Source organism: Halorhabdus salina, from assembly GCF_013839425.1.
Taxonomy (GTDB): Archaea; Halobacteriota; Halobacteria; order Halobacteriales; family Haloarculaceae; genus Halorhabdus; species Halorhabdus salina.
The window spans coordinates 1-56944 of record NZ_JACDNP010000002.1 but is presented as its reverse complement, the minus strand read 5'-3'; the positions used below and the strand labels follow the sequence as shown (position 1 = coordinate 56944).

Below are 56944 nucleotides of genomic sequence, written 5' to 3'. Positions count from 1 at the left end.
GCGGCGCTCATCCACGCCGGACTGGACGGCATCGAGCGGGGCATCGACTGCCCCGATCCGGTCCGGGAGAACATCTACGAGTTCGACGAGGCGAAACGCGAAGAGTACGGCATCGACACGTTGCCAGAGAACCTCGGCGAGGCACTGGACGCCCTCGAAGACGACGAGGTCATCCTCGACGCACTCGGCCCGCACACGGGCGAGAAGTTCCTCCAGGCGAAACGTCAGGAGCACAAGGAGTACCTCGTTGACGTCTCCGAGTGGGAACTCGATCGCTACCTCGAGACGTTCTGAGACGAGCCATCGGATCGCTTTTCACTCGTTTTTAGGGGAGTCGCCGACGACCAGCGGCGCGACGACGATACCGAACCCACCACCGGCGGCGACGAGCGCCACCGCGACCTGGGACAGCCCAATCTGGAGTGTGAACAGCCCCGTCAGTGCGAGCAATCCGCCGGTTGCGATCGCGACCCGCCGGTAACTCGGTCGTCCGGCTTGGGTCAGTTCCCAGCCGAGAAACCCACCGAGGGCGAGGCCCGCGGCAAGCAGTCCGTCCGTATCCAGTTCGACCAGCAGTGGACTCCCGGCCCCGATCGCGCCCGCCAATGCGAAGGTCCGCCGGGGTGTTCGAAGCACCCGGATCGCGACGGCGAGGTAGACGAGGCCGAGCGCGATCCCGACGGTCACTTCGAGCGGCCGGTGGACGCCCAGAGCCACTCGTGAGGCGGCGATCGCGGTGATCGCGCCTGCAGCGAGGACGAGTGGTCGTCGATCGTCGTCGGCCAGCACCCACGCCAGGCCGATCCAGCCGACGGCCGCGCCCGTGGCGTGGCCACTCGGGAAGGCGTAGCCGCCAGGACCGACGACCCAGGTGTAGATCGATTCGACGGCCCTTCCCATGCCGTCACTGCCGGGCAGGGTGGCCGCGCCCCCTGGGCGAGTAATTGCGAGCCCTGTCTTCAGGGCGGCTATCAACGCGAGTGCGCCGGCAATCACTGCCAGGAGCAGTGCCCCCTGTCGGCGGTCGAGTCCACCGCGAGGGAATCGGTCGCCGAACAGGTAGGCGGCGACGCCGACGGTTCCGATCAGCAGTGGGTCACCGAGCAGCGTCACACCGGCGACGGCGAGCCACGCCGCAGAGACGGGGTCGAGCACGGATCAGTTGCGCCAGTCTCGAATCCGATCCAGCAGGCGGCCCGGCGCGCCCAGGAGTGTGATCGTCGTGCCGACCAGCACCATCAGCGCGTACAGACCCAGCGTCGACAGCCAGATCACTAGCATGGCGAGGATCGCCCAGCCGCCACCCAGGAAGTAGAAGGCCCCCAGCGTCATGACCGTCCCGTACAGCAAGACGAGGTACGGCCCCCAGCCGTGGGCGTGGCCGCGACGGACGCGCCGGCGGACGTACCGCTTGAGGTCGCCTTCGAAGCCGTCCCGATCGACGGTGCGGTCGTCGATCTCGGCTTCGAGGCGCTCGACTTCGGCGCGTAACTGTTCGACCTCCGCGGACTGGTCGGACGCGGCGGCGTCAGTTGCGGTATCGCCGTTTCCCCCGCGGTCCAGCCCGTCGGTCGCATCGCCCGCCGCGTCCTTGCTCCCGGTCATTCTCGGCTCTATCCCGGATGTCTGGGGCGATCCAAGTTGTAATTGCCGGTCTTGCCCCGCAAGGACGGCGTTGACGACGCCCCCGAGCAGCAGAATCGTTGCCCCGAAGTACAGCCAGGTGACGAACAGCAGTGCGCCGGCAACGACGCCGTACACCTCGAACTGACCCGCGTTTGCGGCATACACCCGGAAAATGATGCTCAGTACCGTCCACCCGACGGCCCCGGTGATCGCCCCCGGGACCGCTTCGCGGAGTCCGACCGACGTGGCCGGGAGGACGACGTATACCGGCAGTAAAATGACCGATAATGCGACAATGACCGCACCCGTCTGGGCGACCCCGGCGAATGCGATGCCCGATTCTGAGAGGAGGACTGTCCCGGCGACGACGGTGCTCACTCCGATTCCCAACGCGAGTAATGCGAGGGCCGCCCTCCGTAACTGGCCGAGGAACGTTTCCTCGTCGGCGGTGCCGTAGATCGTCCCGAACGCCATCGTGAGGCCGCGAAAGACGCGCAAGCCACTCCAGGCCAGGACGCCGACACCGACGACGGTCGCGCTAGCACGCCCGTTCTCGCTTGCTAGCGTTCCCCGGAGTAACTCGCGACCACTGGGCGAGAGTACACTGCTGACTGTCCCGAGGACTTCTTCGGCGATCGCATCGCCACCCAGCAGTGAGCCGATGGCGACGACCAGCAACACCAGCGGGAACACCGAGACGAACGCATAATAGGCGGTGCCAGCCGCCAGAAATGATAGTCGGGACTCCCGGACGGTGGTGACGATCCCCCGGGTGGTCCCGATCACGCCACGAACCCGATGAGACATGTCTCACGTTCCGGCCGGCCACGACAAAACCGCTTGGTTGGGTTCCACTCTCTGTCCTTTGGTTGGGGCGTCAACCAACCTGTCCCTTTCCGGAGCGAAAACTGGTTACGTCAGGCTTCCGGATCTGGTGGTATGAACCAGCGACTGGTCTGGCGCATCCGCCAGGTCACCGGCGCGGGCTTTGTCGGCGGCCTCCTGTTAGTCGGATTCGGACTGGCAGGGATTTCCGGGTTGCTACCACTTTCGATCGCCCTGATCGGCATTGGTCTCGTCGGCACGGCACTGCGCCATCACCTCTATGGCCTGCTCGACAATCGAGCCTTTGCCGCATATCTGACTTCCCTTCCCGCTGGCCCACTGGTTGCTGGACTCGTCCTGTTGGTGTTTTCCGGGGCGTCGCCGGGTGAACTTCAGACGCTTGGCGGCGTCGTTGGCCTACTGGCGCTCCTCAATCACCTGTTGCGTCCGATTTACGGCCTGGTGTCCCTCGTCGTCACTCGCCTCTCGCATGCGCTGGCCTGAGTAGGCGGTCCCGCTGCGTACGCACCGCCACCATCAACACCGCGGGCTACAGTTCCGTTGTCGCCGTTCGGATCGCCTCGACGTCGGCGTCTGTTTTGAACGTCGTGCCGCCGTAGTGGGTTCGACTGGCGTCGTATCCGGCTTCCCGGAGCGCCACGAGAAAGTCGTCCATGGCCATCGCCGACCGATCCCAGCGTTTACACAGCCGATGCTGATCGTAGTGGGTCGGTTCGTCCAGTTCTACAGAGAGCGTTTCGAGTAGCTCTTCTGCACGGTCGAGACTTCCCATCGTCTCGTCGAGGTATGCTTGGACCCCATCGAGGAACGCGGACTCCCGGGTCGGCCCGAGCCACAGCGGCCCCGCCGTCTGGAGGTGATTGCCGCAGTGGGGACAGCTTTCGGGTGGGTCAGCAACGAGCCCATCCGCCGTTGATCGATGCAGGCAGTGCTGACAGTGGTGGACGTGCCCGAGTTGGGCGATCGCGTCGTCAGCCACCTGGGCGCCGTAGTCGAATTCAAGGTACGTGCGAACGTAGTGATCGCTCGCGTGGGTGAGGATGGGTTGGGCCGCGACGTCGTAGCGTGCGGCGGTCCGCACCAACGCACCAAGGAGAATCCGGACCGCCATCTCGCCGTGGTACTCGGTGTTTCGCGGGATGGCGCTGTAGGAGCGGACGCCGCTGTTGAAGTGGGCTCCACACAGGGGCGCGAGGTCGGTCGCCGTTACCGCGAGTAGGCGACTCGCGCTGTTGATCGCGGCGTCGGCAAAGGGGATCGGCGTCCCGAACGGATCCAGGTCGACGATGTCGAATTGCGCTTCGTGCATGAGGGCGTTGGCGTTGCGGTGGACGACGTCGCCCGCAAGCTCATTGCGTGCGAGGTTCGCCCGACAGCGTTCGACGGCGTCACGATCGACGTCACACAGCGTCGTCTCGAAGCCGTTTGCGGCCGCCCGCACGCCGCGGATGCCGCTTGCAGCCGTCGCGTCGAGGTACGATTCGACGGGGTGTTCGTCGAGAGCGTCGATCCGCTCGCGATAGGCGCGGATTGCGGCGACCGTCAGGTCGCGATTCAATTCCTGGTCGGGATTGAAAAAGACAACGTCGCCGACACCTGCTTCGGCCTGCTTGGGGACATCGACGGTTACCCGTCCCTCCGTGACGCGCATATTCTCGCTGGGCCGGCCGTGAGGAAAAGCCCCTCGCTCTCGGACATCCCGGAGTGATTAGCTGGCCGCGTCTCTCGACAGACGCGCCACGCATCACTTAATGAACTGACTTTTATATTCTATTTGAACATAAGTATCGCGAGGGTGCTCGCCGCGGTGACATATGCAACATAAAAATGTTGGGGTCGACAGAACGACGGTTCGACTATTGACCCGACAGACTACATTCCGGGGGGCGGCGAAAATCCCGGTCCAGACTGCATGATGGGTCACTTTTCACCGCCGTACTGCGAGTATAAACACGCCGATCGCTCCGCTCGACCGCCCGCCAGGGCGACGATCGCTCCCATGCCAACTCGTTTTAAATATCATGATAGACCCCCTCCATTTATAACTATATGGAATATATAAGTAATTGATGTCGCACGACACGACCAGGCGGACGTTCCTGCAGGGGATCGGCGCGACTGTAGCAACCGCGGGTATTGCCGGAACGGCAAGCGCCTACGAGCCTCGTTCGGCGACGCGGTTTGCGCAGTTTAACATCGAGAACCTCGAAACGTCGCAGGTTCAGGAGTCCGAGTCTAGTTTCTACGAAGACAGCTCCGGCGACGAACAGGCAGCTGCGGCCGCGGAACTCATTCAGGAGGTCCGACCGGACGTCATCGTCATCAACGAGCTGACGAACAATATTCAGCAGGGCAAAAAGACGGATACGACCAATATCCGGGCGTTCATCGACAACTATCTCCGGGTACCACAACGGGATGATCTGGACCCGATCCCGTTCCCGTACACCCACCAACCGCCGGTCAACACTGGTGTTCTCCCGGAAGATGATTACGACTTCAACAAAGACGGAAGCGCGGGCGAGCGGCCCGGTGACGCGTACGGGTTCGGGTTCTTCCCCGGGCAGTACGGGATGGCGATCGCCAGCCAGTACCCCATTCTGGAGTCTGATATCAGGTCCTTCCAGAAGTTCCGCTGGGCGGACATGCCGAACAACCTGATGCCCCTCGACGATGGTTCGATGGACCTCAATGAGGACGGCATCTACCTGACGCCCGATGAGACAGACGAGTTCCGTCTCTCCTCGAAGACCCACATCGACGTCCCGGTCCGGGTGGACGGTGAGCCAATCCACGTCCTCTCGTCGCATCCGACGCCGCCACAGTACGACGGACCGAACAACTTCAACGGCCGCTGGAACCACGACGAGGTCCGGTTCTGGGCGGATTACGTCGCCAATGCCGAATACATCTACGACGACGACGGCAACGAGGGCGGACTCGACGACGATCGCTACGTCCTCATGGGTGATCAAAACGCCGCGGTGACGGGCGCTCGAATACTGAAACCGGCTCACGCGTTCTTCCGGGAAAACGCCGACTTCTACACGGAGGAACTCCCGAGCAGTCCCGGCGGTGAGAGCCTTGGCAAACCGCATGCGACCCGCATCCGAGGGCCACGACCCGGCCAGTCCGGTGAGGGCGATACCACTGTTGCCCAACTAGATCGCGTGCTGCCCTCTCCCGCGCTCTCCTACGAGGATGGCGGCGTCGTCTGGCCCAAACCGAGCGACAGCCGGATCGACACGGTCCGAGCCGCGTCTGACCACCGGATGGTCTGGGCCGATCTCGAATCCCCTTCCCAGTCGCCCGGCGTCGGCACACTGCTGCAAGCTCTTCGATCGGATTCGTCATCTGACGACTAACTCCGGCACACTGTCGGCGTTACCGGACACGTATTGCCGCGTTGTCCACTGTTTTGTGTCACTGGTCCCGACGGGTCGATTCGCGAGGTGGCGCTTTGCTTTTGTCTCGTTGGCTGGACAGTCGCCTTTCGTCTTGCTGTGGTGGAGTCGCGATGCGATGCTCGAACGCGAGGCCGTGGCCGCTGAGTGCACCGAACCTGTTTTGCCGGGCGCCGTCCAAACAGACATAGTGACTGGCGTCGACGAGTGGCAGGCGGCCCTCGCTGAAGCGGGCGAACTCACTGCCGACGTAGTCGACCGTATCACCACTGTCCACGATTCTCGTGGCGTTCGAGCCATCGAGGCTGTCGCCGAGGACCGCGTCAAGGAGTACGAGGACTTCACGGTCGTCGTCGGCCACAGCGACGAGTACGTTATCGAAGGTGGAGGCTGCACCTGCGAGGACGCCGCCTACAATCTCGACCCCGACGATCCGACCGCCCTCTGCTGGCACGTCTTAGCGGTCAAGATCGCCCGAGAAATCGACGCTGTCGACCACCACGATATGTACTATTCGGACGTCCGGGACTTCATGTGACTGCCGGCCAGTCTCGTCATCGCCGACCAAACGCTGCTATTTGGTAACGGTACCCATGAATTAATGGTTCAGGATTGTAAAGGTCAAGTATAGCCATGGAGCCGCAGGACGAGATTATCGTGTTGCACGTCGACGACGGGTCGGCGTTCGTCGAGACGGCGAGCCAGTTGCTTGCCCGTGCGGACGATCGTCTCGTCGTCGAAACCGCGACCAGCGCCGCCGCGGCCTTGGACGTACTGGCGGAGATCGACATTGATTGTATCGTCAGTGATTACGAGATGCCCGACTGTGACGGGATCGGACTCCTCGAAGCCGTTCGGAGGGACCACGGCGACCTGCCGTTCATCCTCTTTACCGGCAAAGGAAGCGAAGAGATCGCCAGCGAGGCCATTTCGGCCGGCGTGACCGACTACCTCCAGAAAGGGAGTGACACGAGCCAGTATGCCGTGTTGGCCAATCGGGTCACGAACGCGGTCGCGACCGCCCGCAGTCGGGACCGGGCGGCGACGATGCACCGGATGCAAAAGGTCCTCCGGGACGTCAATCAGCGCCTCGTCCGCGCCGAAAGTCGGGCCCAGATCGAAGCGGACGTGTGTGCGGTCATCAGCCAGATCGATCCCTATCGGCTAGTCTGGATCGGCGCACCCACGGAGGGAATCGTCGAGGTTCAGGCGAGCTCCGGTGACGCAACCGGCTATCTGGATGCCCTCACTGTCGAGGTCGATGACGGCACCCCCGCCGTGGAACCGACTGCTCAGGCTCTCGATGGAGTCGACCGGGCCGTGGTCAAGTCGATCCCGGACGATCCTGCTCCAGAGTCTTGGGAAGCAGCCGCTCGCGACCACGGCCTCCGTGGCGTCGTCACTGTGCCGCTTGTACACGAGGACAGACAGTTCGGTGCGTTGAGCGTCTACAGTGATCGGCCGGCGTTTTTCGACCAGCGGGAACGTTCACTCCTCGCTGAACTGGGTGAAGATATCGCTCATGCGATCCATCGAGCCGAGAACGAACGGGAATTGCGGGAGAGTCGAGCCGACCTGCGCGTCTACGAGCGGGCCGTCGAGTCCTCGAGTGATCTGCTGGCCGGGATCGACACTGACTATACGCTCATTTTCGCCAACGAGCGCTACCGGGAGTTTCACGGGATTTCCGAGGACGAGATCGGGGAGATCTCGCTTCCGGATGTCTTGGGCGAGGTCTGGTCTGAACAGATCGAAAACCGCGAGGATCGCGTCCTCGGCGGGGCGACGCTCAACTACGAGGTATCGCGGACAAGTCCGAGCGGCGAGGAACGGACCTTCTCTGTCCGTGATTATCCGTTGAAAGACCGCGACGGAACGATCCTCGGCGTCGTCGGGGCGATGCGGGATATCACCGCACGGAAGATCGCCGAGCGTGAACTCAAACGGTACAAGGAACGCTACGATCTCGCCGTCGAAGCGGCCGAGATCGGCATCTGGGACTGGAACGTCCAGACTGACGAAGTCCAGTTCAACGAGCAGTGGGCGGCGATACTTGGCCACTCGCCAACGGAGATCGACGACCATCTCGATGCCTGGGAACAGCGCGTCCATCCCGATGACTTGCCGGACGTCACGGCGGCCCTTGGCGCACATCTGGCCGGCGAAACCGACCGCTACGAGTGCGAACATCGCATGCGAACGGCCGATGGGTCCTGGAAATGGATTCAGGACATCGGTCGGGTGACTCGCCGTGACGAAGGCGGAGATCCGATCCGCGCCGTTGGGGTCCACATCGACATCGACGATCGCGTTTCGTGACGCTGCCTCAGACTAATACTTCGACTTCGTAGCCACTGTCGCGAAGTGTCCCGAGCAACGTCTCGACGTGGTCTGGGCCTCGCGTCTCGATGTCAAGATCGACGACCGTGTCGTCCATCGCGATGTCACGCGAGGCGCGGTCGTGCTCGATGGCATAGATGTTGCCCCGCTGGGCGGAGATGATCCCGACAAGATCCTCTAGCGCGCCGGGGCGATCCTCGAGGACGGTCCGGATTCGGAGGTACCTGCCCGTCTCGATCAAGCCACGCATGATCATGGTCGTCAGGACGTTCAGGTCGACGTTTCCACCGGATAGCACCGGGACGATCGTCTCGCCGGCCTCGTACTCGAAGGCGTCCTCCAACAGCGCAGCGACGGGCACCGCCCCGCCCCCCTCGACGAGCGTTTTCGTTCGTTCCAGCAGCGTCGTCACTGCGACGGCGATGGCCGAATCCGGCACCGTGACGACCTCGTCGACTCGCTCCTGGATCACCTCGAAGGGCCGCTCGCCGACTTTCCGCGTCGCGATGCCGTCCGCGATCGTGTCGACGCCCTCGCGCTCTATGATCTCGCCCGCTGCCAACGATTGGGGAAGGCTGGCTGCCCCTTCGGCCTGGACACCGACGATGCGGATATCCTCGTTGAACCCCTTGAGTGCAGTTGCGACGCCACTGATCAGCCCGCCGCCGCCGACCGCGACCACGACCGTGTCCACGTCAGGGCAGTCCGTGGCGATCTCTAGGCCGAGGGTGCCCTGACCGGCCATCACCAGCTTGTCGTCGAAGGCGGGGACGTAGGTCCGGTCCTCTGCCTCGGCGATTTCGTGGGCGCGTTCGGCGGCGGCATCGTAATCCTCGCCGTAGAGGACGACGTTGCCCCCGTAGCTCCGGGTAGCCTTGACCTTCGCGACGGGCGCGCGCTCTGGCATGACGATCGACGAATCGACGCCCATGCGACTGGCCGCCAGTGCGACCCCCTGAGCGTGGTTGCCGGCGCTGGCCGCCACGACGCCGGCGTCCTGCTGTTCGTCGGTGAGCGTCGCGATCCGGTTGGTCGCGCCGCGGATCTTGAACGAGCCGGTCCGCTGGACGGTCTCGTATTTCGGGTGGACGTCCGCGCCGGTCATCTCGGAGATCGAATACGATCGTGAAAGCGGCGTGTGTCTGGCCGTCCGAGTGACGCGATCACGGGCCGCCAGGACGTCCTCGCGGGTGAGCATATCGGATGTTGCGGTCGGACGGTGGTAACTTCCCGGGACGACGGCGAACGCTGCCACTGACGGAACCACCGCTACGCCTTTGAGAGTAGCGGCCCACGTCTGGAGCGTCATGGCGACGGAACTCACAAACGAGGGCGACACGTTCGCGATTGGCGGCGAAGAGACGGTCCACCGGCTCGGGTTCGGCGCGATGCGGCTGACCGGCGAGGACATCATCGGCCCGCCCGAGGATGAAGACGCAGCCAGCGACGTGATCCGCCGCGCGGTCGAACTGGGTATCGACTTCATCGACACCGCCGACTCCTACGGTCCGGGCGTCAGCGAACGGCTGCTCGGCGAGGCCCTGAGCGAGGACGACGACGTATTCGTGGCCTCCAAGGCTGGGTTGCTCCGCCATCGCGACGGCGAGTGGACGCCCCACGGCGACCCCGAGTATCTGCACAATCAGGCGCTCGCGAGTCTCGATCGACTGCGAACCGACAGCATCGACCTCTATCAGTTCCACCGCCCCGACCCGGACACTGACTTCGAGGAGTCGGTGCAGGCATTCGCCGAGATGAAAGACGCCGGCCAGATCGAACACGTCGGGCTCTCGAACGTCACCGTCGAGGAACTCGAAACGGCGATGGACATCGTCGACATCGCGACGGTCCAGAACCAGTACAATATCGGCAACCGCGAGGACGAGGCGGTCCTGGAAGCCTGCGAGGAGAAGGGCGTCGGCTTCATCCCCTGGGGGCCGATGTACACCGTCGACGACGAGGGGGTCGCCGGGGTGCTCGACGACGTGGGAGCGCGACACGACGCGACGCGACGACAGATCGCCTTGGCGTGGCTGCTGGATCACTCTGACGTGATGCTGCCGATTCCCGGCACATCAAGCGTCGAGCACCTGGAGGAGAACGTCGCCGCGACGCAGATCGACCTATTCGACGAGGATCGGGCCGCCCTGGACGGGATCGATCCGCAATAATTGGACAGGATCAGCCGCTGACTTAGTTGACCAACCCGGTATATTCGAGGCTGCCGGATCCGTTGATCTCGATCTGGCTCTCGAGGAACCCCGGATACAGTGTGACGTTCTCGTCGATCGACTGCCCGTCCATCGTCGCCTGGACCCGGTAGGTCGTCTCCGGCCCGTGAAGCGTGGCGATTGTCCGGTCGGCGTCGGCATCGACCGTGACCGTATCGTTGAAAAGGACGGTCGTGTCATTGGTGACGGAAACCCGTAGCGTGTGACCCTCGTCGTCGACGTTACTGAGGACGACTGGGACGTCGTCCCCGCCCGGGACTGTCGTGGGTGCGCTCGTCGTCGTTGCCGTCGGCGTTGCGGTTTCGGTGGGAGTCATCGTCGCTGTCGGGGCTTGTGTCGTGGTTGCAGTGGGGGTTGGCGTCTGCGTTGCGGTCGGCGCACTCGTCGTACAGCCCGCCATCGCGACGACAGTGACGAAGAAGACCAGCGGGACCAGGCGACGTGACATGATTGTCACTGGTCAGTGACAGGACATATGTTTTGTCAACTCCGGCCCGCTCTCGACTACACGGCGACAGCGCGGCGGGAATCCAACGGCCCCTCCCGCTCGTCGATCCGGACGAAGTCCCGATCCTCGGGACCGATGTAGCGCGCCCGCGGCCGAATCAGCCGGTTGTCGTCCTGATATTCGAGGACGTGAGCGACCCAGCCGCCGACACGAGACATCGCGAAGATGGGGGTGTCGCGGTCGATCGGGTCTCTCTGGACGGCACTGATCCACAGCTGCTTCGAATCCAGGCGTGTGGCGCTGCTGAACGGTCGAGAGAAAGCTACTCGTCGAGTTCGTCGAAGAGAGCCCGATCCTCGTCGATGATACGACGGACTCGAGCACGGAGATCTTTCGAGTCGTCGTCTGACGAGTCTTTCAGACTCATTTCATCAATGTATGCCTCGGTGGAAGATAACTCTTTGCCATCACGGCTGTAGCTTCTCATCGTCGATTTCCCCGTTCGAGAGCCACTCTGCGAGTTCTTCGATATCGAGGCGCTGGATACACCGGAGAACAGTAGCCACATGTTCTGTCTCTTGGACAGCTGGCTCCGCACCATATTGATCCAGGTAGAGACGTGTCGTTGTCCAAGCCGTACGCTTGTTTCCGTCCTCGAAGATGTGCACTGAGATAAGGCGTTTGAGTAGTGCCGCTGCTCGGAGATGGATGCCGTCGTACGCTGCTACGTCAGAGAGAACGTTCGAGAGCGTTTGTTCCGGAAAGTAAGCACTGATACCCGTGTATTTCAGCCCATACGATTCCTCTATTTCCTCGTGGATTTCGATGATCTCAGACGGTGTCGGGAGGGCCGCTTCATCGGTCATGTGTCTTTCCGGATAGATATCTCCCGCTATTCTCCACGTTCGTCGATTCGGACGAAGTCCCGATCCTCGGGCCCGATGTAGCGCGCCCGCGGCCGAATCAGCCGGTTATCGTCCTGATATTCGAGGACGTGAGCGACCCAGCCGCCGACACGAGACATCGCGAAGATGGGGGTGTAGAGGTCGATCGGGATGCCCATCTGGTAGTACATCGACGCCGAGTAGAAGTCGACGTTGGGCGCGATTCCGGTCTCCTTGGCCATGAACTCCTCGATGGCCCTGCTGTAGGAGTACCACTTGAACTCGTCTGCGGCCTTCCCCAGGGCCTTGGACTTCGCGCCGAGGATCTTCGCCCGGGGGTCCTTGACGCTGTAGACGCGGTGGCCAAAGCCAGGGATGCGATCGCCGGCCTCGATGGCCTCCCGGGCCCATTCGACGGCCGTGAGTTCGTGCTCGTCGATCTCGAGCAGGGTACGCATCACGTTCTGGTTGGCACCGCCGTGCAGATCGCCTTTCAGCGCGCCGATGGCAGCGGTGACCGAACTGTGCAGATCCGAGAGCGTCGAGGCGGTCACCATCGCGGCAAAGGTCGAGGCGTTGATGCCGTGGTCGGCGTGGACGACCAGAGCCATGTCGAAGATGTCTGCGAGTGTCCCTTCGGGCTCTTGGCCATTGAGCATGTACAGAAAGTTCGCTGCGTGGCCCAAGTCCTCCCGCGGCGGGACGTATTCTTCCCCCTCACGGAAGCGCTTGTAGGCGGCGACGATCGTCGGCATTTTGGCCGTGATCCGTCGTCCCTTCCGCTGGGTGATCTCGCCGTTGCCCCCCTCCCCGGTCGAGTCGTCCGGGTCGTATGCCGACAGCATCGAGACGGCCGTCCGGAGGGCGGCCATTGGGTTCTCCTCGGCGGCTGCCAGTTCCCGGACCGTCGAGAGGATGGCGTCGTCGACCTCGCGTTCGCTTGCCATCCGCTCGGCGAACGTCTCCAGTTCTGCCTCGGTCGGCAGCTGCCCCTCCCAGAGTAAGTACAGTACTTCTTCGAAGCTAGCGTTTCTGGCGAGGTCCTCGATCGCGTATCCCCGGTAGACGAGTCGGCCCGCATCGCCGTCGATGTCACTCAACGCCGATTCGGCGACCAGCACGCCTTCCAGTCCCTTCCGGAGCTCGTCAGGCATACTCTATACTGCTTTCCGTCAAGGAAAAGCATTATCGTTTTCTGGCCACGATTGCCGATGTCTACTGCTTTTTGGCCTGCTCACTGGTCGAATGCCGCCGTTTTGAGATTGTCGCTGGACGTTCGTGTCTCTGTATGTGTGGTATGTGAACATGAAGCGTGTTTGGTCTTCACCGGACAATACTTTTGGCACGCGGCGCTGAATCGCCAGACGATGCCGCCTGACGAGGCTGTCAGTTACGAACCGGTCAGCGTCAAAGCAGTGCTAGCGGAGATGAAAGACACTGCCGAGCTGTTGATCGATCTGTCGTATTCGGCGGTGCTGTTGGGGAGTGACGATATCGCCGAGGAAGTGCTGGCCTTAGAGGAGCGGATGGACGTGCTTCACTTGCAGGCGCGGATGAGTCTCCTCATGGCCGCGCGGAATCCGTCCGACGCCGAGGCACTCGCGCCGGTCCTGGGGGTCGTCGGCGCTGCTGAGAAGATCAGCGACGCGGCCGGCGACATCGCCAAGGTCGTTCTGGAGGACGTCGGCCTGCCGCCGGCGATGCAGGCCACCCTCCCGGAGGCCGTCGAGACGCTAGTGCGGGCAACGGTCGCGGACGGGTCGGCCTACGCCGGGCGGACGCTGGGCGATCTCAACCTCGAAACCGCCACCGGGGTCCGCGTCATCGCAATCCGTCGGCGCGGCGAGTGGCTGTTAAACCCCGACGCGACGACGGAACTTGAAGCCGGGGATGTCCTCCTCGCACGCGGGCCGGACGCCGGGATCGCCGAGGTCTACGACGCAGCGACTGGGGAGGAATACGAACCACCGACCGCGCCAGAGCCGGCCATCGAGGATCTCGAACGAGCGGTCGACTCGATCGTCCTGATGAAAAACATGAGTGAACTCGCCGTCGATCTGGCCTACGGGGCCGTCCTCTTTGACAGCGAGGCCGTCGCCGAGGAAGTCCTCGAACTCGAAGCGGAAGTCGACGCCTTGCAGTCCCGCTTTGAGGCCTGGACGCTCCGGGCGGCCGGCCGCGTCGAGGACCCGATCAGCCTCCGTGGGCTGGTCCGTCTCGCCAGTGCGACGGAGGTAATCTCCGACGCCGCCCTGGAGATCAGCGAGGGCGTCCTCCGTGGACTCGGCACCCATCCGGTCGTCGCGGCCGCCGTCGAGGAGAGCGACGAGGTAATCGTCCGGGAGGCTGTCGCGTCGGGCAGTCCGATCGACGAGACGACGCTTGGCGACCGCGAGGTCAAGACCGAGACGGGCATGCGCGTCATCGCGATCCGTCGGCCGACCGATCAGCCGACCGGGAAGCACAGCACCGAGTGGGTACTCTCGCCCGGGCCGGCGACGGCCGTACACGCAGGTGACGTGCTGATCGCAAAGGGAACCCGCAGCGGTGCCGAACGGCTGTCGACTCTTTGTGAGGGGTGATGGACGGACCGTCGAACGTGGAACCAGTCACCCGCCGTCGGGCATGTCGTCCTCGTTCGCGAGTTTGTACGCTTCGGCCCCGACCAGCACTGTCGTCACGACCGCGCCGACGCTCAGTGCCAGGACAACCAATAGCGTCAGGTACAGCGCTCGCGTCACGAGCGATCCCGATCGAAGGACGAACAACGCGTACAGGCCCACGGCGAAGACGATACCCGCCCCGAAGCCGAGCTTTGCGTGTTCCTGCACCCGGAGTGCACGGACCAGTCGTGCGCGGCCGTTCGATGCCTCGGACACGGGCCGACTTGGTGGGGGACCGTCAAGAACTCCCCGGACCAGCGGCCCGTCTGCTCGCTGGGGCCCCGTGACGCCGCCACGGTCCCGCCGTGTACCTTGCCGGCATTCTTGACCCACATCGAACCGCTAAAGACGGTGGCCCCGTCCAGTACGCACAATGACGAGTCTGGGGACGGCGACGGCTGCGCCTGGCGAGATCGCCACCGGACGATTACACGTCGGAGAGACCCGTGACGGGAGTGCGGTCGGCCTGCCGGTCGCCGTTGTCAACGGCCGCGAGGACGGCAAGACGCTGTACGTCCAGGCGGTCAGCGACGGTGACGAACTCAACGGCGTGGGCGTCCTCACACAGCTGGTGCCGACACTCGATCCTGAGGCGATCAGCGGCACGATCCTGATCGTCGGGATCGTCAACTACCACGGGTTTCAGGTGGCCGAACACCGCAACCCGATCGATGACACGAAGCTGAATCGGGCCTACCCTGGCGAAGAGACCGGCACCACCAGCGAGCGACTCGCCGCGGCGACCTTCGAGGTTGCCACCCGTGCCGATCTCGTGCTCGACCTGCATCAGGGTTCGACCAGCCGGATGATCGACGAGACCCGCGTCCGGTGTGGCTCGCGCCACCGCCTTCACGAGAAGTGTCTCGAACTCGCGAAAGCCTTCGACTGCGGGCACGTTCTCGATCAGAAAGGCCCGGACGGGCAGTTGGCACGGGCTGCCCCTGACGAGGGTATCCCCACGATCGATCCCGAACTCGGCGGAGCCGTCGGCTGGGACGAGGAGTCGATTCAAGCCGGCGTCGAGGGCGTCCGGAACGTGCTCCACCATTATGACTTCCTCGACGGGACGGCCCCGATGGAGACCCAAACGCGAGCGGGCGGGTTCGACCAGTACGGTGCGCCGGCCGGCGGGCTGGTACATTTCGACCCTGCTCTGGGCGAGCGCGTCGAGGCTGGCGCCCCCCTCTTTTCGGTTACGGACGTCTTTGGGACCGTCAAAGAACGCGTCAGGGCCGATTCGGACGGCATCTTCTGGCGGATGCGTCGCCTTCCACAGGTCGCGACCGGTGAGTACGTCTGCTCGGTCGGGACCGACCTCGACTCGTATTGAACGTCGGGTATCACTTGTCCCCACATCGTCGGCCCCGGCCCGCGTTCGACAGTGCTTTTCGCGTCGAATGTGGAGAGACTGCTAGACGATGATTGTCATTCACGCCGAGTTCCCGATTGAGCCAGCCCATCACGAGGCTGCCACCGAGGCCGCAGAAACCCTCGTCGAAGCAACCACCGAGGAGCCGGGCGCAATCGAATACAGCGCGGCGATCGACCTCCAGGACGAGCATGTCTTGCGGTTCGTCGAGCGCTACGAGGACGAGGCGGCCTTCGAGGCCCACGCGTCGAGTGACCACTTTAGCGCCTTCGAGGAACGCCTGCCTGACCTGCTGGCTGGTGAACCCACGGTCCGTCGCTTCGACGTCGAGTCTGCGGCGGAACTCGAACTCTGAAGGGCTAGCACACGAGACGTCGCGGCTATCTCGACTGATACTACGGTGCTTTGGCTCGTTGTCTCTACGCCCGTCGGGGCGTTCGGGCCGCTGATGGGCGACTGTCTACGCTCGCTCTCCGATAGCGGAGCGCTAGATCCTGGCTTCGATACCGACACGATCTTCCGGGGAACGAAGGGTATTACGGCCTTCTCCCATAGGTCTCCCATGCGATCGTCCTCGAAGCACCGTCTCTCTACGCTTTTGATTGCCAGTCTCGCGGCGATCCTCTCGGCTGTCCCGGTCAGCGCACACGTCGAGTACGTAACCGGTGACGAGGGGGCCGGAAACGCCGCTGAACTGTTCGCCGCCGTCTTCACTGACCCGGGTAGTCTCGTGTTGCTTGCCGGCGGTGCGATCGGTGCGCTCGCGCTGGTCGGCGGGTATCTCCGGTTTTCCAGCGCCATTCCCGATATCGCCGTCGCCAGCCGAGCCCTGCAGTCCTATCGGCCCTATCTGCCCTGGATGCTCCGGCTGTCGGTCGGCCTTCCGCTGGTAGGCGCTGGCTTCGCCGGGTATCTGTTCACGCCGAGTCTCCTCGTCGAAGCGCGACTTCTGCAGGTCGGGATCGGCTTCCTGTTGCTGTTCGGACTGGCGACACGCGTGGTCGCGGCGATCGGGCTGGTCGTCTATCTCGGCCTGCTCGCTACTGACGCCACGCTCTTACTCGCCAGCGAGTACGTTGCGGGCTTTCTGGCCATCATGATCGTCGGGGCCGGCCAGCCCAGCGCCGACATGCTCATCCGGCGGCTGGTCGTCACTGACGGCACGCTTGCCAGCCACGCCCGTGGACTGCCGTCGCCGGCGGAACTGTTCGGGCGCGTCGGGATCGACGACTGGCCGCTCGCCCCGCTGCTCCGGCTGTTCGTCGGGGTGAATTTCCTGTACCTGGGCGTGACCCAGAAGTGGTTCAACCCCGCGAGCGCCCTCGCAGTCGTCGAGAAGTACGAGCTGACGCAGGTTGTGCCCGTGACGCCGGAACTGTGGGTGTTCGGCGCGGGCCTGGTCGAGGCAGCCGTCGGCGCGGCGTTCATCCTGGGGCTGTTTACCCGCGGAAGCGCTGCCGTCGGCTTCCTCATGCTGACGACGACGCTGTTCGGCCTGCCGGACGATCCTGTCCTTGCACACATCACCCTGTTTGGACTCCTCTCGGCGCTGCTCGTCGTCGGGAGCGGCCGGTACTCGCTCGACTCTTCGCTCGTTCCTGCCATCCGGCAGCGACTCGATCCTGACTGGGAACCATCAGCCGATCCGGTATCGGCGGCCGACTAAGCGCCGAGCGACAGATCCGTGACCCGGGGCCGCCAAGCGCTGGTATGCAACGCGTCTGTACCGACTGCGGACGGACGTATCCGATCGATGGGCCCTGGCGGTGTTCGTGTGGCTCGCCGTTGGCGCTCGAGGCGTTGCCGACGTTGCCGGCGACGCCGCCGGAATTTGGTCGGGACGCTGGACTGTGGGCGTGTCCGGCGTTCGTTCCCGTCGATCGCCAGGTCACGCTGGGCGAGGGGTTGACGCCGCTGATCGACGGCGACAGTAGCGTCCAGTACAAACTCGAACACCTGTTTCCGACGGGCAGTTTCAAGGACCGGGGGGCAGCCGTCGTGGTCTCCCACGCGATCCAGCGCGGGGCCGACCGTGTCCTCGAAGACTCCTCGGGCAACGCCGGCCTGGCGATCGCGACCTACGCGGCCCGGGCCGGTCTCGACGCCGAAATCTTCGTGCCAGCAGACGCCAAGCCATCGAAGGTCCGGGCGATCGAGGGGACGGGGGCCACCGTGCGACAGATCGAGGGCTCCCGGGCGGACGTGACTGGGGCCTGTATCGCAGCCGTCGACCGTGGCGAGGGCTATTACGCCAGTCATGCCTGGGAGCCGCTGTTTCTCGCTGGCACCGCGACGTTCGCCCTCGAAGTCGCCGCCCAGCGCGACTGGAAAGTACCCGACGCCGTGGTGACGCCACTGGGCCATGGCACGCTCTTTCTCGGTGCCTATCAGGGGTTCGAACGGCTCCGGGCAGCAGGGTGGATCGACGACGTTCCGCGGCTGTACGGCATCCAGGCCACAGGGGTGGCGCCGATCGCCGCGGCTCGCGGAAACGACCGCGAGGTGGCTCGCAACGACGTGGCCGACGGCATCCAGATTGCCGAACCAGTGCGGCGGCGTGAGATCATCGATGCGATCGAGGCAACCGGCGGCGACGCGATCGCGGTCACGGCCGGCGAAACCGAGCGAGCGCACGAGCGACTGCGAGCGGAGGGATTAGTTGTCGAACCGACGAGTGCGACGGCAGTGGCCGGACTGGAACGACTTCGTGAGCGGTGTGTGGTCGACGACGGTGAGGAGATCGTGGTCCCACTGACAGGGCGAAATGGTACCGAAAGTAGTTGAACGAGGTCGACTTGTATCGCCGGGCTTGCCCGAGTAGGCCCCGACGGAAAGCCTTTACCGCCGCCACAGCGTAGCCGCGAGCAAATGGTACTCGACGATCTGGGATCGTCCTTGCGGGGGGCACTCGACAACCTCCGAGGGAAATCCCGCATCAGCGAGGACGACGTCGCGGATGTCGTCCGGGAGGTCCAGCGGTCGCTCCTCCAGGCCGACGCCGACGTCGACCTGGTGATGGAACTCTCCGACAACATCGAGACTCGGGCCTTAGAGGAGGAGCCCCCAGCCGGCACCTCTGCCCGGGACTGGGTGTTGCGTATCGTCTACGAGGAACTGGTCGATCTGGTCGGTGAGTCGACCGAGATTCCCCTCGAACCCCAGACGATCGTGCTGGCCGGCCTCCAGGGATCGGGGAAGACCACTACGGCGGCCAAAATCGCCTGGTGGTTCTCGAAGAAAGGGCTGCGCCCGGCGGTCATCCAGACCGACACCTGGCGACCCGGTGCCTACGAGCAGGCCGAGCAAATGGCCGAGCGCGCCGAGGTGGACTTCTACGGCGATCCGGACAGCGACGATGCGGTCCAGATCGCCCGCGACGGCCTGGAAGCCACGCAAGATGCCGACGTTCGGATCGTCGACACCGCCGGTCGTCACGCCTTAGAGGACGAACTCATCGACGAACTCGAGGAGATCGAGTCGGTCGTTGACCCGGACCGGAATCTGCTGGTGCTCGACGCTGCGATCGGGCAGGAAGCCAAAGAGCAAGCAAAGCGCTTCGAAGGAGCTGTCGGGATCGACGGCGTCGTCATCACGAAACTCGACGGCACGGCGAAAGGTGGCGGGGCCCTGGTGGCCGTCAACGAGACCGACTCCACCATTGCCTTCCTTGGGACCGGCGAGACCGTCAAGGACGTCGAGCGCTTCGAGCCCTCCGGGTTCGTCTCCCGACTGCTCGGGATGGGTGACCTCCAGCAGTTGACCGAGCGCGTCGAGCGTGCGATGGAGGAGACGGGCGACGAGGAGGACTGGGAGCCCGAGGACATGATGGAGGGTGAATTCACCCTGAAGGACATGCGCAAGCAGATGGAGGCGATGAACAAGATGGGGCCCCTCGACCAGGTGATGGACATGATCCCCGGCCTGGGCGGGGGCATGATGGATCAACTCCCGGACGACGCCATGGACGTCACCGAGGAGCGGATGCGTGATTTCGAGGTCATCATGGACTCGATGACCGAAGACGAGTTGGAGAACCCACGCCAGGTCGGGCGGAGTCGAACCGAGCGCATCGCCCGCGGGTCGGGCAAACCCAAAGATCGCATCCGGGAACTCTTAGAGCAGCACAAGATGATGGAACGGACGTTGAAGCAGTTCCAGGGCATGGGCGAGGGAGACATGGAACGGATGATGCAACAGATGGACCAGGGCGACATGGGTGGCGGTCCCGGTGGGATGGGCGGCATGGGCGGCAACCCGTTCGGATAATCCTCACATCGCGTATTTCTGCGAGTAGCAAGTAGCCTCAGCCATCGTGGCAGGATTCCGCTTCAGCGTCGTGATCATCCTCATGGTCTATGCGCTGATAAGGGCTGCAATGCGACGGGAAACTCTATTCGGGGACTGAAGAAGACGACAACAAACGGTGATCAGTGCACGGGTATCCCCCGGACGCTCTCGATGAGCGAGTCGGTCTCGATCGAGGCCGGTCTCAGGGATTGGTCAGGTCTCGCCCAGTGACAGTTCGATCACGAAGACGGCACCACTCGCTGTGTCGTCGGCCAGGGACTGACTGCCTGTGGCGGGATGGCGTTGTCCATCTGCGATCCTGACATCACCGCCGTAGCCATCGACGAGCCGTTCGACCAGATACAGGCCGATCCCGGTGCCGCCGTCCAGGCCGTTCGTCCCCTTGCCGAAGATCTCGTCCCGGAGGGCGTCCGGGATGCCAGGGCCGTTGTCCGCGATCGTGATCTCGACAGTATCGTCATGCAACGCCATCGACACGGTCACGACGGGGGTATCGGCGTCGTTGTGTTCGACAGCGTTGACGAGCAGATTACGGAACACCGAGGACAGCATCTCGTTCGCACGGACAGTCACGGATGGCAGATCGTCGACGACCTCGAAGTGAGCGTCGGGATACGTCTCTCGTTGCTTGTCGAGTTCGTTCCGGAGCTGTTCATCCAGGGGGATCGGTTTCAGATCCACGTCCTCGTCCATGCCCAGGGACTCGATGAACTCGCGGGCGACGTCGGTCAGTTCGATGATGTGGCGACTCGCATGGAGAATCTGCTCGACTGCTTTCTCGCCCGTTTCGTCGACCTGGTCCGCCAACTCCTGTGCCCACATGTGAAGCACGTTCATGTCGTTGCGGATGTCGTGTCTCACGACCCGGTTGAGCGCTTCGAGTTGCTCTGTTCGGCGGGCCAGTTTCAGCTGATTCCGTTTCTGCTCGTCGATGTCGAGGTGGATGCCGACCGACCGCAGTGGCGTGCCATCGTCATCGCGCTCGACGACTTTCCCCATCGTTCGCACCCACTTCCAGTCCCCGGATTTGGTCTTCATCCGGTAGTCACACTGGTAGAACTCGGTATCCTCGGCGATGTGTTCGGCCAGCGCCTCGTTGTGCCGTTGCTCGCCTTCGGGATGGACCAGTCGTTCCCAGTCATCCAGGTGATCGCCCATCTCTTCGGGTGTATATCCCAGCATATTCGCCAGCAACTCGTCCCGAAACACCTCGTCGGCCACCATGTCCCACTCCCAGATGCCGACGTTTGCCCCTTCGACCGCCAGCTTCATTCGTTGCTCCGTGTCGCTGAATCCCGCTTCACTGTCCGTCCGGGACCGGGCTTTGCCGATCGATTCCTTCGGCCGTGACACGTCCGTGAACTGGCAATGTGCCCGGACGAACGAGCCTTCGTCGTCGCGTTCGATCGCGACCGCCATCGCGACTGTCACCGACTGGCCGTCCGCGTCCACCAGCGTCAGTTCCAGCGGACTGGTGGATTGATCCTCGACGATCGTCTCAAAGACCTGGTCGAATCGGCCTCTGTCGGTCGGGGCGATGTACTCGCCGAACCACTCACCACGAACGGTCCCGGCGTCGAATCCGAGGCGATCTTTCCAGGCGGCGTTGACCTCTCGGATGTTGCCTTGCCGGTCGAGACACTGATAGGGGAAAGGTAACAGCGACGGATCGGGCCCTGCTGGCGTCCGCCTTGGATTTTCGGAACGCTCAGTCATGACCGTTCACCGTGACAGATATCTGTATATCACGCCACAAAAGTTGGTGTGATGTTCTAGGGGCCGGCAGCAAACACTCAAATCACGCCACGCCTGAGAACTCACCCGAAAGAGGTCCTTTCGTCCTCCGTTGTATCGCTTAATTTACAAGCAAGGGCCTTCACGTGAAGGTATGTATCGGATATCGTCGGATGGTCGGCGGTGCTGGCACGGACCAGGTGTGGGTCGTGGAATCACTGCAAGGTCTGTCTCGGAGAGATGACGCAAACCGACTCAGCTGATGCAGACATCCACGCGCTGTTGATCGACGACAACGAACAGTGGGCCTCACTGGTCGGGAGCCGGATCGAAGACGAAAACGACGCGATCTCCGTGGCCGTGGCAACCGACGCGAACGAAGCGATCGTGCATCTCGAGGACAGCGATCGGGTGGACTGTCTCGTCGTCGATTACATGATGCCGGGGATCACCGGGCTGGAGTTGCTCGATCGCATCCGCGAGGAGCACCCGGATCTTCCGTTCATCCTCGTCACAAGCGAAGGGAGCGAAGACGTTGCCGCCAGGGCGATCGAGGCCGGTGTGAGCGATTACGTCGTCAAAGAGCCAATGGCGGATCAGACGGTACTGCTGGCCGAGAAGATCAGCGGGGTCGTCACAGAGCATCGCTTGCGGCAGCGCCTCGAAGCAAGTGAACGGCGCTACCGGACCGTCGTCGAGCAGAGTCGTGACGCGATCTGTATTCTCCGGGAGGGGCGCGTTCAGTTTTGCAACCGGCGCTTTGGCGAACTCACGGGCCGAGACGCTGGGGCCTGGACTGACGAAGAGTTCTTCGAAGAGGCCGTTCACCCAGACGAGCGCGAACAGGTGCGATCGGCGCTCTCGAACTGGAACGGGGACGCACAGCCCGCGATTCAGGAGCTTCGCATTCGTCGCGCCGACGGGACGGTCCGGGAGTGTACGGTGACGGGGCGACGAATTAGCTACGAGGGCCAGCGCGGACTGCTCATTTCGATTCGGGACGTGAGCGAGCGCCAGCGGCGCGAGCGGGAGTTGCGATGGGAACGGGATCTCACGCGGACGGTCCTGCAAGCGTTGGTCGAGTCACGGACCAGAGACGGATTCGAGCGTGCCGTGGTCGATGAACTCTACGCGTACGGCTATCCGGTCGCCTGGATCGCCGACGGCGAATCCACACCGCCGTCACCTCGGACTATCGCGGGCGATCGCGCGTTCGTCGATGCGCTGTCACACGCTGACCGCGACGAACTCAAGGGCGAACCCGTCGCCTGGGCGGCCCGGTCGGGTGGCCCCCAGTTCGTCCAGGATGTCACGTCCCTGCTGGACGCTCCCTGGCAGGATGCGGCCATGACCCACGGCTATCGGGCCGGCGGAGCGTTGCCCCTGGAACACAACGGCGTGCCATACGGACTGCTGGCGGTGTATCACGAGACGCCGGAGCGGTTCGACGACACCGAGCGCCGGCTGTTGGGTGATCTGGCTGACGTGATTGCCTTCGGCAGTCACACCCTGGAGACGACGAACACGCTCGCCGCAGAACAGACCGTCACGGCGCGAATTCGGGTGTCCGACGACGCGTACTATCTCGCTGCGCTCGCGAGCGAGGGCGCGTTCCAGGACTCTGAGCAGGTGCGCGTCCAGGGCACCGTCCCGGACGACGGTGATCGGTTCGTCCAATTTCTCGTCATCGACGGGCCGTCAGCGATTCTGGACGCCCTCACCGAGCATCCGGCCGTCGAATCGGTCGAGGAGATCGACGACGATCCGCTCAGGCTGCAGGTGACAGCCACGGGCCCCAGTCCGGAGGCACACCTCCGGCGCCAGGGCGTGATCGTCGAGTCCACGACCGTCGAGGACGACGCCGTCATCGTCGAGGTACAACTTCAGTCCCACGACGCTGTCTCGTCGACGGTCGTGGCGCTGGAGAGGGACTTTGATGCGGTATCGGTCCAGGCCGTCACGGAGCACGACTGGCCCGCCGGAGACACCGCTTCGGGGTTCGACGCCTTGACCGACAAACAGAGTCAGGCGCTGCGGGCGGCCTACCACTACGGCTATTTCGAGCAACCACGGGGCAGTACGGCTTCGGAGATCGCCGAGTCGCTCGGCATCGCTCACTCGACGTTCCTCCAGCACCTCCACCGGGCCCAACAGCAGGTGTTCGACGACCACTTCGAGTGAGACGGACTGTTGTGTGTGGAGAGCACAGCCTGAAAGCACCCGTTCGATCCCGTCCGCGTCGGCTGGTCCAGGCGACGCGGCCTTTCTGGATGGCTTCGGTACTGCTCGCGTCTGCAGACATGATGGTGGTCACTCCAAGCGGTCGATTCTGGAATGGCTGACAGCAATCCGTTGACACTCGGATGTGATCGACCAGCGGGGCCGATCGGACGCGATTACCGCCGAGAGGAACATTCTAATATCAAAGATGATAGCCATAGTCTTCTGAAAGGGATCGACTGTGACAGATCTGCACATCGATGTATAACGGTGATCAAGCTGGTTGTGGGGCAAAATCACCTTCACACGAAGGTAACACTCGAAAGTGCGATATCGGACAAAGCGCGACTCTGCCGGCAATATTCACTCATTTTTGGAATGAATCGGCCGATCCAGCGACTGGCGAGTGAGTGGAACAATGGTGATAGTCCATTATGAATCGAATTTTATGATTTTTCACCTTCTGGTGAAGGTAGACTCGTTTAGTTGACGTAGACGCATTTTGGGATATGGATTTCGCCAAGGCACGCGAACCCATTTCGGTTCTCAATCTTGACACCAGCAGTGGAACGGACTGGCGAACAGACGGATTGGGTCGTCTCGGGGCCCCGAAAGGGTGGGAACGATGACACACGAATCCACCGACGAACGCCTCGAAACACTCGAATCCCTCGTCGAACGACAACAGCACCGCATCGAAGAACAGACAGCAACCATTCAGGACCAGCGGGATCGTCTCGAAGCGGTCCTCGAGGAGGACCTTGACGCAGAGGACGGACCGCTGCACACCAATCGTCGAACGATACTCAAGGCCGGCGGTATCCTCGGTTTGCTCGGCCTCAGTGCTGGCACAGCGAGTGCGGATGCACAGGGCAGCGTCGGAACCAGTAGCGATCCCCTAAACAGTCTCTACACGGAGGAACTCAACGGCGGTGTCACCGGTGGGACCTCACTGACAGATATTGCAGGCAGTGGCTTGAGCATCAACAACAACTCGCTGGAAGCCTCGGGTGGCGGCAGTACAAGCGAACTCGTGACGAGCGGGAACACCGCGTTCCAGGTCGTCGATGGCACCACCGACGTCAGCAGCGCCTCTCCAGGCATCGACGCACCGAACGTCGTCGGGGGCCATCCGAGCAACAACACGGGCAGTAGCCAATCGGAAGGAGTGACAATCTCCGGCGGGGGTTCAGACAGCCTTCCAAATAAAATATCTGGAAACTCGTCTAATTTTGCTTTCATTGGTGGTGGCAGGGCGAACGAGGCGAGCGCCAGATTAGCAACCGTCGGTGGCGGGGATGGGAATACGGCGACGAACTTTGCAACGGTTGCTGGAGGAGCCAGCAATGATGCGACCACCAGTTATGCCACCGTTGCCGGAGGGAACTCTAATACATCAAGCGGCGAGAAGGCAGCCATCGGTGGCGGAGACGATAATGAAGCAGATGGCCTCTCTGCAACCGTTGGTGGAGGGGCAAAGAATGTTGCGAATGGAGAGAAAGCAACCGTCCCTGGTGGGAAATTAAACAAGGCCCTCGGTTCGCACTCGCTCGCTGCAGGTAGGAGGGGGTATACTGACAAAGCCGGTGCATTCGTCTGGGGTGACTCATCGCAAACCACCATCAGTGCGGACACAGCCGATCAGGTCCTGTTCCAGGCCACCGGCGGGTTCGTCATCGCGCCCGAGTCTGACCAGCCGAACATGCTGGAGGTTCAGGACCAGGCCGGGAACTCACTTCTGGGGGCTGACACCACCAATCACAAGGTGCAGGTGTTCGACGGCGACGCCTCGGATTCGGTGGACATCTCACACGACGGTACCGACGGCGACCTCTCGACGACGACCGGTGACCTGGTACTGAGTCCCTCGGGGAACGTCGACCTAGACGGGAATAACCTCGAAACCTCCAATGGCGGCATCACGGTCACGACCAACGATAACGGCAACCTGACGCTGAATCCTGGTTCAACAAGCAACAACGTCGTCCTGAAAAATATAGCTTCACAGGACGACAGCATCCTCACCATCGACAGCAGTGGCAATGTCGGCAAAGGCAGCAAAAGCATCAGCGATATCGGCGGTGGCACGTCGAGCTATTTAGCGACGGCCGGGAACGGCGACACTGCCTTCCAGGTCGTCGACGGGGGCATTGACATCAGCAACCCCGGTTCTAGCACCACCGCACCGAACGTCGTCGGGGGCCATCCGAACAACAACACTGGCAGTAGCCAATCGGAAGGAGTGTTCATCGGCGGGGGCGGGGCAGATGGTTCCAATAACACCGTCAGCAACAATTTCGCAACTATCGGGGGCGGCGAGGGCAACGAAGCAAGCGGGTTGGAGTCGACTATCGGCGGTGGAGAAGGGAACACTGCCAGTGGAGGCCAGTCGACTATCGCCGGTGGAAGAGGAAACACTGCCGGTGGAGGCCAGTCGACTACTGCAGGAGGTTGGGGGAATACCGCATCGGGCACCAATTCGTCTGTCGGCGGTGGAATTGGGAACACTGCCAGCGGAGCACAGTCTACTGTCCCTGGTGGCGATAACAACACAGCTAACGGCGACGGCTCACTGGCTGCAGGCTCCTTTGCTAAAGCCAACACCTACAATGGTGCGTTTGTCTGGGGAGATTCGTCATCTACTGACGTGCTTGCGCAGGCGACAAACGAGGTTCGCTTTCAGGCGACTGGTGGATTCGTCATCGCGCCCGAATCCAACCAGACGAACATGCTGGAGGTTCAGGACAAGGACGGGAACGCAGTGGTGAATGTCGACACCAGCAACGGCAAACTCGACCTCAACGGGAACAATGTGAATAACATTGGTGGCACGACAACCCCGGACTCCGCAATCGGCCTGGCAAATGGCACAAAGATAGAGTGGCAAGCTCAAGCGGCTCCCGCGAAGGGTGGTATCGAACTCAACACGGATGACGAGATGATTCTTGCAACACCATCGACCACTGACCCCATAATTCAGCAAGCGGCCGCTGACGCCGCCGGCTTGAGTGCGGCAGATCTATCAGGGGCTCAAGTGATGATGGTTACCGATAGTGATAATACCGAGGTGAAAATGTATGCCAGAGACTCTGCAAACAACAGCGGCACTGTCACTGTCGGCAGTTATTCGACGGAGCGACTCAAGTCGAACGTCCAGTCGTTCTCGGGTGACTCGACCGCCGTTCTCGATGTCGAGGCAAAGACGTTCACGAAGGGCAACGGCGATGGCGGCGACCGACTCGGTATCACTGCCGAGAGTGCACACGATGCCGGACTGGAGTGGCTGGTCAGCTACGAGTCCTTGGAGGATGCCTGGCAAACCAGCGACGGTATCGACCAGGACTACCTCGACGAGTACGCCATCGAACGCGACGGAGAGACAGTCGTCCCGGACAACATCCACGACCGAGCGTGGCTGGCGATGCATCAGGAACTCCTCCGGGACCTCGTCGAGGACCGCGACGCCTGTACCGAGGAGATAGCCGACCTCGAAGCCGACCTCGACGCTAAAGACTCCCGCATCGAGGATCAGCGAGACCGCATCAACCACCTCGAATCCAAAGTCGAGAACAGAGACAACCAGATCGACGCGCTAGAATCAGAACTCGACGAGAAAGACGACCGCATCGACGAACTGGAATCCCGGCTGGAAACACTCGAAGCCCACGTCGGGATGGACGGCGCGGACGCGGGGGTGAGCGCCGATGACTGACGCTGGATCGGAAGCCGACGACGAAGCGGCCGACCCCATCACACTCACTATCGAAATCGACCCGACGGCCTTCGACGAACCGCGGGCGCTGATGTACGACCGACTCTGTGAGGAGTTCGGCCAGGACACCGTCGCGGAATTGCTGGCGGCCAACCTCAATCAGAACCTCACCGCACAGGCGATGCAACTGATCAACGCCATCTGGGACAACCGTGACCAGATCGAACTGGCAGAAGACTCCGCCGAGCCGGACTCGCTACCGGACCAGCCCGGAGGGCCCGATGTTTGATGCTCGGGGTTGCATTCCGACGGGCTCACGCAACTCTGGGAAGCCAATTGTGTCTCGGACGGACAAAGGTGGGCGATGAGTGACGACACCCGCAGGTCGGCGATCACGAGCCGCCCACGGACATTCGCTGCCGTGATCGTCGTGCTGGCGATGCTGACTGTCGGGTGGAGCGTGATGGGAATCGTCGGGGCCGCCGGCCCGGTCGTCTCTTCGGGCACCACGTTCACTGCTAGCGACAGCGGCCCGACCATCACTATCACGGAAGAACTCGAACTCGAAGACACCTTCTACTATCCCGACGGCGAGACGGTCGACCTCTCGCCACACGCTTACTTCAATTCCAGTGGCGCGAGCAACGTTACCGTCGAGTCCATCACCGGTACGTGGACCAACGTCACGACTCACGACGTTTCGAACGAACTCGAGATCAACGCCAGCGACAAGCAGGCCGTACGCGTCAAAAGCTCGGACATGGACAGTCTAAACGTCAGTAGTGTCGATGCAACGAGCACCGATGCAGACGTCGTCTACGACGCCACTTCCGAGGTTACGTTGACGATCACGGGCCAACCAGCGAACGCTGCGCTGCGACTCGACGAGGTCGGCGGGGGGACGCTCGACAGCGGCACCACCGACGGCAGCGGCGAGATCACCCTCTCGCTCTCTTCGACATCCGGTGACAGGGCCGTGACCGTGGTTGACGACGAGAATCCGACCGCCGACGCCGGTAGCGACCAGACAGTCGACGAAGGAACCTCGTTTTCCTTCGACGGTACTGGATCGTCGGACGACAACGGTGTCGTGAGCTACGAGTGGGACGTCGACGACGACTCGAGCTACGAGCTCACGGGGTCTCTACCCAGTCACAGTTACAGCTCGACCGGGACAAAAACCGTGACGCTGCGGGTGACCGACGATGTCGGTAACACCGACACCGACACCCTCGAGATCACGGTCGAATCCAGCGACGAAGGCGGCACTGTCGGCCCGCCACCCGGTACCTCCGTTGGCGATACCGACGATGGTGATGACGCTGACGACGGCACCGACGACACGACGCCCGACCAAGAACCCTCCGTCACCGTCGAGCAAGACCGCGATGGCGGGACCGTGGCGACGGTCACGAACGCCACGAGTGGCTCGACCGTCGTGATTGATAACTCGACAACCGGTGGAGCGGCAATCGGCCAGTCCGACAACCTTACCGTCGACAGCCTCCGGACCAACGTCACCACTGACCGCGAGTTCTGGCTCAACGTGAGTACCTACAGCGAGAACCTGCAAACGGCGACGGGCGACGCACCCGACGAGACAGTCGAACAAGCTGCACACGACTTCGAGAACGAAACCGGCACCGTCGCGGCGGGCTACGTCCGGGTCGAGCACAAACTCGACGAATCGGACGTCTCGAACGCTACCTTCTCCTTTAGCGTCAGGCAGGCATACCTCGACGACCTCGGAGTCGGACCAACCGAGGTCAGTCTCTACCGCCAGCACAACGACGCCTGGAGTGCCCTGCCCACCTCGTTTGTCGGCGAGAACGCCACGCACTACCGCTTCGAGGGTGTCTCGCCCGGCTACTCGGTGTTCGCACTCGGCACGAGCGCGCCGAAATTCGACGTGATCGAGGTGACGCTGGCCGAGACGATCATCAAATCCAACGAGACGACGACACTGACCGCGACGATCGAGAATCGAGGCAACGCCGACGGAAGCCACACGCTCTCGCTCACTTCCGACGGCCAAGACCTTGGTTCCGAGACAGTGGCCGTCGCCGGGAAATCCACGGCGACCGTCGAGTTCAGCGTCGAACGTCCGGTCGGCGAGTGGACAATCGCACTCAACGGCGACACCGTCGAGACGCTGACTGTCGAACAACGTCAGCAAGTTGACGACGAAACTCCGACTGAAACGGCCACGCCGACAGAATCGACAACCGAGACGACCACAGCGACTGAATCCCCAATAGAGACGGCCGCTCAAACCCCGAGTGAGACGTCGGTCCAACCACCGACGACCACAACGACTGAAGACACGGGCGGAGTGTCGATCCTCTGGCTGGCCGGTGGTGGTCTCGGCGTGGCAGTTCTCGCACTGGCCGTGCTCGCTCTTGCCCGCCGCCGAGCGGACGGCGAGGACTGATCGTCGGGGTTCTACCGGGACAGCACAGAACGAGCGCGACACTCTTTTCTGTGGATCCTTCGACAATCTGTCCGCGACAATAGTCTCACACGACCTGTCTGGCGGTCAGAACTGATTTCTCAAGCACTGCATTAAGATTCAGGCCGGTCCTGCGCTTGTTGACCGAGCGCCCGGGCCAGCGCGATAATCACGCCCAGCCCAGCCTGAACGTCGGGGTCACGGGTGGCCTTGATCAGACCGAAGACCCCGATCTCTTCGGGCTCTTCGCTGGTGGCTTCACCAAGCGCCGCCAGCACGTCCTCCAGGCCGCGAGCGACATCGTCGTCGCTGGCGGTGTCGGCGACCTCGCCCAGCCGGGTTCCGGTCGACGCCAGGGACATCACCATCTCGTCGTCCATCGCGGCGCTGGCCAGGGAGGCCAGTTCCGCCAGTTCGAGCAGCTCGTCCAGCGTCCCCGTTCGCTGCAATTCGGCTATTTTCTCGACGCCGTCGGCGAGATCGTCGGCGTTCTCCCCGACTGCCGCCCCGAGCTTGACGGTCTCGTCAGTGGCCATTTCGTTGGCCGCCAGCCCGAGGTTGGTGCCCGTCCCGGCCAGTGACTGGACCATCTCGTCGTCCATCGCCGACGTGGCCACGTCCGCGCTGTCAAGCAAGTCGTTGACCAGATCGAGGCGGTCGAGCAGCCGGGCGACCGCTTCGGGGTTCTCGGCGACCAGCGATTGGAGGTCGACTGTGGATTCGCCCTCGGATTCGGGTGTCTCCTCAGCCTCGACGTGGCCAGCACCACCGTCAGTCCGAAGTCGGTCCGCAGGGTTGTCGCTCACGACAACCACCTCACAGGAGCCCCCTGGCGGTCAGCCAGTAGGACTCGTTGTAGCCCAGTTTCGCCCAGTGGACGGGTTTGGATGGCTCGCGCATCGTCGGCTCGTCGCCGTACCCGAACTCGACGAACGTCGCCTCGTCCATGCCGGTCTCGATGAAGCAGACCGTCTTCCCGTCGTAGACCGACGTCGGCGTCTGACCGCGAACGCGACTGGCGATCCGGTCGGCGACGACGCCCGCCTCGTAGTGGGCGACGCTACCGGCTTTGCTTGTCGGCACGTCGGCCACGTCGCCGATGGCGTAGACGTCCTCAGCCTGTTCGGCCTCCAGGGTGGCGCGATCGACGTCGACCCAGGTGTCGCCCAGCCCAGCCTCGCTGACGAGCTCGCTGGCGGTGTGGGGCGGGATCGCGACGAGGAGGTCGTAGTCGAGTTCGTTGCCTTCCATCGTCTCCAGGACTTGCTCTTCGGGATCGACCCGCTCGGCGTTGAAGAACGTCTCCAGGTTGATGTCCCGATCCGCGAGTTTCGGCGTCGCCCAGTCGGCCACTGACTGCAGGCCGTGGGCGCGCTGAATCGGGTACGTGTACGTGATTTCGATGTCTTCACGGAGCCCGCGCTGGCGCAGCCAGTCGTCGGCCATGAAGACAAACTCCAGTGGTGCGGCCGGACACATGTGCGGGACGCCGATGACCGACAGCACGAGGTGGCCCTCCTCGAAGTCGGCGAGTTCGTCCCTGAGGGACTCGGTCCCCTCCGGTCCGTAGAAGTGATGGCCCCCTTCAGCGAGGCCAGGGACTTCCTCGGGATCGAGGGTCGCACCCGTCGCCATCACGAGGTGATCGTAGGCCATGTCGTCACCGTCTTCCAGTGAGACGGATTTGGCGTCCGTATCAAGCCCAGTGACGCGGTCGACACGAAGCTCGACGTGGCGATCCAGCAGGTCGGAAAGCGGTCGTTTGGCCTCCTCGACGGTCTTCTTGCCGAAGGGGACGTAGAGGTAGGCCGGTTTGTAGTACTGGTACTCGCCGTCGTTGATCACGGTCACGTGGGCATCGCCCGACTCGATCGCCGGTTCGAGCCGGTCGGCGAGGCGGTTCGCCAGGACAGTGCCGCCGGTGCCGCCACCGACGACGACGATCTCTTCCGTCATGTGGTTTCGACGTAAATTGCCCAGTGGTCGTCGACTGCTTCGATCGTCAGTAGCTCGTGACCGGCCTCATCGAGCCACTCGGGGACGTCGTTCTTCGAGCCCTCGTCGCTCGTGAGGAGTTCGATCGTCGTCCCTGCTTCGACTTCTTTGACCTTCCCGATCAGGTCCATCAGCGGGCCGGGGCAGGTCGCACCGCGCGAATCGATTTCGACGTCGGGGGTTGGTGTATCACTCATGATTGTCACCTTAGACGAAGATTACCTGTTTGTCCGACGCACGGTTCAGGAAGCCGGCAACGCCGAGCGTGTCGTCGAAGATGTCGATGTAGTCGTCGAGGTCGGTGTCCATGAGGTCCATCACCATCTCGCAGGCGTAGACCTCCAGCGGACCGATCCCCTTGGCGCGCTCCAGTTGCTCGAAGAACATCGGCACCTCGTCGCCGCCCGAGTGCAACATCGCTTCGCCGGCCGGTCCGGCGACCTGGAAGTCACCGCTTTCGATGCGGTCTTTCTCGAAGGCCGAAAGGCCGTTCATCGTCACGAACACCTCGACGGGGATGTCCGAGGACGCCGCGATCGAGCTGATCATACTAACTGCCTGTACGCGCTCCAGTTCGCCGGATGCGAGCACAACTGCGTAGCCTGTCATTGGTCTCTCACAAGTTTCTCTACGATGTGGGCATTTATAGTATTTCGCAAAGTTTCCAAGATGGTGGGAATCATGTGGGACGGTATCGCGGCTACTGTTACTTGCCCCACCTGGCGATCGTTCACGCGGGCGTTTTTTGCGTCGGCCGGTCGTCAGTCCGGGTAATGACCGTGCGCGAGGTGGCTGTCCGGGCCTATCGGGAAGGACTCCCGGCCCTCTCTGCCAGCCTCGTTGGCGGCTTGCTCGCCGGCGTCGTCCTCGGCGGGATGCGGGCCGAACTCACTGCAATCGACGGCTTGCTCGTCTTGGTGCCGGCGTTGCTCGCGACGCGCGGGAACGTCTATGGCTCGCTGGGTGCACGGATCGCGACCGCACTTCACCAGGGGCTGCTCGAACCCCGTGTGCGTGAGGCCGACGACCGACTGCTCACGGCAGTCGCCGCGGCGATCGCCAACGGGCTGCTTGCCAGCGTCTTTGCCGCGGTTGTGGCGACGGCGGCACTCGTCTGGCTCGGCCGACCGGGCGCAGGCCTCCCGGTACTCGTCACTGTCGCGTTCATCTCGGGCGTCTTGTCGGGGATCGCGCTCGCTACCACGGTCGTCCTGGTCGTCTTCGCCGGCTTCCGTCGCGGGTACAATCCTGACACCCTGGTCGGGCCCCTGGTCACGACTGCCGGCGATGTCTTCGGGATGGCCGCGCTGTTGATCGCCGCCAGACTCGTCATCTGGGGGGTGGGCTGATGGCCCGGACCGACTGGACGATGCGGGCGATCACGCGGGCGATGTTGCCAGTCTTGCTCGTGTTGACCACGATAGAGATCGGGAGCGGCCTCGTCCTGAAGAGTTTCGAGGGTGAGCTGCTCACCCATCCCTCATTGCTGGTCCTCGTGCCAGTGACAATCGGGACGGCAGGAAACCTCGGCTCCATTCTCGCCGCGCGGCTCTCGACGGCGTTTCATCTCGGGACACTCTCCTTTGACCTAACCGACGATCGCCTGCTGGGCAACGCTCTCGCGACGGTCGCGCTCGCGCTGTCGGTCTTTCCCGTGATCGGCGTCGGGGCCTGGGGACTGGGGACGCTCACCGGCGGGTCCGACCTGGCGGTGACGACGGTCCTCACGGTCGCTGTCACCAGCGGGGCGGTCCTGTCAGTGCTCGCCATCGTCGTGACTGTCGTGGCGACGTACGTCGCCTATCGACTGGAACTCGATCCGGACGACGTGGTGATCCCCGTCGTCACGAACGTCTGTGACGTGCTTGGCGTGGTCGTGCTGTTCGTCGTCGTCCAGATGTTCGTCTGAGATCACACCAGCGCCCGCACTGTCGCCCAGAAGTCCGGGACGTCCTCGCCGCGTTCGACGCGGACTGGGGTAAATCCGGCTGCTCGGGCTCCCTCGACGTCGGCATCGCTGTCCCCGACCATGACGTACTGGTCCGCGTCGATCGCCTCGCGCGCCCGCTCGAAGATGGCACTGTCTGGCTTGTGCGCGCCGACCTCGTAGGAGACGATCACGGCCTCGAAGTACCCCAGGAGGTCGTGATGTTCGAGTTTCGCCCGCTGGAACTCACCGACGCCATCCGTCAGGACGCCGAGGGCATTGTCCTCGGCAAGTGCTGCCAGACTCTCGTGGGCTGCGTCGCTGACCCGGGAGTGTGTACACTCCGCGTCTCGGAGGGCCGCGACCAACTCGTCTGGATCCGCCTCGACGGCGAATCGCTCGCAGACGGCGACCATCCCTTCCCGGTAGGGCTGTGGATCGAGCGCCTCGAAGCGTGGGCCGAAAGCGTCCAAGAACGTCTCCGCGGCCGCGTCCGGGTCGTCTGCGTACTCGCTTAGCACGTCGGCAACCAGGCAGTCGTAGGGTTCCTCGAAGGTCAATAACGTCCCGTCGAGATCGAAGTAGATCGCTGTCGTCATTGTGCGTCTTCGGTGCTCTCAAACGTCAGGATCGATCGGTCTGCCGTCCTGAGTCCGTGGGGCGATATGGTCGATGAACGATTCCACATCCGGTTCTTCGACGCGGACGCTGACGTGGATCTCCCCGAGTTCGTCCGGTTCGCCCACCGAGAATGTCACGACACCCTCGAAGGCTGCCTGTTTCTTCAGCGTGAAACTGAAGCGGTCTCCCTGGCGAGTATCGAAGAACACGCCCCGTGCCGTGTCGAGAATCTCCCGCCGGTGGAGCAGTTCCGAGAAGTGTTCGAGATCGTGGGCCTCGGCGTGCAGTTCGCCCGGTTGCTGCTCGACAGTCGCCGACGGGAAGACGTTCGTGATCGCATCGGCGACCCGGTCGGTCACCTCGGTGTCGTAGACGGGCGCGGTGATCTGGACGTCAACGCGGTAGGCCTCGCTCATGGGTCTCCCTCCCACTCGACGCGGTCGTCCCCCGCGAGCGCCGACGACCCGTCGGTCAGCAGTGTCTCGACACGCTCCTGAAACGCTGGGAGACTGTCGACGTTTGCGACCGTGACGTCGGCCACGTCCATCGCCTCGCCCATGCCGAAGCCGAGTTCCCGCTCGTCGCGCTCTGCCAGACTCTCGCCACCTTCCTCGGCGCTGGCGTCTCGTCCCCGAAGATCGAGTCGTTCGGCCCGCGTCTCGAAGGGCGTCTCGACGCTGACCAGCAGGAAGTCCTCGCCGAAGGCGTCCCGGAAGCGTTCGACTTCGACATCCGAGCGGATGCCGTCGACGACGACGGTGTCGTGCTCTTCGAGTCCGTCCTCGATGTGGGAGAGCGACGCCTCGGCGATGGCGGCCGGGCCGTTCTCCTCCCGTAGTGCTTTGGCCACCTCGCCGTGGTGGGTCGCCGGATCGAGTCCGCGATCGCGACAGGCCTGCCGGATCACGTCGCCCATCGTGACAATCGGCACGTCCAGGTCGCGGGCGACTGCGGCGGCCTCGCTCTTGCCGCTGCCGGGCAGGCCCACGAGTCCGATGACGGTCATTACCCATACTTTGGCTGACTCCGGCTAAAAGGACTGTGACTCCCGAGCAGTGACGTATTGGGTATATCCGGTCGACTGTGTCTCGGTGGCCGATCCGCCTTTCTGCGACGATATTGCATATTTGGCCAGTTATGTGGTGGATTTGGCCGGATATTGTTGCTGATCGTGCAGAACAATCTTTGTTCAACGAGCTTGTGATCTGATACCACGACGATTGTGGCATGTTACCAAATCATAATAAACAATTATTATGGTACGGGTCTATGGCTACGATATGGCGACAAGCCAGCAGCCCACGACGGGGTATCACACCTGCAGCTGTGGTGAGTCCTTCGAGTCGACGGAGGACCTCATCGAACACGCACAGGATGTCCACGGACTCAGTGTATACTGAGCGGGTGCTGGCGACCCAGTTTTCGATATGTAACGGGTGGAGAACCGTGACTGTGCTCCCCATCAACCGGTAGTTCCACAAGACGTTTGGGAATCCTGATCGAAGGAGGTCCGATGCCTGATCTGACCCGCCGCCGCGCCCTCCTCGCGGTTGCGTCGGGAGCCGCTGCACTCGCCGGTTGTGGGGGGACGGCGACCGATCCCGTCACGATCGATGATCGTTCCGACGGCGAACTGATCGACGACTACGAGGTCGTCTCCGCCAGGAACGAAGATGGTGCCGTGCTGTTCACCGAAGGTGAGATTCCGACGGCCACACAGAGCGATCGATCGAACCGATATGCCCGCCGGGGTCGATCGATCGTCGTCTCGAGTGAGGATCTCGACGCGATCACGTTCGGTGACGTCCCTGAGGCCGACCGCCTTCGGTCGTTCGCAAGCGCGACCGACTTCGGGTCGTCCTCGCTGTACATGGCGTCGCACTCGGTCGACGCGTGCCACGAGATACGCCTCCAGTCAGTGAGCGTCGAGTGGGACGGGTCCGAGGACATCCATCCACACGCACAGTTCTGCCAGACGACCCGGCCGGCTGACGTCGCGTGTGCTACCGACACGCTACACACGGTCGGATTCGTCACCCGGCTCCCCGTTGCGGCCGAGAGCTCCTCCGGCAGTGGCCGAGGGATGTCTTACGAGTGTGGCCCGAGGCCTGCCCCGCGTGGGGACTCCTTCGATGGCGACGTAACTCCCGCGAGTGGGGGTGAGGACGCGTGAGCTCCCGTCGCCAATTTATCGCCGGCCTTGGGACGCTCGGTGTCGCCGGTCTGGCCGGCTGTTCGGGGCTGCCGTTGGTCGGAGACGAACAACCAGATCGTCCCGACTTCGATGTCCCGATCGGCGCCATTCCGGCGATCGAGTCGCCGGCGTCGCCGTTCCCGGTTTCGGTTCCGGATTCGCTGGCTGACTCGCATCGCGAGCGCGCGACCGAACTCCTCGATCGCGTCCCGGCAGCGCCGTCGATTCCGAATGGGGCCGTCGCCGAAGAGCTTCGATCCGATCGCGAGCGCGTCGCAAATCGACTCGAAAGCGAGTCCGATGAGCCCTGGGCCCTCGACGCACTCTCGTGGTGGCGAGCCCGTCGCGGTTCGGCGGCCAACATCGCAGGCGCGTATCGGGCGGCGATCGGCGAGAACGATCCATCGGGACTCGTGGAGCGCCGACGGACCGTCCGGGAGGACCTCGGTTCGTTCACCGCCGACCACGACTATCGTGCCGACTCGGTCCGGGAGGCGGTCCTCGTTCACGCGCCGATCGAGGGGCTGCTCTCGTTGAGTCGCCGTCGAGCCAGTCCCGATCCCGGCTATCCTGACGATCCGATCGCCGAACCGTTCCGGGCAGGCGACGCCGTCGAACGAGTCGAGGTCGCCGCCGCGACGCTCGCCGACGCGCGTCGACTCAAAGACACGCATCTGGCGGATCGTTCCGCGGTTCCGACACAGTGGGGCGCGCTCATCGATGCGACCGACCGGCTTCGATTCGCCGTCAGCGAAACCAAAGAGCCGGTACGTGGATTCCTGGATGCCGGTCTTGATGCGTTCGATCGCGACCTGGATCTGACGCCCGCATACGAGCTGTTCACCGTTGCCGCTCCACAGACTCGCTCGTCGGAGAACGCGTTCCATGAACGGCGAGACAAGGGTTCCCACGCGACCGCCGTGATCGAGGCTGGGGAGACCCTCGCCGCCTTGGAGGCATTCCGGACAGCCATCGAGGGTATTCAGGACGGTGGCTACCAGGAAGATGTAACTATCCAGTCTCTCGAACGGACGGCGAGGCGGGCAAAGGACGCTATCGACGCGATCCGGACGGCCGAGTACGGGTCGCTGGCGGCAATGATCGGCCGGCCGGCACTATCGAGTTACGAAAGTGTTCCGGGGCGGATCGAAGAGGGCTATGCCGATCCGCTCCGTATGCAGGGCGAACTCGCCTGGATCGAACTGTACGCCCGTACCGTCCCGTCGGCTGCCGAATTCGTCGTCGAACGCCTCGACGCCACCGGGAACGGGTAGCCCAGGTACGGATGGACGCAGCAGGTCACGTCGAAAAGCCCTACGCCTCATCCGGGTCGTCTTCTTCGTCCTCGCCCTTCTCTGCGGGTCGCTCGTTCCCTCACTCCCCGCTTCGATTCGAGGCCGACTCCCGCACTTCGCTGCTCACGGCTCGCATCGCTCGCCGTTCCGAGACACTCCCGCTGGTCGCGTCTCGCTTAGTCGTCGGCCTCGCCCTGTTCGGCGGGTCACTGTGTTCCCCGCCTCACCTCGAGGCGGCGTTCACTTTGTTCACTCGCGGCTCACTTCGTTCGGCCTCGCGTCACTCCGCCTCGCCCTTCTCTATCGGGGCCCCAACAAGATTGCCCCACTCGGTCCAGGAGCCGTCGTAGTTGATGGCGTCCTCATAGCCCAGTAGCTCGTGCAGAGCGAACCAGGCGACCGAGGAGCGCTCGCCGATCCGACAGTAGGCGACGGTCGTGGAGTCGCCGTCGATGCCGTAGTCGCTGTAGAGCTCTGCCAGCTCGTCGAAGTCCTTGAACGTCCCGTCGTCGTTCGTGACGGCGGCCCAGGAGATGTTCTGGGCTCCGGGGACGTGGCCACCGCGCTGAGCCGTCTCCTGCAGGCCTGGTGGCGCGAGAATGTCGCCCCTGAACTCCTCGGGCGAGCGAACGTCGACCAGCGGCAGGCCTCGATCGATCGCGTTCTCGACATCTTCGCGATATGCGCGGATGGATTCGCGCGGTCCGCTTGCCTCGTACTCGACGGCGGAGAAGTCGGGGGCCTCACTCGTGGTCGGATAGTCGTTCTCGACCCAGTACTCGCGGCCGCCATCGAGCAGCTTCACGTCGTCGTGGCCGTAGTACTTGAACTGCCAGTAGGTGTAGGCGGCAAACCAGTTCGAATTGTCCCCATACAGGACGACCGTCGAATCCTCACTGATACCGTGGCTCCCCAGCAGGTCCTCGAAGTCTTCCTTCGTGAGGATGTCACGGGTCGTCTGGTCTTGCAGTTGGGTCTCCCAATTGAACCCGATCGCACCGGGCGCGTGGGCCTCCTCGTAGGCCTCGGTGTCGACGTCTACTTCCACGAGTCGATGCTCGGGATCGTCGCTCTCGAATGCGTCCAGATTGTTCTCGACCCACTCGGCCGAGACCAGGACGTCGTTTGCGTACTCAGTCATAGTGCAACCATCCCTACTACCCACACGCATAAAGCCGCTGACGTATCGGCAGGTACGGCCACTCGTTGGCCTTAGGGGCAGGTCTTGCCGTCTGGCGGCCGACAGCCGAGACAGCGGTGCGTGTAATCGCCACCCGACGCGATGGTCCGGTAACTGGTGGGTGTCCGAACAGCCGAAACCAGCAAGGAATGTCGCTACCTCGGAGCACTGGCAGCCAGGGATGGCGCCCACACGTTCAAACCGCGGGGCGGCCAAGCACTCCCAATGACTGATATCGTCTCTGGGTCCTGGCTGGCCGACCGACGCGATGCCGTGACGATCGTCGACGTCCGGGACGCCTGGGAGTATGAGGGTATCGGCCATCTTCCGGGGGCCGTGTCGATCCCCTTTGACTCGTTTCGCGCCGAGGACGGCGACGAAGGAATGCTCCCCGGCGAGGACGTCTTCGCCGACCTGCTCTCTGCGGCAGGCATCACACCAAGCGATGATATCGTCGCCTATGACGACACTCACGGCGTCTTTGCCGCTCGATTGCTCGTAACTGCGGAGTTGTACGGTCACAATCCTGACCGCCTCCACCTGCTGGACGGCGACTTCAGCGCCTGGCAGCGGGAGCGACCCACGACCGATGACGTGCCCGACGTCTCGGCGACCGACTACACGATCGAGCGGCCGTCCGAGACGCCGCTGGTCGATCGCGAGGCTGTCGTCACGGCGCTCGACACCGACGCCGTGATTGTCGACACGCGCGAACCCGGGGAGTACGAGGCGGGTCATATCCCGGGTGCCGTGCAACTGGACTGGCGCGATCTCGTCGACGACGACACGCGCGCCATCAAACCCGACGACGAGATCGAGACAATCCTCGAAGCGAAGGGGATCACGCCCGAGAAGCGGATCGTCCTCTACTGCAACACGGCTCGGCGGATCAGTCACACGTACGTTGTCCTCCGACACCTGGGCTATCGGGATCTCGCGTTCTACGAGGGGAGTCTCACTGAGTGGGAGGCCGCGGGCGAACCGATCGAGACTGTCGAGTAAGCCGGCCGTTGCAGCCTAGCTGGCACGGTGTGATACCCGTGCACGCGACTGACGTGGCGTCCGACAGTTATACGGGATCCCTCCGCCTGAAGGCGGAGGAGAATGTCAAGTGTCGGCAGAACGGGTGTCTACCCACAAGCCTTCCCCATTAAGCGTGGGTAGCTGACTGTTGTTCACTGGCTAGCAGTTCGACTGACTCGGCAAACAGTGCCACCACAACCGGTCCGGCGATGATCCCGATCGCACCCATCGTGAGGATGCCGCCGGTGAACCCGATGAAATAGAGGCTCCCGGGGAGATCGGCGGCGATTGCCGAGAGGCGCGGGCGAACGATGAGATCCGGCAGGCCCGCGATAAAGACGAGGCCGATCGTCCCGACTACCATTCCCTGGACGGCGTTCTCGGCGAGGACTTCAGTGACGACCAGGATGCCGATTAGGACGCTTGGCCCGATGATCGGGACGAACTGCAGGACGCCGCTCAGGACAGCCAGCGTGACGGTGGCGTCGTAGCCAAGGAGGAAGAACACAGGCAAGGCAATCAGAAAGGTCCCGACGCCCGTCGCACCTTGGAGGATGTACAGCCCGTAGAGTGTATCTCGAAGCCGCTCGTGTAAGGCTTCGAAGATATCGTGATAGGCGGGCGGGACCGTCTGGTGGACGGCCTTGGCCGGCAGTGTCGGTTTCAGCAGTAACGCGTACACCAACAGGACAAACAGGAAGAACTTCAACGCGAGTACGGGCGCGGCCCCTGCCGCATCGAGTGCCATCGTCGTCGCCGTCTCCTGAACGGCGTCGATTATCGTCGTCACCGTGAACGTATGGCTCATCTCCAGCACAGTGATCGAAAACTCCTGCGGGAGATCCTCGATCAGCCCGAAAAAGGCGGATCGGCGGACGTATACCGCATATCCCAGGGGTGTGAAGACGCCCAATGCCACGACAAAGGCCACCACCGTACTGAGTCCTGCAGCCATCCGGGGCCGGACCCCTCTGTTGGCGAGTCGGCGACGGACTGGGTACAGCACGTACGCGACCGTAATCGCGAAAAAGACTGTCCCGAAGACGCTCCACAACGTGACCATCGCAAGTGATCCCATTACGATGAACAACCCAGTCAGCGCGAGAACGCGGTCAGACGGCGGCATGGACCCGCTTCTCGCGGAACCCGTTTAACGCTTTTTCCCACCAATACTCTGCGTCGGTGTCGAGAATTGTTCAATAGTGCTTTTCGAAACGCAATTTTGATGTCTATATTGGTTCGAAATCGGCATTCACGGAAGTAACGTAACGTAATGTATTCGATAGCTGCTGAATCACGACCAGTCCATCACATTCTAATATATATGTTTTCATGGAGTGAGAATACGGTACATTCCTTTACAGGACGTACCGGTAATTCTCTCCTATATGGCAACGCTAGAACGCGTCAAGCAATCGTTGCGGTCGGGCGAGTCCGAATCTGGGACTGATTCGGACATCATTCCGGCCGATGCCGGGGTCGAAGACGTCTGTGACGATGAGATCGAGACGGTTGAGGCGATTCTCACGGACGTCCGCCCCGAGAAACGCGGTGTCATTCCGGCACTCCAACAGGTACAAGACGAGTACGGCTACCTCCCGAAGTTCGCGTTCGAACTGATCGCCCGTCACTGTGAGAAGTCCCTCGCCGACATTTACAGTACGGCATCCTTTTACTCGCAGTTCCACCTCGAGCCGCGGGGCGACTACAGCGTCCGGGTATGCACCGGCACGGCCTGTCACGTAGCGGGGGCCGACGAGGTCTCCGAGGAACTGCAGGACGAACTCGGCGTGGGCCTCGACGAGGTCACCGACGACGGGTCGTTCACGATCGAGCATGTCCGGTGTGTCGGAGCGTGTGGACTCGCACCGGTCGTCACTGTCGACGACGATGTCCACGGTCCGATCGAACCTGACGATGCCGAGACGATCATCGAGGAATACAACGAGAGTGGTGACTGACCATGGCTGAAGTTCTTCAGCGTCCGACCGAAGTCGATACCGTCGATGGACAGATCCGTATCGTCATCTGCCAGGGAACCGGGTGTATGTCCTCTGGATCTGACGAAGTGTACGAGGCGTTCCGCGAGCAGATCGGCGCTCTCGACGGCACCGAGAATGTCGCTCTCTCCTGGAGCGAGGGCGACATCGATCACGAGGAACTCGGTATCGAGCCCAAAAAGAGCGGCTGTCACGGTTTCTGTGAACTCGGACCGCTCGTCCGCATCGACCCGATGAACGTCCTCTACACGCAGGTGGGCGTCGACGATGTCGAGGACATTGTCGAGAAGACAATCCGGAACGGCGAGGTCATCGAGGAACTCTGTTTCGAGGACGAGACTGGGGCCCGACAGTCACGGACCGACAATATCCCGTTCTACTCCGAACAGAAGCGTCTCGCTTTGGGCAACTGTGGCCGCATCGATCCCGAGAGTGTCGAGGAGTACAAGACCACTGGCGGCTACGAGGCGATGCAGACGGTCCTCTCTGAGATGGACCCCGAAGATGTCTACGGAGAGGTTCAAGATGCGGGTCTCAGAGGCCGTGGTGGCGGTGGGTTCCCGGCCGGTAACAAGTGGATGTTCGCCCATCAGGAGGACGCGAGCGAGAAGTACGTCATCGCCAATTGTGACGAGGGCGACCCCGGAGCGTTCATGGATCGCTGTCTGGTCGAGGGCGATCCCCACCGCGTCATCGAAGGGATGGTCATCGCCGGGTACGCCACCGGTGCCAACGAGGGCATCATCTACCTCCGGGCGGAGTACCCGCTTGCGGTCGACCGCATCCAGCAGGCAATCGAAGACGCCTACGAGGCGGGCTACCTCGGGACGAACATCATGGGAACCGGCTTTGACTTCGACTTCGAGGTCGAGAAGGGGGCCGGTGCGTTCGTCTGTGGTGAGGAGACGGCCCTGATGTCCTCTATCGAAGGCGGGGCTGGTCGACCGTCACCGCGTCCACCCTATCCCGCCCAGTCCGGTCTCGAGGATAAGCCGACGACAATCAACAACGTCGAGACGCTGGCGAACGTCCCGCTGATCATCAATAACGGTGCCGAGTGGTTCAAACAGTACGGTAGCGAGGACAGCCCGGGGACCAAGACCTTCGCGGTCTCCGGGGACTGCTCGGCGACGGGGCTGATGGAGATTCCGATGGGGCTGACCCTTCAGGAGATCATCGACGTCGCCGGCGGCATCGAGGGCGATAAGGAGTTCAAGGCGGTCCAGATCGGCGGTCCATCCGGTGGCTGTCTCGCCGAGAAACACCTGGATATGCCGGTCACCTTTGACTCCTTACAGGAGGTTGGTGCAATGCTCGGTTCGGGTGGGCTGGTCGTTATGGACGACGAGACCTGTATGGTCGATGTCGCGCGGTTCTTCCTCGATTTCACCCAGGACGAGTCCTGCGGGAAGTGTCCACCCTGCCGAATCGGGACCCACAAGATGTTGCGTATCCTCGAGCGGATCACCGACGGCGAGGGCGAACCCGGCGATATCGATCGCTTAGAGGAACTCGGCGAGACGATCGCCGAGAGTTCTCTGTGTGGGCTGGGCCAGACGGCACCCAATCCGGTGTTGAGTACGCTCGAGCACTTCCGCGATGAGTACGAGGCCCACATCTACGACGACGAGTGTCCTGCCGGAGAGTGTGAGATCGGCGGTGGGGACCACGCGGGCACCTACAAGATCGCCGCCCAGGACTGTGTCGGCTGCCAGCAGTGTGTGGACGTCTGTCCGGTCGACGCTATTGCCGGCGACCCAGGCGAGGCACACTCGATCGATCCCGAGACCTGTATCGGCTGTGGACAGTGCGTCGAGGCATGTCCGACCGACGCCATCGACATGAGGACGTGATAGTATGAGCAAGGCAACCCAGAGTGAGGCCGAGACGGGCGTCACTCTCGAAATTGACGGCCAGGAGGTACAGGCACGCGACGGACAGACGATTCTGGAGGCAGCCAAGGAGGCTGACATCGATATCCCGACGCTGTGTGAACACGCGAACCTCTCGAACGTCGGGGCCTGCCGGATGTGCCTGGTCGAGGTCGACGGCGAGCGCAACGAGACCGCCTGCACGACGGCTGCCCAGGACGGCATGGAGATCTCCGTCGAAACTGACGAGCTGTGGACCCACCGGCGAACGATGCTTGAGATGATGTTCGCCGATCAGAACCACTACTGCATGTACTGCGAAATGGAGGGCGACTGCGAACTCGAGGACATGTTCAACCGGGCCGGCCTCGACAGCAGTCGCGTTCCCCTCGAGTATCCGGACATCGAGCCGGACGCTTCGAACGAATACATCACGATGGATCTCGACCGCTGCATCAGCTGCGGTCGCTGCGTCCGGACGTGCGACGAGATCGTCGGCAACGGCACGCTGAACTTCGGGAACCGTGGCCGGGAGACGACGATCGTCGTCGACGACGATGTCTCGCTTGGCGAGTCGTCCTGTGTCTCCTGTGGGTCCTGCGTGCAAGCGTGCCCCACCGGCGCGTTGTACAGCCCGCTGTCGGCGTATAAGGGCCGTGAGCGCAATTGCGAGGTCGAGACGACGACCTGCAGTGAGTGTTCGGTCGGCTGTGAACTCGACGTGTACACCAACTCCGGGCGGATCGTCAAGATCGAAGGCAACGAGGACGGCCCGGCCGACGGCCAGCTGTGTGAGATGGGGCGCTTCGAATTGCTCGCCGACGGTCGCGAGCGGCTCGTCGAGCCACAGGTCGACGGCGAGACGGTCAGTCTCGAAGACGCGATCGATCGGGCCAGTGCCACCTTGGCCGGGGCAAACGGGGTCAACGCGTTCGCCTCCGATCGCCTACCGACCGAGACCCTAGAGGCGTTTTCCGAGGCACTCGCGGCGTACGACGCCAGCCTGGAGATTCCCGGGGCCGAACGTGCCACACTCGAATCGGAGGTTCTCTCGGCGCTCGAAGCGGAACTCGACGTCGAGACGGCCGACCTCCTCGTCGACTCGCTGCACGATCTCGAGGACAGTGACACGCTGGTGGTCTACGATACGGGAATCGTCGAAAGCCATCCAGTCGTCGCCTCATACGTCCGCCGGGCGGCCAACGGCGAGACGACGCTGGTCACAATCGACGACGGCGAGGATCGCCTCGAACGGTTCGCCGATCACTCGATCGAACTTGCGGCCCCGGCTGCGACGGTAACCGAGCAGGTGACCGACGTCTTCGAGGGGGGTACCGAGGCACTCGCCGATGGGACCGTCGAGGACATCGTCGATGTCTCTCTCCAGCTGTCCGGGGACGCGACGTTCGTTCTCGGTCCCGCGGTCGAGGACGCCGAGACGATGGTCGACATCTTCGGTCTCGCGGCAACCAGCGACAACGAGGTTCTCAGCCTCGGGCCGGGAAGAAATAGCGCAGTCGCGAACGTCCCGACCGACGACCTCGAGACGGACGCCGACGTTGCGTACCTGCTGGCCGCCGACGACCGCGACGATGATCTCGATCGGTCGATCGAGCTTGCCCGCGAGGCCGACACCGCGATCGTCCACGCGACCCGTGCGTCGGCCCTGACGGAGATCGCCGACGTCGTAATTCCAGCCCTGGACTGGTTCGAGCGCGAGGGAACGATCGTCGACGCCGATGGCGAGGACCGCGCAATCGAACGCGTCCTCGACCCTCGCGGAGAGATCGATTCAGACCGCGAGCTTCTCGCGGACCTACAGGAGGTGGCCGCATGAGCGCACAAGCTGAGGTCGACACACAGGACGACCGGACGACCGTCGCGACGGTGTGTCTGGGCGGCTGTTCGGGTTGTCATATGGAGTTCTTGAACGTCGATCACGGGCTAATTGACCTCGTTGAAGAGGTCGACATCGTTGCCAGTCACATGATCGTCGACGAGAAGGGCGTCCCGGAGGCCGACGTCGGCATCGCCGAGGGCGTCGTCACCAACGAGGAAAACGTCGAGGTCGCCGAGGAACTCCGTGAGAACTGCGATACGGTCGTCGCCTGGGGCGACTGTGCTGCACTGCGCGGGATCATGTCGCTGCGCAACTACCAGGATCGCGACGAAATGTTAGAAGCGACCTTTGCGGAGAAGGCCGACGACGAGAGCGAGGTGCCTTTCGGTGACGACGAGGGCGTCCCCGAACTACTCGAAGACGCCCGGCCGCTCGATGAGTACATCGACGTCGATGTCTACGTGCCTGGGTGTCCGCCCGACGCCGAGGTCATGAAAGAGAGCCTCGAAGCGCTGGCTCGCGGGGAGACCCCCGAGATCGAAGGCGACAAACTGCAGTACGACTAACGAGGGACAACAATGAGCAAGAAGGAAGTCATCGATCCGGTCACGCGCGTCGAGGGGCACGGCAAGATCACCATCCATCTCGACGACGAGGGGAGTGTCGAGGATGCACAGTTCCACGTCACGGAATTCCGTGGCTTCGAGGAGTTCGTCGAGGGTCGCCCGATCTGGGAAATGCCCGAGATCACCGCCCGCATCTGTGGCATCTGTCCGGTCAGCCACCAGTTGGCCGCGGCCAAAGCCGCCGACGACGTCATGGATGCCGACGTTCCCGAGAGTGCCCACAAGCTCCGAGAGCTGCTCCACATGGGCCAGGTCCTCCAGAGCCACGCCTTGAGCTTTTTCTACCTCTCCAGTCCCGATCTGGTGCTCGGCTACGACGCCGATCCCGCCGAGCGCAACATCGAGGGCGTCTTGGAGGAGAACCCACAGCTGGCCGAACGCGGGATCGACCTACGGAGTTTCGGCCAGAACGTCATCGCCGCCTTAGGCGAGAAGAAGGTTCACCCCGACTTCGCCGTGGCGGGTGGCGTCTCGAACACCCTCGACCGCGAGGACGGCGAGGAGTTACTCGAGGAGAGCCAGCCCCTCCCCGAATATCTCCGAGAGACGATCGATCTGCTGCAGGATATCTTCGCGGACATGGATCCGGACACGCTGGATTATGCAACGTATCCGACCGGGTACATGGGACTGGTGACTGAGGAGGGTGGCCTTGAACACTACGACGGAGACATTCGACTTGTCGACGAGGCGGGTGACGGTCTTGAGGAAATCGACGACGGCGACTATCGTGACATCATCGCCGAGCGCGCAAAGGAGTGGAGCTACCTCAAGTTCCCCTACTACAAGGACCACGGGTTCGAGGACGGCCAGTACCGCGTTGGCCCACTGGCCCGCTTGAACGCTGTCGACGACATCTCAACCCCGCAGGCCCGCGAGGAGTGGGTCGAGTTTATGGATGCCGCCGACGGTGCCGTCCACGAGCGATCTACCTACTACCACTGGGCGCGCCTCATCGAGATGTTGCATTGTGTTGAGCGCATCCAGGAACTGCTCGAAGACGACGACGTCTACGAGGGCATGACGAACGTCCAGACAACGCCGAAAGCCGGCACGGGCGTCGGCGTCATCGAGGCCCCGCGTGGCACACTCATCCACGAGTTCACGATCGACGACGGCGGGATCGTCGAGGATGCCAACTTCATCGTTGCCACGACGCACAACAACGGCGCGATGAACCAGGGCGTCACCTCCGCCGCCGAGACGTTCATCGACGGCCCGGAGATCCCGGAGGGCATTCTCAACAAGATGGAGAGCGTCATCCGGTGTTATGACCCATGTCTCTCGTGTTCGACCCACTCCATCGGCGAGATGCCCCTGGAAGTGACTCTCGAACAGGACGGCGAGACGCTCGACGAGATCAGCCGCTGAGAGCGGACGGACAACGGACACCAAACTCCACTCATGGATGCACTGCTACTCGGTCTGGGCAACGACATCAAGCGCGACGACGTGGTCGGGCTGGAAGTGACCGACGCGCTTGCAGACCGCTTTGACGACGATATCGACGTCGAGACCTACACCTCCGGCCGGCTGATGCTCATCCAGGAACTCAGCGGCTACGATCAGGTGTTCCTGGTCGACGCGATCAAGACCGACGGGGGCACGCCCGGTGAGTACTACGAGTTCTCCCCGAGCGAGGTCGAACCCGGCGACGATTCGGGTGGGCTGGCGACCCACAACGTCGGGCTTGGGACGCTCCAGACGCTGGGCGAGGCGATGGGCCAATCCATGCCCGAAATCACCATCTTCGCTATCGAGGTCGAGAACCCCTTCGAGTACGGCGAGGGGATGACCGACGCCGTGAGTGAAGCGGTGCCGACGCTGATCCAGGAGATCGGCGACGACATCGAGGCGACCCTGGACGCTTCCGTGGCTGCGTCTGCCTGACGCTGTCTCTCTTCGGTTTTGTACTCCACATTGTGTCACTCGTAGCATCGATCCGTCGAGAGATGACTGTCGTCGGTGACGGCGATGGCCGAGACTCACCGGCGGTCGTGCCCATGCACGTCCCACCACGCCGCCGGGTGACGTGAGACTGTCAGCCGCCCGCTCGTATTACTGACTGGGCTCTTCGAAGGGTGCTTCCATCTGTGCGACGTCGACCAGCAACGCTTCACCGCTGCCGAGCACGTCAGTCACTTCGCCCAGGACTACGAGATCGAATTCGGGGGTCGGGCCGAGAACGATCGGATCACCGACGCCGACGTCATCGAGCAGTTGCCGTAACTGAACGCGCGCTCGGCATTCAGTCGGGTGATGGACGTTCGAGAGCGTAATCGATTCGATCGTGACGTCGATCCGATCGTAGTTGCCCGCGAGGGTGACCTCTTCGGTCTCTTTCTCGGGGTCCCGGCCGAGAATTTGATACGCCAGCTCGGTCGGTTCGTACCCACCTTTTGGTCCCGTGATACTTTCGACGAGGCCCAACGAGGCTAGCCCCCGCATCTGGTTTTTGATCGACCCCTCGGAACGATCAAGGACATCCGCGAGTTGACTGCTCTTGACGGGTCCGTCTGATTCTGCATACTCGTTGACCAAGACTTTCAGCGCATCCCTGTCTGGCGCTGAGAGGTCAACCTCATGGTCGGCCATGTACTTAGTGATGCTACCGGCCCGATTCACTTATTTCCCCTGTCCTCCTCATTGGCCGTTCCACGTGAACTGCTCGCGGAATTCGGCGGTCGACTCCCGCCAATCGTCGATCAATGCGTCCTCGAAGGCGTTGTCTTCCCCGCTCTCGATCTCGTCGTGGACTTCAAGCCACGCCACCGTTCGCTCGACACCAGTTTCGAAGTCGATCGTGTATTCGAAACCCAGATCCCGTTTGGCCTTGCTGTTGTCGAAGACCGTGCTGAACTGGAAGTGGTCCCGGAGCATCTCCGTCCGGTCCGGTGCCACGTCTCGCAGGATGTCGGTCGGAATGTGTACCAGATCGGGCTCGGGTGCGTCCAGGGCCGACGCGACCCGGCGGTGGTACTGATTCCAGGAGATGACTTCCTCGCTGGTTACGTGATACGTCTCGCCGTAGGCGGCCTCGTTGCCGACTGCATTGACGAAAGCCCGGGCGACGTCGTCGCGGTGGCACGGACCCCACAACGAGGTCCCGTCGCCGTGGACGACGATCGGTTTGCCCTGGCGAATCCGCTCGATGTAATCGGTTTCGATCCCGAACGTATGCAGCACTGGACCGCCCTCGCCGTACGTGCTCCACGGGCGGATGATGGTCACATCGAAGGCCCCGTCGCTCTCGGCCTCGCGAAACCGATCCTCGGCGGCGGCCTTCTGTGCGCCGTACTCGCTGACGGCCGGGTTGCGGGCGGCGTCCTCGGTGACGGGATTGCGTTCGGGCGGCCGGGCGTAGACGTCGATCGTGCTCGTGAAGATTAGTTGCTCGACCTCCTCACCGAAGGCTCGAATGTCACTCTCGGCGTCTTCGGGGGAGAAGCACATCATATCGATGACTGCATCGACGTCGACGCCACTGACAGCGTTCTCGAAGGCGTCGTAGTCGAACCGATCCCCGTGAATCCGCTTGACGCCGTCGGGAATCTCTACGTTTGTCTCTCCCCGATTGAAGATCGTCACGTCGTGGCCCGACTCCACGAGCTGTCGAGTGATTCCAGTCGAAATGACGCCCGTGCCGCCGATAATGAGTACGTCCATACTTGCTGGTTCCGCACGGCTCCCACATCATGCTTGGCTTTCGTGAATTAATTCCTCATAAATAGCTCCCGGACGGGCGAGCGGTAAATCGTTCTGGTGCAGGTGTTGTCACTCTCGATGTGTGAATGGCTGCGGGGAGTGAGCCCCCTTCTGTTCGAGCCGGCATTCGGCTGTGCGTCCGTGCCGTGTCCGGACTACCTGTCGCACGGACTTGCACCGGCGAGGATTCGCCGTTCCATCCGTTCTCGTCCGTCAGCGTGTCGGCAATGCCGACACGAACGCCCTCGGTGGGTTCACTCCCCGTCACTTAGTCGCCCGCAGAGCGGCCGCCTTGCGGCGGTCGATCCGACGACCTTTCTCGCTCGGGGTTCGCACACCTCATCGGTCGGGACGAGGGGTCTCGTTGCTGTTCCAGTGCCGACGGTCTCCCGCCCCGGGTTTGCACCCGGTCGCCTGCCCGGACGGTGGGGGGACTTTCCTCATGCCCGTTGGCCGCGTTCCGACTGCGTCGGAACGAAATTGACTTCTCGGGCACGGGAACCGGCCTCCCGCTGCCGGTTGGATTTACTCGGCGTGGCGGATTAAGGGATTCGATCGGGCGGGGGGCTGAAGAACGCCCCAAGATCCGCCTAGAGTGCCTGTTTGACCTCTTGGAGGAACTGTTGTGGGGGTAGTGCGCCCGTGAACTCGCCGTCGGTCCCGTTGACGTTGATCTGTGGGACGCCACGGACGCCAAACTCCTGGGAGAGTTCCATGAACTCCTGAGATTCGACGGAGTTGGCCTCGACGTGTTCGTTCTCGATCGCGAGGCTGTGGGCCGTCTGGACCGCCCGCGGACAGTGCGGGCAGGTCGGCGTCACGAACACCGTGATTTCGACTGGTTCGTCGATTGCCTGTAGTTCCTCTCGAACGCTCTCGTCGAGTTCCGTCTCGCCTGTCGACACGGCAACGAGATCCTGCAGGAACGAACTGAACTCCTGGCCCGACGGGATACCGAAGTACCGGACACCGGAGACATCCTTGCGGGTGATGACCGTCACCGGCCCGCCATCGTACTGGTCGGCACCGAGTTCGGCGGCCAGTGGATCCTCCATGTCGTGGACTTGCAGGTCGATCTCGTCGGCTAGCGATTCCACGTCTTCGATCAGTGATACAGTCTCCTCACAATACTGGCAGTCGTCATCCGTGAACACGTGAATGTCGATCGGCTCGGATAAGCCTTCGAGGACTTCTTTGACTTCGGATTTATCGTCTTCGTCGAGTATTGCCATCGGTACCATACGGTAGTGGCTACGGCCCAATTATATTTTGCGATATACACAATATCGCGACTATCCGGACTCGCCATGTTTGACCACATTCTCCCCTGCCCTTGAGAGCCCACCAGAGATTAGGCTATTTGTCGGCACTGGACTCGACAGGGGCTCGGCGCGGCACTCGCCGGATAGTGACGAGAGGACCAATTGTTTCGCGGAAACACTTCAGAATGGGCCTCGGCCGGAATTTGAACCGGAGGAAGACTCACTTCGCTCGTCTTCCAGGGATTCAAATTCCGGTTGTAGCACTCGCTCCTCACGTTCGTTCCTCGCAGAAAGCCTAGGCCGGAATTTGAATCCGGGGTCTCGTCCTTACCAAGGACGCGCTTTACCGCTAAGCTACCCAGGCGCACGGCGTGTATTTCACTTTCCGTCTCCCGCATCCGGCTTTACTACACAGCCGTATATGAATGTGATGAAAGCCACCTGCCGTGACTCGGGGTAACACGAGAACACGGTTTTAGCTGATTTCAATGATCAGCTGAGGTCCGGACGCCGTCGCAGCCGGTCGAATCGATCGAGACGAGTTCGGACAGCCGATCGGTCGAGAACTCGGGCCGACCACCGTTTGCCAGCGCCCCGTCGGCCAGGGAATTCGCGTACTCGCGGAGTCCTGGCGACGGTTGGCCACCGACCGCGGTCGTCCCGGCGACGGTCGCCAACTCGAAGACGTCAGCCTCCAGATTTCGATCGAGTGAGGTATCGTCAGTTTCCCGTCGGACGGTCTGGTCGCGACCGAACGCTCTGACGGTGGTCACTGCTTCATCGGAGGCCTCGGTATGGGCAAGCAGATAGAACCCGCGAGCGACGAGGATGTCGGCGATAAGGACGTCCAGATCGCCCTCGTCTTTTTGGTCGGCGGGCCACGGTGGATCTTGAGCGAGTGTCCGTGTCAGGCCGAGTCCTTCGTAGATCAGTTGCACGCCGACCGCCCGCTTGGCGACGGCGTCGGTCAGCGGATCGTCGGGGTGATCGATGACAGCCCGGGCCGTTCCGGCAGCTCGGCGTTCGAGGACGGCTCGAGCACACTGGACCGTCAGCACTCCAGCAATCATGGCACTGCCTTCCAGACGGGAGACGATCCGATCGTGCAATTGTTCGGGCCCGACATCTTCGATAGCGTCCGTGGCGGCCCGACGAACCACCGCGGCTTCCTGCATTACCCATATGTAGCGGTGGGAAAGTCAAAGACCTTTGGAAAGGCCCCCTCTATTTACCATTCAGTCCTCCAGTTTGCGGACAATATTGCCGTCAGAACCGCGCTACAGGGACGCTGGCGTCGGCGGCGTTGCTCGTTTGTGGGCGCTCTGATCGTACAGGTCCCGGACATGCTCGACCACCGACTGCTCGACGCCGACGATGTCAGCCGTCGCGCTGGCCCCCACACCGCCTTCGATGTGGAGCGCCAGAATCGAATCGATGGTGTCATACTCGACTCCTAATTCCCCTTCGTCAGTCTGATCGACCCACATCCCCGCGGTGGGGGTCCGAGAGGCGATGTCCTCGGGCACGCCCAGGTGCCGGGCCAGCTGGCGGACCTGCTGTTTATACAGGTTCGCGATCGGGTGGCAGTCGACGGCCCCGTCACCGTACTTCGTGAAATAGCCCGTTAGGGATTCGGTCCGGTTACCTGTCCCCAGGACGAGTCCGTTCTCACTGTTGGCGACGAGGTAGTTCAAGACGGCCCGTGCCCGCACGCGAACGTTACCAACCGCCATCCGGTCGCCTTCGGCGTCTGGATACGCGTCGAGGAACGTCTCGACGATTGGCTCGATCTCGACGACATCGTACTCGATCCCAAGGTCCTCGGCGACACGCTCGGCGTCGCTCATCGTTTCGGGATCGTTGACTTCGCTTGGCATGACCAGCCCGTGCAAGTTCTCTGCCCCGAGTGCCTCGACGGCGAGGTACGCCACCGCCGAGCTATCGACGCCGCCCGACAGTCCAAGTACAGTGCCGTCAACGCCCGCATCCTCGACCTGCTTTACGATGAAGTCGGTGATGTGGTCTTTGTGGATCACCAACTCCTCGTCGGACAGCTGCAAGTCAAGCGGTGACTCCGCTCTCGCTATCGACTCGGATTCTGACATGTATGACGTTTGGTGTTCGAGAACCAAATAGGCACTCTTTGGCGCGATATTGCTGCACAAGCATCGTTCGACCTTGTTCGATCGGCAATCAGTAGCGTGACGCCCTCCGTTGTCTGGCGTCGTGCTGAAGCGCTACGTTCAAGTGCGACCGCATCGCAAATTCCGTTTGCGAACGCAGTGAACGAGCGCTGGTGGTCTAGTGGTAGGACATGAGCTTCCCAAGCTCATAGCCCGGGTTCAATTCCCGGCCGGCGCACTGTAGAAGCGTTCTACCCTTCGTTTTCCGGATTTCTTCAGAGATGGAAATGTGCGTTCGAAAGCTTACAACGTGGGTAGGCGTACAGCACCCCGGTCCCGTCCCCGGGTTATAAAAACTGTCAGGATTACTAGCTCTAGCGCTAGGCCGAACACCGTTTACAAGGGTTCGGGGGTGAAGAGTTGATGTCGCAAGAACGCAAGCAGATTGATGGTATCGTTGTCGTCCCTGAAAACTCGGAGGAAGTACTTAATCAACGCCAGTTGACAGACTACCGTGAGTTCCGGGAACAGCTGATCAAGTGGATTCTCAACCTGGGAAAGGACCCGGAGAAGGCCAACGGCTACGCGTGGGATACCGCGCGCCAGCGCAGCTACAAGATCGATAAGTTCTACCGCTGGGTCTGGGAGCAGGAAGGCGGGTACACGTTGAAGGCGACGCCGCGGCACGCGGAGGAGTACAGCAAGGAGCTCGCGTACGAGGACCACAGTTCCACGCACAAGGCGTCGATCCAGAAGGCGTTGAAGACTCTGTTCAAGTTCAAACGATACCAGGGAAAGGACGTGGAGTGGGAGCGCAGCATCAAGTTCTCCTCGAACAGCGGGACCCATAACGCGCGCGACTTTCTGACGCGCGATGAACGACGGAAGATCAAGGAAGCAGTCCTCGAATACGGGTCCATCCCACACTACGACTCGTTAAACCCGGAGCAACGGGACCGGTGGAAGCAGCACCTGGCACAGAGGTTCGAGAAGCCGAAGGCCGAGGTATCGAAGGATGACTGGAAACGTGCGAACGGCTGGAAGTACCCGTCGATGGTCTGGGTATCGATGGACGCCGGGCTGCGCCCGAAAGAAGTAGGTAGGGCCTCGGTTGACTGGCTGGACCTGGAGAACGGGATGCTCCGGATCGCGAAGGAAGATTCGACGAAGAACACGGATAACTGGAACGTCGGCCTCAGCGACCGCACCGCCAACATCCTCAGGAAATGGGTCGCGGAACGAGAACAGTACGACAAATACACCGATACGGACCAACTCTGGCTCACCAAGTACGGAAACCCGTACGGCACCGAAGCCCTCAACCGGTTACTGCGGAAGCTCTGTGAAGAGGCGAGTATCCCGGTGTCGAACAGGGACGTGACGTGGTACAGCATCCGGCACTCAGTCGGGACCTACATGGCTCGGGACAGCGGACTGGCCGCCGCCCAGGCACAGCTCAGGCACAAGTCGGAAAGAACAACGATGCGGTACGACCAGGCACCCGTAGAAGACCGGAAGAAAACACTCAACAACTGGGACTGACCCTTCTCCTTTTCTCTTGTGCGCGTGCGAGAACCCATACACGGTAGTTAGTCGTTCACGTTTACCACCTGATCCAAACCCTTCAGTCGGACCAGGAAGGAAGTGTTGTCACCTGATCCGGGGCTGGTTTTCCGGGCCTGGTGGAAGTGTTCGGGCCTGTTTCTGGTGCTGATTTCTAAACCACGATGTAACTAATAGTCAAGGTATTTATAAAATTAAGTTACAATATGTAAATCAGAGGGTGGAAAGACCGGAGTGGATTACGAGCTTGGAACCATCCAGGTAACCGCAGAACTTCGAGACGAGGAACCGGAAGAGATCAGCAGCCTTACTGACGTCACCAAAAAGTACGGCTTCCTTCGAGACAGACCTAAGGAGCACTTCTACGCGGTTTTCCTGAAGTCGGACAACGAAGTAATCGGAGACAAGTTGATCAGCCTCGGAAGCACAGGGGAAGCCCCAGTGGACGTGAAAGACGTGGCCCGGACCGGCGTCCTCACCAACGCATCCGCCGTCATCCTCGTACACAACCACCCCAGCAAAAACAACGAGGCCTCACAGAAGGACAGAGATATCACCCGGGAAATCAAGCAAGCTCTCGACATCCTCGACATCGAAGTACTCGACCACGTCATCATATCCCAGGACGGCAGCTACAGCATGAAACAACACGGCGACCTCTAAAACCCGCCTCAAATAAAAACGTCAACTGTCCAACCCAGACTTATGGACGTCGACAAAATCCTCAACAGGTACAACCTGAAGAGGAAAAACGCAGCCCGATACATCGACGCGATCACCCGACTCAACCAGACACAGACCGCAGAGGAAACCGGAGTCTCGCGCCAGACAGTAAGCCGCTACAAAAACGCCTTCCAGGAAATGACCCGGCAGGAACGCCTACTACTCATCGCCACTCTAACACAGGAAAAACTCCTCGAACAAAACACAGAATAGGTGAACCCCGGTATCGCGCAGGCACTACAGAAAGGAGACCAGGTCAAACTCATACTCGACAATTATACCAGAAGACATGACTTGAAGAGGATAGAGTGAATATATTGACGGGTGAGATTTGAATGAGGATTCTAACAAAAGGAGGTTCTATCCCTGGAGTTCCACACGATGAGGCTGAATGGACAGAGCCTGTCAACATCAAGGACTACGACACCGTCATCCTGAATCTAAACAGTATAATTGAGAATGCAGACGAGCTTGCTACCCCCAACAGCCGTATCCCTCAGTCAGTCGAATTCCCGCCTGCCGAGGATATCGTGAAACTCCTTCGGGCAGGTAACAGACTCTACATCTTTTTACCGGATACACGCTACATCAGCCTTCTCAGAGTGGAGGACGCTGAATCTTCTCAGGAGGAGATAGACCTACTTTCCTGGTTGCCTTTTGAAATTGAGACTTCAGAAGAATCTGGTGTCTCAGTTGATGAAAGATCAGTTCATAGTCAATGGCGGTGGTACTTCGAAGAAGATTTTGATTGGCCAATGTATA

The 56944-nt window shown here is 62.2% G+C and carries 54 protein-coding genes, 2 tRNA genes, 1 other RNA gene and 1 pseudogene (1 of these 58 cut by a window edge); 32 read left to right on the top strand and 26 right to left on the bottom strand.

The genetic code is table 11. The annotated features are described in order from the left end of the window. Positions 1-294 carry the 3' end of a type I glutamate--ammonia ligase gene (gene glnA, locus HZR20_RS03030; protein WP_181685122.1) on the top strand. Its footprint begins 1077 nt before the window's first position, so only the last 294 of its 1371 coding nucleotides appear in the window; its start codon lies off the left edge, out of view; the stop codon is at positions 292-294. 21 nt (positions 295-315) lie between these two features. On the opposite strand, the gene HZR20_RS03025 is transcribed toward glnA, so the two are convergent. Continuing rightward, positions 316-1155: a phosphatase PAP2 family protein gene (locus tag HZR20_RS03025; protein ID WP_181685121.1), complete on the bottom strand. Its 840-nt coding sequence runs from the start codon at positions 1153-1155 to the stop codon at positions 316-318. 3 nt (positions 1156-1158) lie between these two features. Beyond that, positions 1159-2433: a YihY/virulence factor BrkB family protein gene (locus tag HZR20_RS03020; protein WP_181685120.1), complete on the bottom strand. Its 1275-nt coding sequence runs from the start codon at positions 2431-2433 to the stop codon at positions 1159-1161. 132 nt (positions 2434-2565) lie between these two features. Here HZR20_RS03020 and HZR20_RS03015 point away from each other — a divergent pair, with 132 nt between their 5' ends. After that, complete coding sequence (locus HZR20_RS03015; protein ID WP_181685119.1) at positions 2566-2955, top strand: hypothetical protein; 390 nt, start codon at positions 2566-2568, stop codon at positions 2953-2955. A gap of 46 nt (positions 2956-3001) precedes the next feature. Here HZR20_RS03015 and HZR20_RS03010 read toward each other — a convergent pair whose 3' ends face one another. Then, positions 3002-4123, bottom strand: a complete 1122-nt coding sequence (locus HZR20_RS03010; RefSeq protein WP_181685118.1) for a tRNA (guanine(26)-N(2))-dimethyltransferase — start codon at positions 4121-4123, stop codon at positions 3002-3004. Between the two features lie 418 nt (positions 4124-4541). On the opposite strand from HZR20_RS03010, the gene HZR20_RS03005 reads away from it, so the two are divergent. The 3 genes from HZR20_RS03005 to HZR20_RS02995 all read left to right on the top strand — a co-directional run bounded on the left by HZR20_RS03005 (position 4542) and on the right by HZR20_RS02995 (position 8195). Further along, the gene (locus tag HZR20_RS03005; protein WP_181685117.1) at positions 4542-5837 is read left to right on the top strand and encodes a twin-arginine translocation signal domain-containing protein; all 1296 of its coding nucleotides are present in this window, start codon (positions 4542-4544) and stop codon (positions 5835-5837) included. A gap of 157 nt (positions 5838-5994) precedes the next feature. Further along, complete coding sequence (locus HZR20_RS03000; protein WP_258560324.1) at positions 5995-6414, top strand: hypothetical protein; 420 nt, start codon at positions 5995-5997, stop codon at positions 6412-6414. 95 nt (positions 6415-6509) lie between these two features. Beyond that, complete coding sequence (locus HZR20_RS02995; RefSeq protein WP_181685115.1) at positions 6510-8195, top strand: PAS domain-containing protein; 1686 nt, start codon at positions 6510-6512, stop codon at positions 8193-8195. A gap of 7 nt (positions 8196-8202) precedes the next feature. Here the strand turns inward: HZR20_RS02995 and ilvA are convergent, their stop codons facing one another. Further along, the gene (gene ilvA / locus HZR20_RS02990) at positions 8203-9414 is read right to left on the bottom strand and encodes a threonine ammonia-lyase (RefSeq protein WP_181685399.1); all 1212 of its coding nucleotides are present in this window, start codon (positions 9412-9414) and stop codon (positions 8203-8205) included. Between the two features lie 109 nt (positions 9415-9523). Between ilvA and HZR20_RS02985 the strand changes: the two genes are divergently transcribed. Then, positions 9524-10387 (top strand): aldo/keto reductase, encoded by an 864-nt coding sequence (locus tag HZR20_RS02985; protein WP_181685114.1) that lies wholly within the window; start codon positions 9524-9526, stop codon positions 10385-10387. Positions 10388-10409: 22 nt separating this feature from the next. On the opposite strand, the gene HZR20_RS02980 is transcribed toward HZR20_RS02985, so the two are convergent. From HZR20_RS02980 to citZ, 4 genes and pseudogenes are all read right to left on the bottom strand, one after another. Further along, positions 10410-10895: a hypothetical protein gene (locus tag HZR20_RS02980; RefSeq protein ID WP_181685113.1), complete on the bottom strand. Its 486-nt coding sequence runs from the start codon at positions 10893-10895 to the stop codon at positions 10410-10412. Between the two features lie 56 nt (positions 10896-10951). Then, positions 10952-11143 (bottom strand): annotated as a pseudogene (locus HZR20_RS02975) (citrate/2-methylcitrate synthase); the annotation flags it as partial. A 219-nt stretch (positions 11144-11362) separates the two neighbouring features. Next, positions 11363-11761, bottom strand: a complete 399-nt coding sequence (locus tag HZR20_RS02970) for a Fic family protein (protein ID WP_181685112.1) — start codon at positions 11759-11761, stop codon at positions 11363-11365. 26 nt (positions 11762-11787) lie between these two features. Next, positions 11788-12933 (bottom strand): citrate synthase, encoded by a 1146-nt coding sequence (gene citZ, locus HZR20_RS02965; RefSeq protein WP_181685111.1) that lies wholly within the window; start codon positions 12931-12933, stop codon positions 11788-11790. 213 nt (positions 12934-13146) lie between these two features. Here citZ and HZR20_RS02960 point away from each other — a divergent pair, with 213 nt between their 5' ends. Beyond that, the gene (locus tag HZR20_RS02960; RefSeq protein ID WP_181685110.1) at positions 13147-14361 is read left to right on the top strand and encodes a potassium channel family protein; all 1215 of its coding nucleotides are present in this window, start codon (positions 13147-13149) and stop codon (positions 14359-14361) included. 27 nt (positions 14362-14388) lie between these two features. Here HZR20_RS02960 and HZR20_RS02955 read toward each other — a convergent pair whose 3' ends face one another. Further along, complete coding sequence (locus HZR20_RS02955) at positions 14389-14658, bottom strand: DUF7536 family protein (RefSeq protein WP_181685109.1); 270 nt, start codon at positions 14656-14658, stop codon at positions 14389-14391. Between the two features lie 157 nt (positions 14659-14815). Here HZR20_RS02955 and HZR20_RS02950 point away from each other — a divergent pair, with 157 nt between their 5' ends. The 5 genes from HZR20_RS02950 to HZR20_RS02930 all read left to right on the top strand — a co-directional run bounded on the left by HZR20_RS02950 (position 14816) and on the right by HZR20_RS02930 (position 20077). Next, positions 14816-15772: a succinylglutamate desuccinylase/aspartoacylase family protein gene (locus tag HZR20_RS02950; protein WP_181685108.1), complete on the top strand. Its 957-nt coding sequence runs from the start codon at positions 14816-14818 to the stop codon at positions 15770-15772. An 88-nt stretch (positions 15773-15860) separates the two neighbouring features. Continuing rightward, a complete protein-coding gene (locus HZR20_RS02945) occupies positions 15861-16166 on the top strand; it encodes a putative quinol monooxygenase (RefSeq protein WP_181685107.1) in 306 nt (101 codons plus the stop codon). A 207-nt stretch (positions 16167-16373) separates the two neighbouring features. Beyond that, positions 16374-17477: a DoxX family protein gene (locus HZR20_RS02940; protein WP_181685106.1), complete on the top strand. Its 1104-nt coding sequence runs from the start codon at positions 16374-16376 to the stop codon at positions 17475-17477. A 44-nt stretch (positions 17478-17521) separates the two neighbouring features. After that, positions 17522-18595: a pyridoxal-phosphate dependent enzyme gene (locus HZR20_RS02935; RefSeq protein WP_181685105.1), complete on the top strand. Its 1074-nt coding sequence runs from the start codon at positions 17522-17524 to the stop codon at positions 18593-18595. Between the two features lie 84 nt (positions 18596-18679). Continuing rightward, on the top strand, positions 18680-20077 hold the full coding sequence (locus HZR20_RS02930; RefSeq protein WP_181685104.1) for a signal recognition particle protein Srp54: 1398 nt from the start codon (positions 18680-18682) through the stop codon (positions 20075-20077). A 234-nt stretch (positions 20078-20311) separates the two neighbouring features. Here HZR20_RS02930 and HZR20_RS02925 read toward each other — a convergent pair whose 3' ends face one another. After that, positions 20312-21835: a sensor histidine kinase gene (locus tag HZR20_RS02925; protein WP_181685103.1), complete on the bottom strand. Its 1524-nt coding sequence runs from the start codon at positions 21833-21835 to the stop codon at positions 20312-20314. 258 nt (positions 21836-22093) lie between these two features. Here HZR20_RS02925 and HZR20_RS02920 point away from each other — a divergent pair, with 258 nt between their 5' ends. From HZR20_RS02920 to HZR20_RS02905, 4 genes are all read left to right on the top strand, one after another. Next, the gene (locus HZR20_RS02920; RefSeq protein ID WP_181685102.1) at positions 22094-24034 is read left to right on the top strand and encodes a response regulator; all 1941 of its coding nucleotides are present in this window, start codon (positions 22094-22096) and stop codon (positions 24032-24034) included. 664 nt (positions 24035-24698) lie between these two features. Beyond that, a complete protein-coding gene (locus tag HZR20_RS02915; RefSeq protein ID WP_181685101.1) occupies positions 24699-27785 on the top strand; it encodes a hypothetical protein in 3087 nt (1028 codons plus the stop codon). Beyond that, positions 27778-28074, top strand: a complete 297-nt coding sequence (locus HZR20_RS02910; RefSeq protein WP_181685100.1) for a hypothetical protein — start codon at positions 27778-27780, stop codon at positions 28072-28074. The genes HZR20_RS02915 and HZR20_RS02910 overlap by 8 nt, the downstream gene beginning before the upstream one ends. A 75-nt stretch (positions 28075-28149) precedes the next feature. Then, positions 28150-30216: a PKD domain-containing protein gene (locus HZR20_RS02905; protein ID WP_181685099.1), complete on the top strand. Its 2067-nt coding sequence runs from the start codon at positions 28150-28152 to the stop codon at positions 30214-30216. Positions 30217-30347: 131 nt separating this feature from the next. Here HZR20_RS02905 and HZR20_RS02900 read toward each other — a convergent pair whose 3' ends face one another. From HZR20_RS02900 to HZR20_RS02885, 4 genes are read right to left on the bottom strand one after another with little or no spacing between them, the layout of a single operon-like run. Beyond that, on the bottom strand, positions 30348-31040 hold the full coding sequence (locus HZR20_RS02900) for a DUF1641 domain-containing protein (RefSeq protein WP_181685098.1): 693 nt from the start codon (positions 31038-31040) through the stop codon (positions 30348-30350). Between the two features lie 10 nt (positions 31041-31050). Further along, positions 31051-32190 (bottom strand): NAD(P)/FAD-dependent oxidoreductase, encoded by a 1140-nt coding sequence (locus HZR20_RS02895; RefSeq protein ID WP_181685097.1) that lies wholly within the window; start codon positions 32188-32190, stop codon positions 31051-31053. Continuing rightward, on the bottom strand, positions 32187-32426 hold the full coding sequence (locus HZR20_RS02890) for a sulfurtransferase TusA family protein (protein ID WP_181685096.1): 240 nt from the start codon (positions 32424-32426) through the stop codon (positions 32187-32189). Before HZR20_RS02890 ends, HZR20_RS02895 begins: the two co-directional genes overlap by 4 nt. 10 nt (positions 32427-32436) lie before the next feature. Further along, positions 32437-32838: a DsrE/DsrF/DrsH-like family protein gene (locus tag HZR20_RS02885; RefSeq protein WP_181685095.1), complete on the bottom strand. Its 402-nt coding sequence runs from the start codon at positions 32836-32838 to the stop codon at positions 32437-32439. Positions 32839-33002: 164 nt separating this feature from the next. On the opposite strand from HZR20_RS02885, the gene HZR20_RS02880 reads away from it, so the two are divergent. Both HZR20_RS02880 and HZR20_RS02875 read left to right on the top strand, forming a co-directional pair. Beyond that, on the top strand, positions 33003-33578 hold the full coding sequence (locus HZR20_RS02880) for a magnesium transporter (RefSeq protein ID WP_181685094.1): 576 nt from the start codon (positions 33003-33005) through the stop codon (positions 33576-33578). Beyond that, on the top strand, positions 33578-34138 hold the full coding sequence (locus HZR20_RS02875; protein ID WP_181685093.1) for a magnesium transporter: 561 nt from the start codon (positions 33578-33580) through the stop codon (positions 34136-34138). The genes HZR20_RS02880 and HZR20_RS02875 overlap by 1 nt, the downstream gene beginning before the upstream one ends. Before the next feature lie 2 nt (positions 34139-34140). On the opposite strand, the gene HZR20_RS02870 is transcribed toward HZR20_RS02875, so the two are convergent. The 3 genes from HZR20_RS02870 to HZR20_RS02860 are packed head-to-tail and all read right to left on the bottom strand — an operon-like array spanning position 34141 to position 35783. Further along, positions 34141-34755 (bottom strand): HAD family hydrolase, encoded by a 615-nt coding sequence (locus tag HZR20_RS02870; protein ID WP_181685092.1) that lies wholly within the window; start codon positions 34753-34755, stop codon positions 34141-34143. A gap of 18 nt (positions 34756-34773) precedes the next feature. Continuing rightward, positions 34774-35193, bottom strand: a complete 420-nt coding sequence (locus tag HZR20_RS02865; protein WP_181685091.1) for an RNA-binding domain-containing protein — start codon at positions 35191-35193, stop codon at positions 34774-34776. Beyond that, positions 35190-35783 carry an AAA family ATPase gene (locus tag HZR20_RS02860; RefSeq protein WP_181685090.1) on the bottom strand — a complete coding sequence of 198 codons (594 nt, stop codon included), beginning with the start codon at positions 35781-35783 and terminating at the stop codon, positions 35190-35192. Before HZR20_RS02860 ends, HZR20_RS02865 begins: the two co-directional genes overlap by 4 nt. A 507-nt stretch (positions 35784-36290) precedes the next feature. Here HZR20_RS02860 and HZR20_RS02855 point away from each other — a divergent pair. Then, the gene (locus tag HZR20_RS02855; protein ID WP_181685089.1) at positions 36291-36950 is read left to right on the top strand and encodes a hypothetical protein; all 660 of its coding nucleotides are present in this window, start codon (positions 36291-36293) and stop codon (positions 36948-36950) included. After that, positions 36947-38245 carry a hypothetical protein gene (locus tag HZR20_RS02850; protein ID WP_181685088.1) on the top strand — a complete coding sequence of 433 codons (1299 nt, stop codon included), beginning with the start codon at positions 36947-36949 and terminating at the stop codon, positions 38243-38245. Before HZR20_RS02855 ends, HZR20_RS02850 begins: the two co-directional genes overlap by 4 nt. A 301-nt stretch (positions 38246-38546) precedes the next feature. Here HZR20_RS02850 and HZR20_RS02845 read toward each other — a convergent pair whose 3' ends face one another. Then, positions 38547-39407 (bottom strand): sulfurtransferase, encoded by an 861-nt coding sequence (locus HZR20_RS02845; protein ID WP_181685087.1) that lies wholly within the window; start codon positions 39405-39407, stop codon positions 38547-38549. A gap of 264 nt (positions 39408-39671) precedes the next feature. On the opposite strand from HZR20_RS02845, the gene HZR20_RS02840 reads away from it, so the two are divergent. Next, positions 39672-40448, top strand: a complete 777-nt coding sequence (locus HZR20_RS02840; protein WP_181685086.1) for a sulfurtransferase — start codon at positions 39672-39674, stop codon at positions 40446-40448. Between the two features lie 148 nt (positions 40449-40596). Here HZR20_RS02840 and HZR20_RS02835 read toward each other — a convergent pair whose 3' ends face one another. After that, positions 40597-41595 (bottom strand): AI-2E family transporter, encoded by a 999-nt coding sequence (locus HZR20_RS02835; RefSeq protein WP_181685085.1) that lies wholly within the window; start codon positions 41593-41595, stop codon positions 40597-40599. Between the two features lie 262 nt (positions 41596-41857). Between HZR20_RS02835 and HZR20_RS02830 the strand changes: the two genes are divergently transcribed. From HZR20_RS02830 to HZR20_RS02805, 6 genes are read left to right on the top strand one after another with little or no spacing between them, the layout of a single operon-like run. After that, positions 41858-42430 carry an NADH-quinone oxidoreductase subunit NuoE family protein gene (locus tag HZR20_RS02830; protein ID WP_181685084.1) on the top strand — a complete coding sequence of 191 codons (573 nt, stop codon included), beginning with the start codon at positions 41858-41860 and terminating at the stop codon, positions 42428-42430. A gap of 2 nt (positions 42431-42432) precedes the next feature. Beyond that, a complete protein-coding gene (locus HZR20_RS02825; RefSeq protein ID WP_181685083.1) occupies positions 42433-44322 on the top strand; it encodes an NADH-ubiquinone oxidoreductase-F iron-sulfur binding region domain-containing protein in 1890 nt (629 codons plus the stop codon). Between the two features lie 4 nt (positions 44323-44326). Continuing rightward, complete coding sequence (locus HZR20_RS02820) at positions 44327-46177, top strand: 2Fe-2S iron-sulfur cluster-binding protein (RefSeq protein ID WP_181685082.1); 1851 nt, start codon at positions 44327-44329, stop codon at positions 46175-46177. Beyond that, the gene (locus tag HZR20_RS02815; RefSeq protein ID WP_181685081.1) at positions 46174-46746 is read left to right on the top strand and encodes an NADH-quinone oxidoreductase subunit B family protein; all 573 of its coding nucleotides are present in this window, start codon (positions 46174-46176) and stop codon (positions 46744-46746) included. Before HZR20_RS02820 ends, HZR20_RS02815 begins: the two co-directional genes overlap by 4 nt. Positions 46747-46758: 12 nt before the next feature. Beyond that, positions 46759-48177, top strand: a complete 1419-nt coding sequence (locus HZR20_RS02810) for a Ni/Fe hydrogenase subunit alpha (RefSeq protein WP_181685080.1) — start codon at positions 46759-46761, stop codon at positions 48175-48177. A 33-nt stretch (positions 48178-48210) separates the two neighbouring features. Then, positions 48211-48696 (top strand): hydrogenase maturation protease, encoded by a 486-nt coding sequence (locus tag HZR20_RS02805; RefSeq protein WP_181685079.1) that lies wholly within the window; start codon positions 48211-48213, stop codon positions 48694-48696. A gap of 168 nt (positions 48697-48864) precedes the next feature. On the opposite strand, the gene HZR20_RS02800 is transcribed toward HZR20_RS02805, so the two are convergent. The 7 genes from HZR20_RS02800 to HZR20_RS02770 all read right to left on the bottom strand — a co-directional run bounded on the left by HZR20_RS02800 (position 48865) and on the right by HZR20_RS02770 (position 53878). Then, on the bottom strand, positions 48865-49401 hold the full coding sequence (locus HZR20_RS02800) for an Rrf2 family transcriptional regulator (RefSeq protein ID WP_181685078.1): 537 nt from the start codon (positions 49399-49401) through the stop codon (positions 48865-48867). Positions 49402-49449: 48 nt separating this feature from the next. Continuing rightward, complete coding sequence (locus HZR20_RS02795; protein ID WP_181685077.1) at positions 49450-50472, bottom strand: NAD-dependent epimerase/dehydratase family protein; 1023 nt, start codon at positions 50470-50472, stop codon at positions 49450-49452. 127 nt (positions 50473-50599) lie between these two features. Then, positions 50600-51028, bottom strand: an RNA gene (rnpB, locus tag HZR20_RS02790) — RNase P RNA component. A gap of 73 nt (positions 51029-51101) precedes the next feature. Continuing rightward, entirely contained in the window at positions 51102-51743 is a 642-nt protein-coding gene (gene pdo, locus HZR20_RS02785; protein WP_181685076.1) for a protein disulfide oxidoreductase, read from the bottom strand. Between the two features lie 322 nt (positions 51744-52065). Next, positions 52066-52137 (bottom strand) — tRNA-Thr (locus tag HZR20_RS02780). 121 nt (positions 52138-52258) lie between these two features. Beyond that, the gene (locus HZR20_RS02775; RefSeq protein ID WP_181685075.1) at positions 52259-52948 is read right to left on the bottom strand and encodes a DUF7114 family protein; all 690 of its coding nucleotides are present in this window, start codon (positions 52946-52948) and stop codon (positions 52259-52261) included. Between the two features lie 102 nt (positions 52949-53050). Beyond that, complete coding sequence (locus tag HZR20_RS02770) at positions 53051-53878, bottom strand: NAD+ synthase (RefSeq protein ID WP_181685074.1); 828 nt, start codon at positions 53876-53878, stop codon at positions 53051-53053. Between the two features lie 185 nt (positions 53879-54063). Here HZR20_RS02770 and HZR20_RS02765 point away from each other — a divergent pair. From HZR20_RS02765 to HZR20_RS02745, 5 genes are all read left to right on the top strand, one after another. Next, positions 54064-54134 (top strand) — tRNA-Gly (locus HZR20_RS02765). Positions 54135-54319: 185 nt separating this feature from the next. Further along, positions 54320-55438, top strand: a complete 1119-nt coding sequence (locus HZR20_RS02760; RefSeq protein WP_181685073.1) for a tyrosine-type recombinase/integrase — start codon at positions 54320-54322, stop codon at positions 55436-55438. 255 nt (positions 55439-55693) lie between these two features. Beyond that, positions 55694-56122 (top strand): JAB domain-containing protein, encoded by a 429-nt coding sequence (locus HZR20_RS02755; protein WP_181685072.1) that lies wholly within the window; start codon positions 55694-55696, stop codon positions 56120-56122. A 42-nt stretch (positions 56123-56164) separates the two neighbouring features. Beyond that, the gene (locus HZR20_RS02750) at positions 56165-56395 is read left to right on the top strand and encodes a helix-turn-helix domain-containing protein (protein ID WP_181685071.1); all 231 of its coding nucleotides are present in this window, start codon (positions 56165-56167) and stop codon (positions 56393-56395) included. Positions 56396-56517: 122 nt separating this feature from the next. Further along, positions 56518-56944: hypothetical protein (locus tag HZR20_RS02745; RefSeq protein ID WP_181685070.1), on the top strand; the 427-nt coding region annotated here is incomplete at its 3' end.

What these genes read in the sequence shown, in the direction of transcription:
- HZR20_RS02960 (WP_181685110.1), top strand. Translation starts at nt 13,147, where the DNA reads ATGCCGCCTGACGAGGCTGTCAGTTACGAACCGGTCAGCGTCAAAGCA.
- HZR20_RS02760 (WP_181685073.1), top strand. Translation starts at nt 54,320, where the DNA reads ATGTCGCAAGAACGCAAGCAGATTGATGGTATCGTTGTCGTCCCTGAA.
- HZR20_RS02865 (WP_181685091.1), bottom strand. Translation starts at nt 35,193, where the DNA reads ATGAGCGAGGCCTACCGCGTTGACGTCCAGATCACCGCGCCCGTCTAC.
- citZ (WP_181685111.1), bottom strand. Translation starts at nt 12,933, where the DNA reads ATGCCTGACGAGCTCCGGAAGGGACTGGAAGGCGTGCTGGTCGCCGAA.
- HZR20_RS02880 (WP_181685094.1), top strand. Translation starts at nt 33,003, where the DNA reads ATGACCGTGCGCGAGGTGGCTGTCCGGGCCTATCGGGAAGGACTCCCG.
- HZR20_RS02770 (WP_181685074.1), bottom strand. Translation starts at nt 53,878, where the DNA reads ATGTCAGAATCCGAGTCGATAGCGAGAGCGGAGTCACCGCTTGACTTG.
- HZR20_RS02835 (WP_181685085.1), bottom strand. Translation starts at nt 41,595, where the DNA reads ATGCCGCCGTCTGACCGCGTTCTCGCGCTGACTGGGTTGTTCATCGTA.
- HZR20_RS02890 (WP_181685096.1), bottom strand. Translation starts at nt 32,426, where the DNA reads ATGAGTGATACACCAACCCCCGACGTCGAAATCGATTCGCGCGGTGCG.
- HZR20_RS02905 (WP_181685099.1), top strand. Translation starts at nt 28,150, where the DNA reads ATGAGTGACGACACCCGCAGGTCGGCGATCACGAGCCGCCCACGGACA.
- HZR20_RS02940 (WP_181685106.1), top strand. Translation starts at nt 16,374, where the DNA reads ATGCGATCGTCCTCGAAGCACCGTCTCTCTACGCTTTTGATTGCCAGT.
- HZR20_RS02820 (WP_181685082.1), top strand. Translation starts at nt 44,327, where the DNA reads ATGAGCAAGGCAACCCAGAGTGAGGCCGAGACGGGCGTCACTCTCGAA.
- HZR20_RS02930 (WP_181685104.1), top strand. Translation starts at nt 18,680, where the DNA reads ATGGTACTCGACGATCTGGGATCGTCCTTGCGGGGGGCACTCGACAAC.
- HZR20_RS02985 (WP_181685114.1), top strand. Translation starts at nt 9,524, where the DNA reads ATGGCGACGGAACTCACAAACGAGGGCGACACGTTCGCGATTGGCGGC.
- HZR20_RS02875 (WP_181685093.1), top strand. Translation starts at nt 33,578, where the DNA reads ATGGCCCGGACCGACTGGACGATGCGGGCGATCACGCGGGCGATGTTG.
- HZR20_RS02840 (WP_181685086.1), top strand. Translation starts at nt 39,672, where the DNA reads ATGACTGATATCGTCTCTGGGTCCTGGCTGGCCGACCGACGCGATGCC.
- HZR20_RS03005 (WP_181685117.1), top strand. Translation starts at nt 4,542, where the DNA reads ATGTCGCACGACACGACCAGGCGGACGTTCCTGCAGGGGATCGGCGCG.
- ilvA (WP_181685399.1), bottom strand. Translation starts at nt 9,414, where the DNA reads ATGCTCACCCGCGAGGACGTCCTGGCGGCCCGTGATCGCGTCACTCGG.
- HZR20_RS02970 (WP_181685112.1), bottom strand. Translation starts at nt 11,761, where the DNA reads ATGACCGATGAAGCGGCCCTCCCGACACCGTCTGAGATCATCGAAATC.
- HZR20_RS02895 (WP_181685097.1), bottom strand. Translation starts at nt 32,190, where the DNA reads ATGACGGAAGAGATCGTCGTCGTCGGTGGCGGCACCGGCGGCACTGTC.
- HZR20_RS02980 (WP_181685113.1), bottom strand. Translation starts at nt 10,895, where the DNA reads ATGTCACGTCGCCTGGTCCCGCTGGTCTTCTTCGTCACTGTCGTCGCG.
- HZR20_RS03015 (WP_181685119.1), top strand. Translation starts at nt 2,566, where the DNA reads ATGAACCAGCGACTGGTCTGGCGCATCCGCCAGGTCACCGGCGCGGGC.
- HZR20_RS02775 (WP_181685075.1), bottom strand. Translation starts at nt 52,948, where the DNA reads ATGCAGGAAGCCGCGGTGGTTCGTCGGGCCGCCACGGACGCTATCGAA.
- HZR20_RS02795 (WP_181685077.1), bottom strand. Translation starts at nt 50,472, where the DNA reads ATGGACGTACTCATTATCGGCGGCACGGGCGTCATTTCGACTGGAATC.
- HZR20_RS03000 (WP_258560324.1), top strand. Translation starts at nt 5,995, where the DNA reads ATGCTCGAACGCGAGGCCGTGGCCGCTGAGTGCACCGAACCTGTTTTG.
- HZR20_RS02845 (WP_181685087.1), bottom strand. Translation starts at nt 39,407, where the DNA reads ATGACTGAGTACGCAAACGACGTCCTGGTCTCGGCCGAGTGGGTCGAG.
- HZR20_RS02915 (WP_181685101.1), top strand. Translation starts at nt 24,699, where the DNA reads ATGACACACGAATCCACCGACGAACGCCTCGAAACACTCGAATCCCTC.
- HZR20_RS02830 (WP_181685084.1), top strand. Translation starts at nt 41,858, where the DNA reads ATGGCAACGCTAGAACGCGTCAAGCAATCGTTGCGGTCGGGCGAGTCC.
- HZR20_RS02935 (WP_181685105.1), top strand. Translation starts at nt 17,522, where the DNA reads ATGCAACGCGTCTGTACCGACTGCGGACGGACGTATCCGATCGATGGG.
- HZR20_RS02750 (WP_181685071.1), top strand. Translation starts at nt 56,165, where the DNA reads ATGGACGTCGACAAAATCCTCAACAGGTACAACCTGAAGAGGAAAAAC.
- HZR20_RS03010 (WP_181685118.1), bottom strand. Translation starts at nt 4,123, where the DNA reads ATGCGCGTCACGGAGGGACGGGTAACCGTCGATGTCCCCAAGCAGGCC.
- HZR20_RS02860 (WP_181685090.1), bottom strand. Translation starts at nt 35,783, where the DNA reads ATGACCGTCATCGGACTCGTGGGCCTGCCCGGCAGCGGCAAGAGCGAG.
- HZR20_RS02925 (WP_181685103.1), bottom strand. Translation starts at nt 21,835, where the DNA reads ATGACTGAGCGTTCCGAAAATCCAAGGCGGACGCCAGCAGGGCCCGAT.
- HZR20_RS02885 (WP_181685095.1), bottom strand. Translation starts at nt 32,838, where the DNA reads ATGACAGGCTACGCAGTTGTGCTCGCATCCGGCGAACTGGAGCGCGTA.
- HZR20_RS02825 (WP_181685083.1), top strand. Translation starts at nt 42,433, where the DNA reads ATGGCTGAAGTTCTTCAGCGTCCGACCGAAGTCGATACCGTCGATGGA.
- HZR20_RS02815 (WP_181685081.1), top strand. Translation starts at nt 46,174, where the DNA reads ATGAGCGCACAAGCTGAGGTCGACACACAGGACGACCGGACGACCGTC.
- HZR20_RS02910 (WP_181685100.1), top strand. Translation starts at nt 27,778, where the DNA reads ATGACTGACGCTGGATCGGAAGCCGACGACGAAGCGGCCGACCCCATC.
- HZR20_RS02805 (WP_181685079.1), top strand. Translation starts at nt 48,211, where the DNA reads ATGGATGCACTGCTACTCGGTCTGGGCAACGACATCAAGCGCGACGAC.
- HZR20_RS02855 (WP_181685089.1), top strand. Translation starts at nt 36,291, where the DNA reads ATGCCTGATCTGACCCGCCGCCGCGCCCTCCTCGCGGTTGCGTCGGGA.
- HZR20_RS03020 (WP_181685120.1), bottom strand. Translation starts at nt 2,433, where the DNA reads ATGTCTCATCGGGTTCGTGGCGTGATCGGGACCACCCGGGGGATCGTC.
- HZR20_RS02950 (WP_181685108.1), top strand. Translation starts at nt 14,816, where the DNA reads ATGACGAGTCTGGGGACGGCGACGGCTGCGCCTGGCGAGATCGCCACC.
- HZR20_RS02810 (WP_181685080.1), top strand. Translation starts at nt 46,759, where the DNA reads ATGAGCAAGAAGGAAGTCATCGATCCGGTCACGCGCGTCGAGGGGCAC.
- HZR20_RS02800 (WP_181685078.1), bottom strand. Translation starts at nt 49,401, where the DNA reads ATGGCCGACCATGAGGTTGACCTCTCAGCGCCAGACAGGGATGCGCTG.
- pdo (WP_181685076.1), bottom strand. Translation starts at nt 51,743, where the DNA reads ATGGCAATACTCGACGAAGACGATAAATCCGAAGTCAAAGAAGTCCTC.
- HZR20_RS02945 (WP_181685107.1), top strand. Translation starts at nt 15,861, where the DNA reads ATGATTGTCATTCACGCCGAGTTCCCGATTGAGCCAGCCCATCACGAG.
- HZR20_RS02870 (WP_181685092.1), bottom strand. Translation starts at nt 34,755, where the DNA reads ATGACGACAGCGATCTACTTCGATCTCGACGGGACGTTATTGACCTTC.
- HZR20_RS02920 (WP_181685102.1), top strand. Translation starts at nt 22,094, where the DNA reads ATGACGCAAACCGACTCAGCTGATGCAGACATCCACGCGCTGTTGATC.
- HZR20_RS02995 (WP_181685115.1), top strand. Translation starts at nt 6,510, where the DNA reads ATGGAGCCGCAGGACGAGATTATCGTGTTGCACGTCGACGACGGGTCG.